This is a genomic window from Salinivibrio sp. IB643 (assembly GCF_001996105.1).
Classification (GTDB): domain Bacteria; phylum Pseudomonadota; class Gammaproteobacteria; order Enterobacterales; family Vibrionaceae; genus Salinivibrio; species Salinivibrio costicola.
This window is the reverse complement of record NZ_MUFF01000003.1, coordinates 1-57,671: the sequence shown is the minus strand read 5'-3', so window position 1 is coordinate 57,671 and position 57,671 is coordinate 1. Positions and strand designations below refer to the sequence as shown.

Sequence of the window (57,671 nt, the reverse complement as noted above, 5' to 3'; positions counted from 1 at the left end):
GTGACGCTCCACTCTCATGCTGATACTCCACCAGCCCGACGGTGAGGTGCACTTCGTCTTCTACTTCTGCCTGGCTCGAAGCAATTGAGTACAAACGCGGGGTAAGCCGGCGCAATATCGATTGAAATTGCTCGACATTGAGAGTGACATCGGCCAGCGTCAATGCATCAATGAGCTGAGTGCGATTGGCAAACTCACGCAGTGCAGCTTTGTCTTCCGTCAAGGCGGTGAGTGTGTCGCTTTCCGACAACGCCGCCAGCGCAGTGATCTGCTGCGGGTTAGAAGCGGTGATTTCATAGTCAGTGATCAGCGCCTCGCGCAACGAAACGGCACTGCCATCCACCGCCACCGACTCGTCACCACTCAGTCCTACTTGGGCTAAAATGGCATCGGCTAATACAGGATCGTTTTGATACCACACCCCCAAGGCATCGCCCGGTTGGTATTGAATGCCGGACTCATCCAGATCGAATTCAATGTGGTAAACCGCTTTATCTGACCCACGTCCAGTAATACGCTGACAGGTGAGTAGTTCGGCTGTGTAAGGAGACTGCTTAGTATATTTAGCGTGCGAGGTGGCTTGATGGAGTGGCACCACTTGCGCGTCCCCGCTGGCCTGAAATTGTTGCTTGACCTCGGCTAAGGTTTGCTCGCGCCAGGCACTGGCTATGGCTTCATAATCCACATCGCAATCAAGACGGGCGACCATGGGCTGAGCGCCGAGTTTTTGTAAAAAGGCGTCAAAATCTTTACCTGTTTGGCAAAAGTACTCGTAACTCGAGTCTCCTAAGCTCAAAACGGCGTAGTGAAGATGGTCAAGCTTAGGCGCTTTTTTAGATTGTAAAAATTCATGCAGCTCAATGGCATTATCAGGCGGCTCGCCTTCACCATTGGTGGAAGCCACTATCACCAAGTGGGTTTCTTTGCCCAGCTGCTTGCCTTTATAGTTATCGGTCGCAACCAACTTGGCTGGGATCCCTGCTGCCTCGGCCTCTTGATGCAACGCCTCCGCCACGCCTTTGGCATTACCCGTTTGCGAGGCATACAGAATAGTCAGGGTGTGGTTGGGCGCGGCACTGGTTTGTGGCATGGTCTTGGGTGCCACCGCTTCACCGGCAGGTGTTTGGCTTAACCCCCAAAAATAACCACTGATCCAGGCCAGCTGCTGCGGCGACAACTCCGCCACCGCTTGTTGCAACTGGCCGATTTGCTGATCATTAAGCGGGCTGGTTAACCCGGAGAGATCCTTGAGTAACATGGTGACGACATTCCTTGCTAACATTGCGTAAATGCTAGCGTAACCTCACCAGTTAATAACAATAAAGAATAGATGTGAATGTTTTATAACTTTTTGTAAGATGCCATGTGTAGAAAGGAGTGCTTAAGCGCGGTCGCGGGATTAGTCGACAATGCGCACTTGCTGAAAACCAATCTCTAATGCATTCAAGGTCGCTTGGTCGATATCGAGAAAACACTGCTCAACGCCGTCGGCATTCGTCAATGCCATCAAGCCTCCCGCAGCATGGCGGCATTCAACCACCCATCCTTCATTATCTAACGACGGCTCAACAAGCGCTTCAATCAAAAGCTGTTGGCGGTATAACGCACGGAGTTGTTCGGCTGTCATCGTCATTTGCCTATCGATAAAATCCACATCTTGAGTTGAGCTTAGTATCAGATAGACGAGAGTGCCATGCATGGCCTTAACGTAAAACGGAGTTAGCGTGGTGCGGCATAGTCGCCGCACCGGATATCAAGATATGCTAGCTTAGAAAAAGCCTAAAGGATTAATGTCATAGCTCACCAATAAATTTTTTGTTTGTTGGTAATGACCCAGCATCATTTTATGATTTTCACGGCCAATTCCCGATTTTTTATAGCCACCAAACGCCGCATGCGCCGGATAGAGGTGATAGCAGTTGGTCCACACACGTCCCGCCTCAATCGCGCGACCGACCCGATAGGCGCGGTTCATATCTCGCGTCCACAACCCCGCCCCTAAGCCATACTCGGTGTGGTTGGCAATCGCCAAGGCTTCGGCTTCATCTTTAAAGGTGGTCACCCCTATCACAGGACCAAAAATCTCTTCTTGGAACACACGCATGTCATTGTGCCCTTGCAGTAATGTCGGCTGCACGTAATAGCCGCCACCCAGGTCTTTATGGCTGCCCCCGATTAATACTTTGGCTCCCTCTTCCTGTCCAACTTTCAAATAATTCATGATCTTATCGAACTGCTCGTCAGACGCTTGGGCGCCCACCTGGGTCTCGGTATCGAGCGGATTTCCTTGTTTGATCATCCCGGCGCGCTCAATCACTTTTTCAATAAACGCATCGTAAATGCTCTCTTGAATCAATGCGCGTGATGGACAGGTGCAGACCTCGCCTTGGTTGAAAAAGCCTAACAACAAGCCTTCGACCGCTTTATTGATATAGGCCTCCTCTTGCTGCATCACATCTTCAAAATAGATATTGGGCGATTTACCACCAAGCTCAACGGTTGAAGGGATCAGGTTTTCTGCCGCACAGCGCAGAATATGGTGTCCCACCGGAGTGGAGCCAGTAAACGCTAACTTGGCAATCCTTGGTGACGTGGCGAGAGCTTGCCCGGCTTCAGCGCCATAACCATTGACTACGTTAACGACCCCGGCCGGTAACAGATCACCAATCAACTCCATCAGCAGCAAGATGGTCGTCGGCGTTTGCTCCGCCGGCTTGAGCACCACACAGTTTCCCGCCGCCAGTGCTGGTGCGAGTTTCCATGACGCCATCAGCAAAGGGAAGTTCCACGGAATAATTTGCCCCACCACACCCAGTGGTTCATGAATATGATAAGCAACGGTCCCTGCATCCAGCTCCGCCGCAGTGCCTTCTTGGGCGCGAATACAACCGGCAAAGTAACGGAAGTGATCAGCACAAAGCGGAATATCAGCCGCCAAGGTCTCACGTACGGCTTTTCCGTTTTCCCATGTTTCTGCCACCGCGAGCATCTCAAGATTAGCTTCAATCCGGTCGGCAATTTTTAACAAAACATTCGCACGGTCAGTGACGGAGGTTTTTCCCCACGCATCTTTCGCGCCATGGGCAGCATCCAATGCCAGATCCACGTCTTCGGCGCTCGAACGCGGTATCTCTGCTAGTGTTTCACCGGTACAGGGCGAGGTATTAGCAAAATACTGCCCTTTCACGGGTGGAACCCATTCACCTCCAATAAAATTTTGATAGCGTGATTTAAAACTTACCACTGACCCTTCTGTTCCTGGCTTTGCGTAAATCATACTCTTTCCTTATTCCGTGTTTGAGTCGATGGCGGAGCACGTACTGCCCTCTCCTTGCCGTTATGACTGAAAATCGTGGCAGAGTTTTTTATTGCTGGATATTAGGCGAAAGTCGCAGTGAGACATATGCAACAGAGTTGGAAAAAAACAGGAAGGCATTAAAAAACCGCGCAGAGGCGCGGTTTAGAGTATAAGGCTGATAAAAAGCAAGATTAAAAGTCTAATTCAGCACCGACAAAGAAACCGGTCAGATCAAGCTCAGCTTTTTTATTAAAATAATCGAAATCGTGGTCAATCATCCGATAGCCACCACGCACATTCAAATCTGCGGCGACCAAGCCCAGTTGATAAATGAGGCCCGCCTCGGCATCTAAGGTGCTGGTACCATCAAACTCGCCTTTGCTTACGGTGGCAAACACATTTAACGGCGTGCCTACCAAGCCAACGCGGGCATCGACATAGACGTTTGGTTGCCACTCATCAAAGCTTTGTCCCTGGAATTTACCGGATTGGAAACGCTGTAAGTTAACGCCAGCATCCACAGAGACAAGATCGTTATCGAGAAACTCGTAATACGCCACGAAGTCGATTTGGTCAAAATCAACATCGAGGTTGTCAACACTCACTGAGGTTTGACGGATCTTGGCATTCGGGATTAACGGAAGCGGGTGCTCGAGTGCCGCATAATAAGAACCCGTTGTACTGGCATCATCGGCTTCTACATTGTTGACATCAGCATCCATAAACCAGGCATCGGCGCCGACTTTTCCCCCGGCAAGAGTTGCTGCTTGAGAGGGCATGGCCAGTAGCGCGGTAAACGCTGCGGCGGCAAGCGTCATTGAAGTGGTTTTCATGAAAGTCTCCACATTGTCGATAAAAAAGTGTCGTCACGCGGAGGCGGCAAAGCCATGCCTTGTCGCCGGTAACTGATAATGATAGCAAGCTTTGTGCCGAGAAGAAGCCAAAAACAACTTATGCTGTCCGTTTGCTGTGCACACGCGCAAGTTTTCACGCTCTAGCGGCGACGGAATCGTGCCCAGCGCTTTTCGTTGATGATCACTTCAGGCTCACGTTTACGGCTGCGACGTTGACGTTTGACTAACCAAACCACCACAGCAATGACTAAAAGCCATGGCAGTAGCTTGAGCAGCGTACCGATCATCCCGGCCAACATCATCACAGCAAAACCCGCGAGCATCGCCAGTACCATGCCCATGATGCTGACTCCGGTCATGAATAACACCACCGCAAAGCCAATCAGAAAAAGTAGTTCGATCATTACGATCTCCTTGTCTTGATAGCGAGACAGACTCTGCAGGTTTTAAGCCAATTTGTCACTCTATATATTCTCATTATTTCAGTACGTTAGGATTGGCTTTCCGGTCGATGTCAACGTGGTGGTTAAATGTAAACCTAAATTTAGTCATTTTCACTCAATTACGCATCAAGCCAATCGTCAGGAATGTGGCTCATCGCCGTGGTCAGCACTTCAATACTTGCTCCCGGCTTGTGCGCATTCTCGCTGATATAGCGACGCCATTGCCGCGCGCCAGGCATATTTTGGAACAGACCTAACATATGGCGACTGATATGGTTCAGTTGCGCCCCTTGAGAGAGCTGTTTTTCGATGTATGGGAACATGGCTTCAACCGCTTGACGACGTGTAATGCGAGGCGTTGTCATACCAAATAAACGCCGATCGGCCTCGGCCAACATAAACGGACTCTGATAAGCTTGGCGACCAACCATCACCCCATCAAGATGCTCAAGATGCTGCTCCGCCTCCTCAAGACTTTTCACCCCGCCATTGATCGCAAGCGTCAGGTGCGGAAAATCTTTTTTGAGCTGATACACGCGTGGGTAATCCAGTGGCGGGATATCGCGGTTCTCTTTTGGGCTCAAACCGTTTAACCACGCTTTGCGCGCATGAATCGTGAACATATCACAGCCACCTTTTTCGCTGACTGTCTCAACAAAGTCGGTTAAAAATTCATAGCTGTCTTGCTCATCAATACCAATGCGGGTTTTCACCGTAATAGGCACATCGGTGACTTCTCGCATGGCGGCCACACACTGCGCCACCAGCTCAGGCTCCGCCATTAAACACGCACCAAAGCGACCGTTTTGCACCCGATCCGACGGGCAACCGACGTTAAGGTTAATTTCATCATAGCCACGCTCAGCCGCCAGCTTAGCGCATGTTGCCAAATCGGCCGCATCCGAACCCCCCAGTTGCAACGCCACCGGATGCTCCTGCTCGTTATAGGCAAGGTAATCCGCTTTACCATGAATGATCGCCCCCGTGGTAACCATCTCGGTAAACAGCAAGGTTTGCCCAGATAATAAACGATGAAAGTAACGGCAGTGTCGGTCCGTCCAATCGAGCATCGGCGCAACAGAGAAACGCTGCATCACCGTTTTTGGCGTCATATCAGGGCTGGCGGCGGTTTTGCTGGGGGTAGTCATGGTCTCGAATCTCTGCAAATTACGTTAAACGACAGTCGTTTTCGACAGGCGGACGCGGATTATACACATTGCATCAGTAAGATTTAAGCAGAACCGGTTCACCAGCAGGCTTAGAGAAAGAAATCGGTAAGATAACAGTATGGAGACCGTTATGATCGCAGGGGTGATTCGACTTACTCTGTTATTAAGCCGAGAATGAAACAAGCGAGAGAGCCGAACGATGCGCTCTCTCGCAACAAGACTTATTCGATAGTGAATTTGCCTTTCATTACCGTCCAATGGCCGGGGAAAGAGCAGAAATAAGTTAAGTCTTTGCCTTGCAACCCATCGGTTGAGAAGGTGATGGTGGTACTTTCGCCGCCGCCAATCAACTTGGTATGCGCCAAGATACGATCATCGCCTTGTGGTAGGTAACCGTTATCGGCACCCGCACCCGCGCCTTTCATGGCGATATCTTGCAAGTTAGACGTTTCCGACAGCACCCAGTTGTGGCCCATCGAAGTCACAGGCATTGAGCCTTGATGCTCTAGCGTGAGCGTCACTTCACTACAGCTTGCTGGTACGGACAACGATGACTGGTCGTAGGCCATTTTATCGCCGGTGGTGACAGTTAACTCACACTCATTGGCAGCCGCTTGCGTTGAGACAGACGCGAACGCCAAAGCGGCGAGGGCTAACAGTTTTTTCATCGGTACATACTCCTGTTATGGATGTAAAGGTATGTTTTTTATGCCTGTGGCACACTGCCATCATACTGACATAACAGCGCAAAACAGTTAGCCGATTCAAAAATCGACTGATTGTTTATTGTTTTTACTTCTATCATTACCTGAAGGTAGCTGATCGCGATCAAGTGGTCATAGAATATCGATTTACACTTGTGGCAAAGCGCATAGGATAAAGATACGCAGGGTGCGTTGGTATACAGCTATGATAAGATAACTGTCTGACTGTTAGTACTTTGAGGCGCTATGACCCAGATCACTGGTTTACTGCACCGCGCACAGCAGCTGTGTGAGCAACGTGGTGTGAGATTAACGCCGCAACGGACCCGCGTTTATGAAATTATCGCCAATAACTCACGGGCGATTACCGCGTACGAGCTGCTCGATATATTGCGTGAAACCGAGCCACAAGCGAAACCCCCAACGGTGTATCGTGCGCTAGACTTTCTATTAGCACAGGGGTTTGTGCACAAGGTAGAATCGACCAATAGCTATATTGCCTGCTGCCACTTAGGGCATCAGGGGCACTGCTCTCAACTGCTGATTTGTGATCAATGCGGCACCGTGGAAGAGTGTCACACTGAAGAGCTATCAGAGGCATTGCGTGAGAAAGCGCGTAAAATGGGGTTTGATGTGCAACATCATGTGATTGAAACCCATGGCACTTGTGCACAATGCTTGGCTCACTAACACTGATTTGATTAGGACGGACACTCTTTATGGAAGCACAATTCGTCAACCCATTTCTTACTTCACTGATTAATGTGCTACAAACCATGGCACAGCTGGACATCCAGCCAGAGAAGCCTCATTTAAAAAAGTCAGAGATCGCAAAAGGTGACGTCTCTGGGTTGATAGGCATGGTTGGCCCACAAACCAAAGGATCGTTTTCAGTCACATTTGATGAAGATATGGCACTGGAAATCATGCAACGCATGCTGGGCGAGCGCTCAGAATCCATTGATGAAGAAGTGACCGACATGGTCGGTGAAATTACGAATATGGTGACAGGCGGCGCTAAACGCATCCTATCCGAAAAAGGCTTTGAGTTTGAAATGGCGACCCCAGTGGTTGTCTCAGGCAAAGGCCATACCATCAACCACAAAAGTGATGGCCCAGTAATTATCATGCCGTTTAAGTCCCCACATGGCACAGCGTTTATCGAGATCTGCTTCGATCATTAAACAAGGATGCGCAGCTTAGTCAACCCACCTATATTAAAATAAAAAAACGCCGCGATAAGCATCGCGGCATTTAGCTTTCTCAATTAATCGTAGTCGGTCAGCTTACGCTTGGCGCCACTGCTTGAATGCATTGATCAGTCCATTGGTCGAACTATCATGGCTCTCAACCTGCTGATCATCACTCAGCTCAGGCAAAATGTTGCTTGCCAGTTGTTTACCCAGCTCAACACCCCACTGATCAAAGCTGAAAATGTTCCAAATCACACCTTGAGTGAAGATTTTATGCTCATACATTGCAATCAAAGCCCCGAGTGTATAAGGCGTGATTTTCTCAACCAAAATAGAGTTGGTTGGACGGTTACCTTCAAACACTTTAAAGGGCGCGATCGCGGCCACGTCTTCGGCCGATTTGCCCGCTTTCACTAGCTCGGCTTCGACTTGCTCACGGCTCTTACCAAAGGCTAATGCTTCGGTCTGTGCAAAAAAGTTCGCCATCAGTTTAGCGTGGTGATCGCCAATCACGTTGTGACTATGCACAGGGGCAATAAAGTCACACGGGATTAACTTAGTGCCTTGGTGGATAAGCTGATAGAAAGCATGTTGGCCGTTTGTACCAGGTTCACCCCAGATAATTGGGCCCGTTTGATAATCGACCGGATTACCGTGACGGTCGACGTATTTACCGTTTGATTCCATGTTGCCTTGCTGGAAATACGCGGCAAAGCGATGCATGTATTGATCATACGGTAAAATCGCTTCTGATTCAGCACCGTGGAAGTTGTTGTACCAGATACCAATTAACGCCAACAACACCGGCATGTTTTGCGCCATGGGTGCGGTTTTAAAGTGGTTATCCATTTGATGTGCGCCATCGAGTAAGGCGACAAAATTGTCAAAGCCGACGCCTAAGCAAATCGATAGACCAATGGCTGACCACAGTGAATAACGGCCACCAACCCAGTCCCAGAACTCGAACATGTTGGCCGTATCAATCCCAAAGTTCGCAACAGCATCGGCATTGGTTGAAAGCGCCGCAAAATGCTTCGCCACCTGGCTTTCATCTCCAGCAGCCTTCATAAACCAGTCACGCGCCGTGTGCGCATTAGTCATGGTTTCTTGGGTGGTAAAGGTTTTTGAAGCCACCAAGAACAACGTCGTTTCAGGGTTAAGGGCTTTTAACGTTTCGGCCATGTGGGTGCCATCAACGTTAGAAACAAAGTGTAAATTGAGATGGTTTTTGTAAGCTGCCAGCGCTTCAGTGACCATGTAAGGGCCAAGATCTGAGCCACCAATACCAATGTTCACCACATCGGTAATTGCTTTACCGGTATAGCCTTTCCACTCACCGCTGATCACACGCTCAGAGAATGATTGCATTTGCGCGAGTACTGCGTTGACGTGCGGCATGACATCTTCGCCATCCACCATAACAGGCTGGTTGCTACGATTACGCAACGCAGTATGAAGCACGGCTCGGTCTTCTGTACGGTTGATTTTCTCACCATTAAACATCGACGTAATCGCGTCTGAAACGCCCGTTTCGTCTGCCAATGCCAATAACTTGGTCAGGGTTTCTTCGCTGATCAGGTTTTTGGAATAATCCAACAGAATGCTGTCTTCAAATTGCGTTGAGAAATGGGCAAATCGGTCTGGATTATCCGCAAACAGATCCGCCAGTGTATAGTCCTGTGCTTCTTCAAAGTGGGCGGTCAGTGATTGCCACGCCACGGTTTGTGTGGGGTTCGTTGTCTTTAGCATCATGTCATCCAAATCGCGTTGTGAGTGCTGCTGTGGGTATCACAGCAGGCTGGAGTCCTGTATAACGTCAGCACCACCATGCTGTACGCAGCGGTTATTGGTGTAATATTACATAATCATGGCTCGATTCTCACATGCAATCGCTGTGAGTAGGTTGCGATTAATCATAGAATAGTTGGATCGCCTTTGGGCTAACTGATTACGATAGAGATCACAACAAGGATTGCTTATGTGGTACCAAACTGAAATTCGCTTACGCCCGCGCTCTCGAGGCTTTCATCTTGTGACCGACGAGATCGTCGACGCACTGCCTGTATTGCATGATATTGAGATGGGGATGGTGCAGGTATTTATCAAACATACCTCAGCCAGTTTAACCCTCAATGAAAATGCGGACCCCACCGTGCGTCAAGATATGGAGTCCCATTTTGATCACTCAGTGCCCGAGCGTGCGCCCTATTACCGTCATACCTATGAGGGGGATGATGATATGCCGGCACATATTAAGGCGTCTTTGCTAGGGGCAAGTGTCACTGTCCCTATCACTCAAGGACACCTCAATCTCGGTACGTGGCAAGGGATTTATCTAGGCGAACACCGTGATCAGGGCGGTTCACGTACGCTGGTCGTCACACTTCAAGGCGCGCCTACCGCGGGCTAATCAACCGAGACAAAGCAGTCCCGAGGCGTTTAGCGTATCACTGCGTTTCGCTCACCCCCTCGGGGAGGGATTGGTTAGATATTGACGTGGGACGCGGCCTGTCACCTGGCAGACAAGTTCATAACCAATCGTATCAACCAAGCGCGCGATGCGCTCAACCGGGAGCTCGGGTCCCCACAACACCGCTTCATCACCCACCTTATCGGTCGCATCTGGACCCAGATCAACGGTGATCATATCCATTGAGACGCGCCCAGCCAGCGGTACTTCTCGACCATTGAGCCATACGGGCGTGCCGTCAGGTGCAGAACGCGGATAGCCGTCGCCATAGCCGATCGCAATCACACCAATCAAGGTATCGCGCGAACTGCGCCAACGCGCGCCATAACCTACCGGCTCGCCAGCTTTGAGACGACGCACAGCCATGACCCGCGATGTCAGGCGCATTGCCGGCTTCAAACCAAGTGCGTCACCTGTTAATTCAATACGAGAGGAAATGCCATACAGGCAAATACCTGGGCGCACCCAATCAAAATGACTTTGCGGCCAAAATAACGTGCCGGAAGATGCAGCCAATGAGCGTTCACCGGGCAGCCCTTCCGTAACGCGCGAGAAGGTGTCAATTTGCGCTTGGGTGATCGGATTATCCATTTCGTCCGCGCAGCCAAAATGACTCAAGTAACCAATCTCAGGCGCTACATTGTCGCAAGCATGCAGGGCAAAAAGTGCACCAGGCACCTGATCCGGTTCAAAGCCTAGCCGATGCATGCCTGAGTCCACTTTTAGCCATACCGACAAAGGCGAAGGCAGGCTCGCTTGTGTCAGCATTGCCACTTGCTCATCACAGTGCACCGTGGCGGTCAGTTGGTGCTCAACCAATAACGGCAGCTCATCCGCTTCGTAGAAACCCTCGAGTAGCACAATGGGTAAGGTAATGCCCGCTTGACGCAGCGTCAGAGCTTCTTCTATCCGCGCCACCCCAAAGGCATCGCTATAAGGCGCCAACGTCGTCGCAACGGATGTTAGCCCATGACCGTAACCGTCCGATTTGACCACTGTCATCACTTTGCTATCGGGGGCTTTGCGACGCATCACTTGGATGTTGTGCACCATGGCCTCGGGATCAATGAAGGCGCGAGCCGCATTGGTCATGGTAGACAGATCACTCATCATCAAACGCGGGTCCTGCATAATTATCAAAACGTGAGTATTGGCCTTGGAAGGTCAAGCGCACACTACCAATCGGGCCGTTACGCTGTTTACCAATCAGGATTTCTGCAATCCCTTTCATGGCACTTTCTGGGTTGTAGACTTCGTCACGATAAATAAACATGATTAAATCCGCATCTTGCTCAATCGCACCCGACTCACGCAGGTCCGAGTTAACGGGACGCTTATCAGCACGCTGCTCCAACGAACGGTTAAGCTGCGACAAAGCGACAACAGGCACATTGAGTTCTTTGGCAAGCGCCTTTAGCGAGCGTGAGATTTCAGCAATTTCCAAGGTCCGGTTTTCTTGTAACCCTGGTACGCGCATCAGTTGTAAATAGTCGACCATGATCATGCTCACGCCACCATGTTCGCGCGCCACACGGCGAGCTCGCGAGCGCACATCAGTCGGTGTTAGGCCGGAACTATCATCGATGTACATGTTCTTTTTCTGCATCAAGATCCCCATCGAGGACGAGATACGCGCCCAATCTTCATCATCTAATTGGCCGGTTCGGATCTTAGTTTGGTCAACCCGTGATAACGAGGCCAACATACGCATCATCAGCTGCTCAGCCGGCATCTCGAGCGAGAAAATCAATACAGGCTTTTCTTGATCCATGGCTGCGTTTTCACACAAGTTCATCGCAAAGGTCGTTTTACCCATCGATGGTCGTGCCGCGACGATAACGAGATCAGAAGGCTGTAAGCCTGCCGTTTTCTTATTAAGATCGGTAAAACCCGTCGATACGCCGGTAACCCCGTCTTGCGGTGACTTGAACAGCTCTTCAATGCGCTCTAGGGTGCGACTCAGTACCGAGTCAATGTGCTGTGGCCCTTCGGTTTCACTAGTCCGAGACTCAGCAATCGCGAAGACTTTACTCTCAGCCATATCGAGCAAATCTTCTGAGCTTCGCCCTTGGGTATCATAGCCCGCATCGGCAATTTCATTGGCTACCCCAATCAGGTTGCGCACCATGGCACGCTCGCGGACAATATCGGCATACGCTACAATGTTAGCGGCGCTCGGGGTGTTTTTCGCCAGCTCCGCCAAGTAAGCAAAGCCGCCCACATCGTCGAGCGTTCCCGCCTTTTCGAGATGCTCAGACAAGGTGATAAGATCAAGCGGCTTACCCTCATCCAGTAGCGATTTGGTCGATTCATAAATCAACCGATGGGGTCGGCTATAAAAATCATGGCCGACGACTTTTTCCGCAACCGCATCCCAGCGTTCATTATCCAACATTAAACCACCTAAAACCGACTGCTCGGCCTCTATCGAGTGTGGTGGCACTTTGAGGTTAGCGACTTGCTGATCTTTTGCGGGTTTACGATTGTCTGCCATAAAAACTCACCTATTGCTAATAGAGGTCATTATACCCGCTGTCCTTGTGGGACGCTGCCCCATGAGGCATTTTTTTCCAAACGCTGAATGACCTCCTCGAATCCTAACCCAAATTTGACTACCATAACGGAAATAGCGCCTAGCATAGCGGCGCCTTAATTGCGTGAGATGAAAGTAGTGAAATCTTTTTGTCAGCCCGTGTGCTTATCAATTTGGATGGTATGCGGGGTCCCTGCCTATGCAAGTGACGATAATAAAACATCAGAATCACCTTGGTCAGCCGATATTTCGCTCGGTTATCAGCGCCTCGGTGGTAACTCAGATTCTCAAACCATCAATAATGCGCTCACAGGTCAATATCAAGTTGAGCAATACAGTTATCAAGCCAGCATTAGTCTGTTGCAAGTTGAAAAAGATGGTGAAGAGGACAAACGTAAAACAGAGCTAGAGTCGCAAGCTAATATGTTACTTGGTGACAGAAACTATGCGCTACTCAATGCCACTTATGTCGCCGACCGTTACGGCCCTTATTATGACGATTTTATGCTGGCAACGGGTTTAGGCTATCACTGGCTTCAAAACGCTAAGTTCACATTAAGCACCGAGATAGGTCCAGGTTTTCGTTATCAACAACCGAACGTCGATGAAATTGATGATGACGATTTGATCATGCCTTACTCAGTCAGTGAATCAGTGATACGTGGACAGGCAAGAGGAGAGTGGCATATGCTCGACAATGTCAGTTTAGAAGGAAGAAGTATTATCATTTCAGGGAGCAGTAATACCAGTGTCGAAGGATCACTCACTTTGGCATCGACCATTACTGAAAAGTTATCGATAAAAATAACCAGCAAACAGACTTACATGACAGATGTCCCTCCGGGACTAAAAAATCGCGACAGTATGCTCACAGTCGGTATTCGTTATCAATGGTTATAAACCGCTGAAAAAACAAAAAGCCACCCCGAAGGCTGGCTTTTTATCGAAACCTTGTTGCTAATTACATAGCAACAACGTTCACCTTGACGGTCGCGAAAACATCATAGTGCAGCTGCACGCTGATTTCGTACTCGCCAGTGTGACGCAGTGCGCCTTCTGGTAGACGAACTTCGTTTTTAGCGATTTCAACGCCCGCTGCAGTCACAGCATCAGCGATATCACGGGTACCGATAGAACCAAACAGTTTACCTTCATCACCCGCTTTCGAAGCGATTTCAACCGCTTCTAGTGCTTCAACTTTCTCAGCACGCGCTTGGGCAGCAGCCAGTTGCTCAGCAACTTTTGCTTCTAGCTCAGCACGACGAGCTTCAAAATGTTCGATGTTGGCTTTGGTTGCCATAACCGCTTTACCCTGAGGGATAAGGAAGTTACGTGCATAACCAGATTTAACAGTTACCTGATCACCTAGGCCACCCAGGTTACCGATTTTATCAAGTAGAATAACTTGCATTCTTCAATCCTCTCTAACTTGGACAGTTCCGATTACTGATGCTTGTCAGTGTACGGCAGCAGGGCCAGGTAACGAGCGCGCTTGATAGCACGAGCCAGTTGACGCTGATACTTAGCACGAGTACCAGTGATACGGCTAGGTACGATTTTACCTGATTCGGTAATGTAATTTTTTAGAGTCGCTACATCTTTGTAGTCGATCTCTGTGACGCCTTCTGCAGTGAAACGGCAGAATTTACGACGACGGAAGAAACGTGCCATGGGCTTATCTCCTGATCTAAATGTCTATAATAGTGTCGGCATGCAATACCAATTTTCCCTCGCCTTGTCGGCTGGTCTGGTAAGCAATAAAGCCGCTTACCTTGATATGGCTACCTAAAGCTAAATTTTGCGTTTGTTGTGTTGACCCTTGCCCACTCACAACCACAGATAAACGACAAAACACTTGTCGAGGGAAGTCAGCTTCAACCTGCGTAGAACGATGCTCTAACACAAAGTGACAGTGCGGAACGCCTGCAGGGCTTTGGCGACGGACCGGACCTTTACTGATAACACCAGCAAGCTCCAACCGATTGGTCATTACAGCAATTACTCAGCTGCGTTTTCGCCTTCAGCTTCAGCTTCCGCTTTTGCTTCTGGCTTCGCTTCCGCACGCTCTTCACGCTCAGGGCGATCTTCACGCTTAGCAGTACGCTCTTCTTTAGCCTTCATCATGACAGATGGCTCAGTGATAGCGTCTTTAGTACGCATGATCATGTTACGGATCACTGCGTCGTTGAAGCGGAACATGCTTTCTAGCTCGTCAATCACAGCCTGCTCGGCTTCTACGTTCATCATAACGTAGTGTGCTTTGTGCAATTTGTTGATTGGGTAAGCCAGTTGGCGACGGCCCCAGTCTTCTAGACGGTGGATCTGACCGCCTGCATCTTTAATAGACGCAGTGTAACGCTCGATCATGCCAGCAACTTGCTCGCTCTGATCAGGGTGCACCATGAATACGATTTCGTAATGACGCATTGAGTTGCTCCTTACGGATTAATCAGCTTCCACAATTGGCTCGGTCGTCCAGCGGAAGCAAGGAACGGAAAAGAAAAGACCGAGAATCAGGCGCGAGATAGTACAGCACTGCAGCGCCATAAGCAAACGGATTTTGTCTTTATCGATTGGTTGTTCCATGCCCCCGAAAAAGCATGACCAATTGCAAAAAAAACAAGAAATTAAATATGAAAACTGTCAATTATGTAGGAATTCCCACCAATATCAAGCTATTGATGCACTTCTTTTTAAACAATAATTAATTTCTGAACCCACGCTCAAATTATGACATTCCCGCCTCCTTTTCTTGGCAGTTAATACTCAGAATAATCTTTTTATTGCCTATGCTTGAGCGGAAAAGCCGTTTTTAGTGCAAAAAGCGTAGGGGAAGACCTCATCAATCACTGACTGTATTGATGAAATTCGTTTCAAAAATTTTTGGAGCAAAATATGAAGATAGGAACACCATCGCGTATGGTCGCACTTGGTTTGGCAGGGCTCGCATTAAGTAGCCCCAGCGTACACGCTGCCGTTGATTGCCAGCCATTATCCGATTGGCAGAATGGCAATACCTACACTAAAGGGGATCAAGTCAAAGCGGACAATACCGCCTATGAAGCCAGGTGGTGGACGCAAGCCGATCCTGCCTCCCAATCTGGCGAGTGGAAAGCATGGAAAATCCTCGGCCAGTGCGCGGGCAGCGTCAACCAAGCCCCTACCGCAGTCTTAACCGTTTCACCGTCTGGACCCGCTGAGGTTGGTGATACACTCACCTTCACCCTCGCCGGGACAGACACTGATGGCACGGTGACCTCATTCGCGCTCTCACAAGGCGACACCCTATTATATGAAGGCGCCGAGGCGACCACCATTGACTGGCAAGCCGAACAAACGGGGCGTTTTACGTTTACGCTCACAGTGACCGACGACAAAGGCGCGACCAATACTCAAACATTGCAGCAAGTGGTGGGTGATGACCACACTGGCGGCGATGAGTATGCCTGTCGCCCGGCGGGTTTATACACCACCCCAGATATCGACGTGCCATATTGCTCTGTGTATGACGAGAACGGCCTTGAAGAAATGGGCGCCGATCACCCTCGCCGTGTTATTGGCTATTTCACCAGCTGGCGAAACGGCACCAACGGTCAGCCTGCTTATTTAGTCAGCGACATTCCGTGGGACAAAATCACTCATATCAACTACGCCTTTGCCCACGTCAACGCGGACAACCAACTGTCTATCGGCGATCCCAACGCCCCCGATAACTCCGCGACCCAGATGACTTGGCCGGGCGTGGCCGGCGCAGAGATGGATCCGACCCTGCCGTACAAAGGCCACTTTAACTTGCTCAACAAGTATAAAAAGCAGCATCCTGACGTGAAAACGCTGATCTCCGTGGGCGGCTGGGCCGAAACCGGGGGCTACTTCGGTGAAAACGGCGAGCGCATTGACAGTGGCGGTTTCTACACCATGACCACCAATGCCGATGGCAGCGTCAACCAAGCTGGCATTAAAGCTTTCACCGACAGTGCCGTCGCCTTCTTGCGCCAGTATGGCTTTGATGGTTTAGACATTGATTATGAATACCCATCGTCAATGAAAGACTCTGGCCACCCTGACGATTTCGAGTACTCCAACCCACGTCGTGCGCACTTGAATAAATCCTATCAAATGCTGATGAAGTCGCTGCGTAAAGCGCTCGATAAAGCCAGTGCACAAGATGGCAAGCACTATATGCTGACTATTGCCGCACCGTCATCGGGTTACTTATTGCGCGGGATGGAAACCTTCCAAACCACCCAATACTTAGATTACGTCAACATTATGAGCTATGACCTGCACGGGGCATGGAACGATCATGTTGGCCATCAAGCGCCGCTGTATGACACCGGCGAAGACTCGGAGCTTAAACAGTGGAGTGTCTACCAAACCCCTGAATTTGAGGGGATTGGGTATTTAAATACCGATTGGGCAGCCACCTACTTTATGGGCGGTATGTCTCCCGGCCGTATCAATATCGGTATCCCGTATTACACCCGCGGCTTTAAAGACGTTCAAGGTGGCGATAAAGGCCTTTGGGGGCGCGCGCCATTACCAAACCAAGGTGAGTGCCCAGCCGGCACGGGTGTCGGTGAGAAAAACAAATGTGGCAACGGTGCAGTCGGGATAGATAACCTTTGGCATGATGTGGACGAGCTCGGCAACGAAGTGCCTGCGGGCTCTAACCCTTTATGGCATGTGAAAAACTTGCTCGACGGCAAACTACCGGCCTATGCCGCAGAGTACGGACTCGATCCTGAGCAAGACCCCACTGATCGCCTTACTGGTAGTTATCAGCGTTACTACGATGACATCGCCAAAGCGCCATGGGTTTGGAACGAGGAAAAACGCGTATTCCTGTCGATGGAAGACGAAACCTCGATGGCCGAAAAGGTCGACTACGTGGTCAATAAGGGCCTAGGCGGGGTGATGTTCTGGGAGCTGGCGGGGGATTATCGCTATGATGAACAACGTCAGGCCTACTTTATGGGCGACACTCTGACATCGCTGGCGTACCAAACCTTTAAGCAAGCGGGCAGCGACTACTCACTGCAACGCGGCGATGCTAACTTCCAAGTGCCAAGCGAGCAAGTGGATGTCACGTTTGACGCGCTGAACTTCCCAGTGGGCGATGACAACTACCCTATCCGCCCCACGTTCCGCTTTACCAACCACTCGGATCTGGACTTATCGGGCGCCACCATCAGCTTTGATGTGCCAGTTTCCACCTCGGCCATTTTTAAATCTGACTGGAACGCCCAGAAAAAGCTGCGCATGGAAGTCGTGCGTAATAGCAGCAATGCCAGTGATAACAACATCGGCGGGTTTGATGCCACGCATCATCGCTTTGCCATCACCTTGATTAACGAATGGGGTGGCATAGAGCAAAGCTTTAAGCCGGGTGAAACCTTGGACGCACAGGTGATGTACTACATGCCGATCACTAACCCAACCAATATCACCATCGAAAAAGATGGCCAGCGCTATGCGGTAAAGCAGGAGTATCCAAGCCTTCCGCCTGCGCTCCCCGGTAGCACCGGTCAAAGTGGCGGAGAGTCTCAGTGTCCCGGCGTCGATGTCGCCAGCCGGAGTACCTACCCCAACTGGCCTAACGGGGGCAATCATGCCAGCGGTGGCGACCAACTTATCTACCAAGAGGCGGTATGGGAAGCCAAATGGTGGACCCAAGCCGCACCCGGTGGTCAGGCTTGGCGCCAAGTCTGCAGCCTCTAATCCATTTCTAGTCTTGAATGCGGGGGCTAAGTGCCCCCGTTAAGGAGTCGCTATGTTCAAGTCTTCGTTGACTCAACTTTCCTGCCGTACCGCCATCGCCCTTGCACTGGGGGCAAGCAGTACACAGGTGATGGCACATGGCTATTTAGAAAGCCCCAAAGCGCGCCAAGCGATTTGCCATGAGCAAGAGGGTTATTGGTGGCCTTCAGATGGGTCAGGTATCCCTAACGCTGCCTGTCGCGCGGCGTTCTTAGAATCGGGGCACTACCCGTTTGTACAGCACCACGAATCAGCCCAATTGGTGGCGGATTACCGCAATATGAATGCTGTGAAAGCAGCCGTTACCGATGGCAACTTATGTGGCGCCGGCGATCCCAATAAAGCCGGGATCAGTTTGCCCTCACCGGATTGGCAACGGACCGAAGTCACCCCAGATGGCAATGGGCAAATTGACGTACGTTTTCGCGCCACCACACCGCACAACCCAAGCTTTTGGGAAATTTATCTGACCAAGCCAGACTACAACGGCGCGACCGATGCGCTGACGTGGGACGATCTCGAAAAGATCGACACCTTTGGCGACCTGCCCATTGTGGTTGGCGATGACGGTAACCGGTATTACGAGATGACCGTGACCTTACCCGCCGATCGCCAAGGTGATGCCATTCTCTATAGCCGTTGGCAACGCATTGATCCAGTCGGTGAAGGCTTCTACAACTGTGCCGACATCACCATCACCTCTAGTCAGACAGCGCCGGCCCAGTGGCACGAGCTGGGCTACTTTGTCGCGCATCCACAAATGGCAGCATTAGGCGATCGCGTGCGTGCCCGCTTGCACAATCGCCAAGGCCAAGAAGTGGTAGATGTCACACTCACTCTGACGGACCAAAATGTGGCGAATTGGCCACACGCGCTGGCCAGCCTTATCGAACAACAAGCTAACGAGCCCTTACGTATCGGGGTGATGCGTCACGGCGAGATCCAGTTTAATGCCGATGACGTGGTGCAAAATCAAGTCTTTAGCCATCACGATAGCTATAGCTTCAACCTGTCGGTGATCCCAGCTACCGACGAATCCAACAGCAACCTGCCCGCTTGGCGTGCATCTGAGGTCTATGTAGCCAAGGATCGCGTGCGCTACGGCGACAACATCTACCAAGCAAAATGGTGGACACGCAACGAGCAACCCGGCGCTGCCCTTGTTTGGCAACGCGTGACACAATAAGGAGCAAACATGAAACCAATGACCCTACTTTCTCTGGCGATTGCTGGGGCACTGGGTGCCAGCCACGCCGTGGCGGCCCCCTCAACCCCAAGTTTGGACTGGAAGCCACAAAACTATTCTTTTGTTGAAGTCGACGAATATGGCAGCGGATCGTACAAAGATCTGGTGCAACGCGTGGACGAAGTCCAAATTGAAATTAAATGGAATGCCTGGTCCGGTGATGGTGGTGATAGCTACAAGGTGTACTTTGACAATCAGGTCGTCAATCAAGGCACTTTACCGGCAGGAACCAAATCTGGCATTGTCACTTTCCCCTATGACAAAGGAGGCCGCCACCAGCTTAAACTCGCCTTGTGTGAAGGCGGCGTGGATGGCCAATGCGCGACCAGTGCCGCCAAACCCCTCGTGATCGCAGACACTGATGGTGTACACCTTGACCCACTGCCGATGAATGTCGACCCCAACAACAACGACTATCCCAAACAGCCTAATACCGTGGTGGGGGCATACTTTGTCGAATGGGGCATTTATGGTCGTAACTTCGATGTCAGTCAGGTGCCCGCGGGGAATCTCACCCACATCTTGTATGGCTTTATCCCCATTTGTGGCCCCAATGAGTCATTGGGCGACATCGAAAATGGCAACAGCTTGCGCGCGCTTGAGCTCGCTTGCCAAGGCTCAGAAGACTATGAAGTGGCAATCCATGACCCATGGGCGGCGATTCAGAAAAAGCTGCCCGGCACACCGGCCAAAGATCCGATAGGTGGCACCTACGCGCAAATGATGGCGCTCAAGCAGCGCTACCCTGATCTGAAAATTCTCCCCTCCGTGGGCGGCTGGACCCTATCCGACCCCTTCTATGATTTCACCGACAAGGCCAACCGTGATGTCTTTGTTGCCTCGATGAAAGAATTTCTAAAAACATGGAAATTCTACGATGGGGTCGACATTGACTGGGAATTCCCAGGCGGTGGCGGTGCCAACCCTGATTTAGGTGACCCAGATAAGGATAGCCAAACCTACGCGGCCTTAATGCGTGAGCTGCGCGCGATGTTGGATGAGCTCGAAGCCGATACCGGCCGTGAGTACCAACTCACCTCGGCCGTCGGCGCCGGTTATGACAAAGTGGCCAACGTCGATTACAGCGCCAGCGCGCCGTACATGGATTACATCTTTGCCATGACCTATGACTTTTTCGGCGCATGGAATAATGTCACCGGCCACCAAACTGCCATTTACTGTGGCAGCCATATGAGCGCGGGGGAATGTGATGGTACCGGCGTCGATGACAACGGCGAACCTCGCAAAGGCCCGGCCTACACGCTCGATAATGGCGTGCAATTACTGCTAGAAAGCGGCGTGCCACCGGAAAAAATGGTGATCGGTACTGCGATGTACGGTCGTGGTTGGGAAGGCGTTTTCCCTGCCAATGCAACCGATCCTAGCAACCCGATGACCGCGCCCGGTAACGGCCCGATCAAAGGCAGCACCGCTGATGGTATTTGGGAAGCGGGCGTAATTGACTACAAAGGCGTCGTCAAATCAATGCTCGGCAGCGCGGGTAACGGTATCAATGGCTTCCAAACCGGCTATGATGAGCAAGCCGAAGCGGCGTATGTGTGGAACCCAAACAACGGCAAGCTGGTCACTTACGACAACCCACGATCGGTCAAAGCCAAAGGCCAGTATGTGCGTAATCACAACTTCGCCGGTTTGTTTGCATGGGAAATTGATGCCGACAATGGCGATATTCTCAATGCCATGCACGAAGGCTTAGCGCAGGATGGTCAGCCGCCAGTCAACAACGCCCCAACTGTGAGTCTCGCGCAACAAAGCTATACGCTGGCGCCGGGAGAATCATTAACCATTGCTGCCAATGGGCGCGATCGGGATGGCGATGCCCTGATCTATCGCTGGCAAGGCGATGCGGCGTTGACGCTGACCAATAGCGACACAGATTCGGTCACAGTGACCGCCCCCGATGTGAGCACCAGCACCGACTATTCTCTGTCGGTGACGGTATCGGATGGTCAAGCCAATGCCGAGGCCAATGCGACTATCGAGGTGGTGGTAGCGGGTGAAAACCAAGCCCCTAACGTGGCACCTATCGCCCCAGTTAGCCTGAAAAGCGGTGAGCAAACCCGCGTGACGGTTGAGGCGAACGACCCAGATGGCGATACACTCAGCTACACCTACCGTGCATCCGGCGATCTGGCTGTCGCGGGCACCGGTGATCAGGTGACGCTGACCGCGCCCACCGTGACGGAGGATCGCGACTATGTGGTCACGGTCGAGGTCAGCGATGGCGACAAAACCACGCAAGCGCAGTTCACGGTCACTGTGACACCGGCCAGCGGCTTGCCAACGTGGGATGAAAACACCGTGTATGTGGGCGGCGATCGTGTCCTGTATCAAGGGATTGAGTATCGCGCCAAGTGGTGGACCAAGGGTCAGCGCCCAGACCAAGGCGGGCCATGGGAGCGCGTCGGGGATAGCCAATCCAACCAAGGCAGTGAATGGCAAGCGAACATCGCGTATTCCGGCGGCGCTGAAGTTGAATACAACAACCAACGCTACCAAGCCAAGTGGTGGACCCGAGGCGAAAAGCCGGGCAGTACCGCAGTTTGGCAATTGCTGTAACGGTTTTTCACTTCTCTAAATGACAAAACGCCCCAACAGGGGCGTTTTCTTCAACGGAGAACAAGAGACAAGGCACTTAACGACGCTGACGCACCGCTTCATACAAACAGACACCAGTTGCCACGGATACGTTCAAGCTCGATACGCTTCCTGACATGGGAATACGAATTAGCTCATCACAGGTTTCACGGGTCAAACGGCGCATGCCGTCTCCTTCCGCGCCCATCACTAAGGCTAGCGGCCCCACCAATTTGGTGTCGTAAACATCATGATCGGCTTCACCGGCCGTGCCCACAAACCACACGCCCTGCTCTTTGAGCGCACGCATGGTACGCGCTAAGTTGGTAACACGCACCAAAGGTACCACTTCAGCTGCGCCACAGGCCACTTTGCGTGCCGTCGCGTTAAGCTGAGCAGATTTATCTTTCGGAACGATGACCGCACTCACTCCGGCTGCATCGGCAGTGCGCAGGCAAGCCCCCAAATTATGCGGGTCGGTGACACCGTCAAGTACCAGCAACAAAGGGTTCTCGGTATTAGCGAGGATCGCCTCCAAGTCATTCTCGTTGTACTGACGACCCGGTTTGACACGGGCAACAATCCCCTGATGCGACGCACCTTGAGTTTTGTCGTCTAACGCTTTGCGGCCCACTTGCTGAATACTCACGCCCAGCATCGCAATGTCATTGAGCACGGGGACCAAACGCTCGTCTTGACGCCCTTTTAATACCATCACTTCAATAAAGCGGGAAGGATCGGTTGCTAAAATCGCTTGGACGGCATGAATGCCGTAAATAACTTCACTACTCATGATTTACTTCTTTTTCTTACCCGCTTCGGCTTTTTGTTTTTTCGCCTTTTTCTTGCGTGCTTTTTGCGCAGGCGACTTTACTTTACTCTTTTTGCTTGGCTTATCCGCCGGCGCCTTATCGCCGTCAACACTTGGCACTGCGCCACGTTTAAGCTGTTGGCGTACCGAGGTTCGCTCACGGCGCGCTTGCGGATCTTTATTCGACTCCGCACGACCTTTTTTGCGCTTATCGCGTTCGGTTTTACCCGGGCGACGGGCTTTGCGCTCAGAGCCTACCAGTTCAAAGTCAATTTGTCGCTCATCAAGATTCACTGACAGCACTTTAACCGTTACCTGATCGCCAAGTCGGAACACGCGGCCAGAGCCTTCGCCCACCAGACGCTGACCTACCATATCAAAACGGTAATAGTCGTTATCTAGGTTAGAGATATGGACCAAACCATCGATATGCAGCTCATTGAGGCGAACAAAGAAGCCAAAACCGGTGACATTGGCAATCACGCCTTCCAGTTCATCGCCAACGTGATCTTGCATATATTCGCATTTAAGCCAATCCGACACATCACGGGTGGCATCATCGGCGCGACGCTCGGTTTTTGAACACTGCTCGCCGAGCACATCCATATCGTCAAATGAGTAGTGATAGCCACCTGTCGGGGTCCAACGGTCTTGGTTTTTACCCGCTTGTTTGGCAATCAAGTATTTAAGCGCACGGTGCAACAGTAAATCCGGATAACGACGGATGGGCGAGGTAAAGTGGGCGTATTGTTTTAGCGCCAAACCAAAGTGACCTTGGTTATCCGCTTGATACACCGCTTGCTTCATCGAGCGGAGCAACATGGTCTGAATAAGCTCACTGTCCGCGCGACCATGGACCACGTGCATCAGTGCCGCGTAATCTTTCGGCGTCGGCTCTAGGCCGCCACTCAGGCTTAAGCCTAACTCGCCTAAGAAATCTTTAAAGCCACTAAGACGTTCTTCACCCGGTGCTTCGTGAACACGATATAATGCTGGCTCTTTGTGCTTCTCGACAAAACGCGCAGAGGCGACGTTGGCAAGGATCATACATTCTTCGATGATCTTGTGCGCATCGTTGCGCTCCACCGGCACAATACGGTCGATTTTGCGCTGTGCGTTGAAAATAAATTGGGTTTCCACCGTCTCAAACTCAATGGCGCCGCGTTGTTGGCGAGCCCCACTGAGCACCTTGTACATATCGTGCAAGGTTTCTAGATGTGGAACCAAGGTGTGATAACGCTCTCGCAAGGTCTCATCACCCTCTAAGATGTTAGACACCTTGGTGTAGGTTAAACGCGCATGTGAGTTCATTACCGCTTCATAGTGCTTGTAGCCGGATAGTGCGCCTGACTCAGAAATTGTCATTTCACAGACCATACATAGACGATCAACCTGTGGATTGAGCGAGCATAGGCCGTTGGAAAGCACTTCTGGTAACATGGGCACCACTTGGTTGGGGAAGTACACCGAGTTACCGCGGTTTTGCGCTTCTTTATCCAGCGCAGAATCAGGCCGCACATAGTAACTAACATCGGCAATTGCCACCCACAAACGCCAGCCACCAGAACGTTTACGTTCACAGTAGACCGCATCATCAAAGTCACGGGCATCTTCACCGTCGATGGTCACCAGCGGCAGATCGCGTAGATCAACGCGGCCTTCTTTCGCTTTTTCCGGCACTTCCTCGTTCAAACTTTTAACTTGCTTGAGCACGGCATCCGGCCATTGATGAGGAATATCATGGGTGCGCATCGCGATTTCAATTTCCATGCCCGGCGCCATGTTTTCGCCCAGCACGTCAACAATCTTACCCATTGGGTTGGTTTGGCGAGTAGGACGTTGCATGATCTCAACCACCACTACATTGCCCATACGCGCGCCCTGAGTGTGATCTTTATCAATCACGATATCTTGGCCCAGGCGGCTATCGTCTGGCACGACAAAGCCCATACCGTCTTCGACAAAATAACGCCCAACGATTTGGCCTTGACGTGCTTCCAACACTCGCACGACACGGGCTTCTTGGCGACCGCGCTTATCGGTCCCCACGCCTTGCGCCAAAATGACATCGCCATGCATCACGCTACGCATTTGATGATACGGTAACGTCCAATCGTCATGATTGCCTTTCCCTTCAGGGCGCAAGAAGCCAAAACCATCACGGTGACCAATAACTGTCCCTTTAATCAGATCCAGACGCTCGGGCAAGGCATAGCACTTACGCCGAGTAAACACGAGTTGACCATCTCGCTCCATCGCACGCAGGCGTCGACGTAAACCTTCATACTGATCATCGCCGTCTAAACCGAGATGGGTAAACAGATTGTCGCGGCTCACTGGCGCCTTAAAGCTGCGGATCACTTCCAGCAAGTGCTCTCGGCTGGGAACCGGATTTTCATATTTTTCAGCTTCACGGGCCTGGTGTGGATCCGCAGCGATGTTGTTTGGCGTATTATTTGTCGAACCTGTGTCTTGCGACATAGACCTTTTCCTATTGGCGTATGTTGATTTCATTATATCTGTTAACTGTCGCGATTGCGCCGCGATGATCGCAGTTTGACGTTTTGTTTCAGCGCTTTGCTTGTAGGCAACGAGAGGAACATGGCGAACTGGCCATATCAAATCAGATTGGGAACAGATGAGTAAAGGGAGTATAGCGGATTTTGACGATAAAATCGCCTACAGTCAGAGGCTGGTGGTTACCAGTAACTGGTGCGTCTTTTAGCGCGAGCGATAATATTCTGAGGCATTCGCGCTTCAAGCGCTGAGCGTAATTCGGCAATACGATCACGCGTGCCAGAGTCTGCGGTAATGGTCTGATATAACCAGCGATAAGCATCCTCATAATCAAGCGGTGAACCGACGTCATCCACGAGCAACTCGGCCAGTTGAATTCGCGCGCGGGTATCCCCCAATGAGGCGGCTTCGCGCAGGTAAGGAATCGCGCGTCCTTGATCTTGCTGCACCAAGGTCCCATTCGCATAGTATCGCCCTAGCTGCTCCAATGCCGCAGGTAACCCTTGCTGCGCAGCCTGTTTCATGTAATACACACCGAGCTCGGCATCTTGATCAACGCATACGCCCCACGCCAACATATCGCCGTACAAGAACTCATAGGCGGGAGACCCCACACGTGTTGCCCGTACTTCGATGTCTTGTACGAGTTGGCATTCATCTTGTTCCACACGCTCAAGGTGTGAGTTGGTCTCGAATAAGGCGATCAGTTCACTTTCTTCATACAAGGGTACCGCTGGCCCCACATCCGCTCTAGCGGTTGCTGTTGCCAACGTCGTTACCGTTAGTAAAAGTGAAAAACTCAGCGTTCGAAACTTCATGCCTACTCGCTATTCAACCAAGAAACTCAACAGCAACGCGCGCGCTAACCGTGTGCTTTTTTGTATCGGCACCCTGCTCAGTGACTTTAGCAAAGGCGGCAAGTTTTTTCCGCTTTCCACGCGATCTGGGTTCCAACTTCATCCAATAGCGAAAAAAAAGCCAGCGTTAAACGCTGGCTTCATGGTTTGTCTTCGCGCAAGCATTAGCTCTCGAAAGGATGAACCTTAATGATGGTTTCATTACGGTCTGGGCCAGTTGAAATCAGATCAATCGGCACGCCAGTCAAGGTTTCAATACGCTTGATGTAATCAAGTGCAGCTTGTGGCAGTTCGTCGAGTGACTTCACCCCAAAGGTGTTTTCGCTCCAACCCGGCATGGTCTCATAAACAGGCTCGATGTTTGCGTACGCATCCGCAGCCAATGGTGATACCTCTACCATGGTGCCGTCAGCCATCTTATAACCCGTACAAATTTTGATTTCTTCCAAGCCGTCCATCACGTCCAGTTTGGTTAAACAAAAACCCGAGACCGAGTTAATCTGCACGGCACGGCGCATAGCCACCGCGTCAAACCAACCACAACGACGCTTACGACCCGTGGTTGCACCAAACTCCGCACCCTTGGTGCCTAGATGCATACCAATGTCGTCATCAAGTTCTGTTGGGAACGGACCTGCCCCTACTCGCGTGCAATAGGCTTTGGCGATACCTAGCACATAACCAAGATGACGAGGACCAAAACCAGAGCCTGCAGCCACACCGCCAGCGGTAGTGTTTGAGGAGGTCACATACGGATAAGTGCCGTGATCAATATCTAGCAAGGTGCCTTGTGCGCCTTCGAACATGATTTTGTCATCACGTTTACGCGCATCATCGAGCTCTTGGGTGACATCAATCACCATACCGGTGAGGATGTCTGCTTGCTCCATGACCTTGGCTAAGGTGTCTTCATAGCTTACAGGTTCGACTTTATAGAAGTGCTCTAGCTGGAAGTTATGGAGTTCCATCACTTCTTTCAGCTTTTCAGCGAAGGCTTCTTTATCGAATAGGTCACCCACACGCAAACCACGGCGCGCCGCTTTGTCTTCGTACGCTGGGCCAATACCACGGCCTGTGGTGCCAATGGCTTTCTTGCCACGCGCTTTTTCACGCGCTGCATCCAACGCAATGTGATAAGGCAGGATCAAAGGACACGCTTCTGATAGGAATAGGCGCTCACGCACGGGCACGCCGCGTGCTTCCAGCTCACCCATTTCTTTCAGTAAAGCGTCTGGCGACAACACCACACCATTACCGATAATGCATTTAACGTTGTTGCGGAGGATACCAGAAGGAATCAAGTGTAGGACGGTCTTTTCACCGTCAATGACAAGAGTATGACCTGCGTTGTGACCGCCTTGATAGCGAACCACGTATTTTGCATCTTCAGTCAAAAGATCAACGATCTTTCCCTTACCTTCGTCACCCCATTGGGTGCCGAGAACGACTACGTTATTACCCATCTTCTTCGATATGCAGCTAGTTAAAAAAGGATTCTAGCACCTTAAAAACTCGGTTGCAGTTATTTTTTAACCGTATTGTCGTTTTCTTTCCATGGGTTTGTCACGTCAAGCTGACAGCCGCGTTGTCAACCTAAGATGGAATAGGCGAATACAGCGCCAATCACCACTAAACATCCTCCTATACGTCGCAACTGATTATCCGGCTGCAGACTCAGCTCGGTCACCACTTGTCGCCATTGCTTGGGGAATAACATAGGCCCCAGCCCCTCGACAATTAATACCAGCGCGAGCGCCCCCCAGAATGTCATCATGATTTCTTCTCCTTTATTGAACGCTACTGTGCGCAATCATTACCCGATAAAAAAAGACAAGGCGCGATGCCTTGTCTTTTCTGTCGGTGATAACGATTTATTGATCGATCACATCTGGATGCTTCATGTATTTGAAGAAGTCACTTTTCGGATCAACAATCAGCATATCGCCCTTGCTGTCAAAGCTCTCGCGATAGGCCTGTAGCGAACGTACAAAACTATAGAACTCAGGCTCTTTCTTGAACGCACGAGCAAAAAGCTGCGCCACTTCCGCGTCTGCTTCACCCCGTGTGATTCGCGCCTGCCGCTCTGCTCGAGAAAGGATAGTGGCTACCTCAAGTTCTGCTTGCGCGCGAATGATTTCAGCCTGCTCACGACCTTGAGCACGATGACGACGCGCCACCGCTTCACGTTCGGCACGCATACGGGCATAGATGGATTCACTGATCTCGCTTGGAAGATTGATACGTTTGATACGCAAATCAATCAGCTCAATCCCTAAATCACGTACACCCTCACCCGCGGCACGCTCCAATACACCGTCCATGACTTGGTCGCGCTTTTCAGACACAATCTCTTTGATGGTCTTATTACCAATTTCGGCACGCAAACCGTCAGAAATACGACGTTGCAACAGAGACTCAGCGGTGAGCTTATTACCGCCCCCTGTGGCAAGGTAGTACTGACCAAAGTCTTTAATTCGCCACTTTAGATAAGAGTCGATAATGACATCTTTTTTCTCTGCAGTAACAAAGCGATCAGCACGGTCATCCATGGTTTGAATGCGTGCGTCGAGAGTCTTCACTCGGTCAAACAACGGCAACTTAAAATGCAAACCTGGCTGATAGATTTTCGCGATCTCGTTATCCGCTTTCAGGACACGCCCAAAGCGAATCACAATACTGCGTTCACCCTCACTCACCACGAAGATCGACATCAAAAAGATCACGACTGCTAAGGCTATAACCGGGATCATCATCTTACGCATGCTTAGTATCTCCCTTCACGTGATGAACCAGAACGCGGCGCCGATTCAGGCTGTTTTGGCTGAGAGCTTTGCTCCAGCTCAATGCCATACTGGCTGCTCGACGTTTCTTTACGCTGGTTAGGCCCAACGGCTGCTCCTCCCATCAACTTATCCAGCGGGAGATACAAGAGGTTGCTGTTTCCGCTTTGCGAATCCACCATCACCTTACTTGTGCTGCTGTACACCTGTTCCATGGTTTGGATATACAGGCGATTACGTGTCACGCGTGGCGCATCAATGTACTCTGGCAACAGCTTTTCAAATTGAGAAACTTCACCTTCCGCTTCATTGACCGTACGCTCTTTATAACCCAATGCGGCTTTTTTCAGCGTTTCTGCTCGACCCGTTGCTTTCGGCAAGACGTCATTACGATACGCTTCTGCCTCACGGATAAAGCGCGCTTCATCCTCACGGGCTGCAATGGCGTCATCAAAGGCGTCTTTTACCTGCTCTGGTGGCCGTGCGTACTGGAAGTTCACATCGACAACAATTAAGCCCATGTTGTATTTATCAATGATCTGATTCAACTCAACTTGGGTGCGCTCTCTTACTTCTTGACGACCACGAGTGATAATATCATCCATCACAGAATCACCCACGACCGCACGAAGCGCTGAATCTGTCGCTTGACGCAAGCTGTCATCAGCATTGGTGACACTGTAGAGATACTGCTGGGCATCCATCACGCGATATTGGACATCCATTTCGACGTTGACCACGTTTTCATCTTTGGTCAGCATCAAACCTGAACTATTTAGCGAGCGGATTGATTCCATATCAACCGTTCTCACGGTATCAACAAACGTCGGTTTCCAGTTAAGGCCAGGTTGCACGACACGATCGTACTGACCGAACCGAAGCACCACACCACGCTGCGCTTCGCCAATGGTATAGAAACCGGAAATACCCCATACGATAACACCGATGAGTGCGAGGACACCTAGCCCCGCCATTCCGCCACCGAAAGAAGGTCCTTTGCCTTTCCGGCCACCAAAGCCACCCAGTTTGCGGCTTAGTTTATTAAACAATTCATCAAGATCGGGTGGTCCTTGATTACGGCCACCACGATTCCCCCAGGGGTCTTTGTCGGGACCGCCATTGTTTCCTGGCTCATTCCACGCCATTCGCGCACTCCATCAAATTGATCTGACGATAATTTTTTACTCTAGCAGCCTATTCACTGACGATAAAGTCGCCAAGCTGGTTGCCTTCTCTTTTTTCTAACCGATGCCAGTCTGTTTGCGGCAGCCTAACATCGACTAATAGATGCCCATCGTCTTGGTATTCTTCACTGACAATGCATCGCATCTGGTGAAATTTACTTTGCATCCGACCCGCTAGATTTGGCGGTAGTCGTAATCGATGCCGCACCATGGTACCGGCCAAACGCTCAGTCAGCGCGTCAAAGATGAGCGCAATACCTTGCCCCGACAAGGCTGAAACCCATACGGCTTTCGGCACGCCCTCGTCGTCTCGTTCAATACGAGGCTCAGCCTGATCCAGACTATCTATTTTATTCATGATAAGTAGACGTGGCACATCATCGGCTTCAATCTCTTCGAGCACGCTGTCAACAGCCTCAATGTTGTCACTCAATCGCTCATCACTGGCGTCAACCACATGCAACAATAAGCTCGCTTCTTGCGTTTCTTGCAATGTCGCTTTAAACGCCGCCACCAAATCATGTGGCAAATGGCGAATGAAACCGACGGTATCGGCTAAAATCGCGGTGCCGACATCTTCGACTTCAATCCGACGTAAGGTCGGATCCAAAGTAGCAAACAGTTGATCGGCTGCATAAACGCCAGCTTCGGTAATCCGATTAAACAGCGTCGACTTACCCGCATTGGTATACCCCACCAGCGATACCGTTGGTACCTCGGCACGCGCTCGCGCACGTCGTCCTTGCTCGCGCTGCTTGGCCACTTTGTCTAAACGACGCAAAATCGCTTTTACCCGATCACGCAATAAGCGACGATCCGTTTCTAACTGGGTTTCCCCTGGGCCACGTAAACCGATCCCCCCTTTCTGACGTTCAAGGTGGGTCCAGCCACGCACGAGTCGGGTTGAAAGATGCCGTAACTGCGCTAATTCAACCTGCAATTTACCCTCATGCGTACGTGCACGCTGCGCGAAAATATCGAGAATGAGGCCTGTTCGATCCAATACTCGACATTTAAATCGCTGCTCCAGATTGCGCTCTTGGGCGGCAGACAAGGTATGATTGAAGATCACCACATCAGCCCCGACGTGCTGCACGGTCTCTGCAATTTCTTGGGCTTTTCCCTCGCCGACAAAATATTTCGGGTGAGGAGACTGACGGCTGCCGACAACAACTTGCAAGGCGTCGACACCCGAGGACGAAACCAGCATTTGAAACTCACTGAGATCATCCCACTCGCCATCATGGGTAAAATTAATATGAACGAGTACAGCCTGTTCACCGGCCTCGTAACGGTCAAACAAGCGAAAGACTCCTTAGCAATTGAATACTCACTCCTCAGGTTTTTCTTGCTGACGATCGCCCTGTGGACGCTCTCCAGCCCCTTGGTTATTGTTGTGATGGCTCACAGCACGTGCTGGCACCACAGTAGAAATGGCATGCTTATATACCATTTGATTCACGGTGTTTTTCAGCAAGATCACAAACTGATCAAACGATTCGATTTGCCCTTGTAACTTAATGCCATTCACCAGGTAAATGGAAACAGGAATACGCTCACGACGTAACGCATTTAGGAATGGGTCTTGTAATGATTGCCCCTTAGCCATTAGTTCTTTTCCTTATTTGTTTGTAATTGTAGTCAATGTCGCGGTTAAGCAGCGTCCTTGTCAGTGACAGTATACATCAAGTTTCCGTCCCTGCCGTCAACGCTTTTGTCACCGTTTGTAAAGACAGTGACGGCGCGTCACTGTCAAGCCACGTCACATTTTCCCAGCCTCGCAGCCAAGTTATCTGACGTTTGGCTAACTGGCGCGTCGCGCAAATCCCACGGTAAACGGCTTCATCATGGGTGCTACGTCCGGCCAAATAATCCCACATTTGGCGATACCCAACACAGCGGATCGAGGGCAGATCGGGATGCAGATCCTCTCGCTCAAACAGTGTACGTACCTCCTTTTCAAAGCCCGCTTCAACCATTTTGTCAAATCTGAGCTCAATGCGGCGATGCAACTCACCTCGTTCCTGAGGCGCTATTGCAAATTGGTGTACCTGATACGGCAAAGGTTCACCTTTTTTTTCCGTCAATGCGGTCAGGGTTTGTCCACTGATACGGTACACCTCAAGTGCCCGCATAATCCGCTGCGGATCGTTGCGATGGATCCGCGCACCAGAAACAGGATCAATATCACATAACTGTGCATGAAGCGCTTCCCAGCCATGCTGCTGCGCTTCTTTTTCTAATGCGTCACGCACACTAGGATCCGCACTGGGTAATGGCGATAACCCTTCTAATAACGCTTTAAAATACAACATGGTGCCCCCAACCAACAGAGGGATCTTGCCATTCGACACGATCTTCTTCATTTCTGTGAGGGCGTCTTCACGAAAGTCGGCTGCGGAATAAGCCTGAGCGGGATCTCGAATGTCGATGAGGCGATGCGGCGCCTGCGCTAATTCGTCAGCGGTTGGCTTGGCGGTACCAATATCCATCCCTCGATAAATTAAGGCCGAATCAACACTAATAATTTCAACCGGCATGGTATTGCGTAATGCAATGGCCAGATCCGTTTTTCCCGAGGCGGTTGGCCCCATCAAAAAAATGGCCTTAGGCAGCGGATTAGTCATGTTGTAATGCTTCTATTGCTGAGGTTAGGTCGAGGCGCGTAAACAAGCGTTGTCGCCCTTTTTCCAACGCCTCACCCTGCCAATACTGTTCAATTTCCGATACGGTCTGTACCGCTTGCGCAAGGCTGACTGGATCCGATGCAACTGTCAACTGCTTTGCCAGCCAACCCAACAGGTTCGCGCGGTGATCCGAATTAGATTGGCTGGGGTCTAAGCCGCCTAAAAAGTTCAGCAGGGCTGGAACAAAGGCTTGCAGATTCTGTTGCCGCAGTGGTTGGCATACAGACATCACCATTAACTGCTGGCCTTTTACCCGAATATCAATACCAAATTGCCCCAGTAACGTTTGATAGTGGCTAATCGCATCACATTCGGATGCAGACGCGGATAAACGTTGTGGAATTAATAAAGGCTGAGTCACTAATCCCTCCACCAAGGCTGGTTGTAACGCCCCTTGATGACGCCAGCTTTCTAACCGATGATGATCAGCTAACCATAAATCCTCACCCCACGACATCAGCACATAATGCTGATCAATCACCGCGAGTACCTTTCCCAAACCAGGTTGGCCACTCACTATCTTAGCTGGTGCCATGCACGTGCTTACGCTAACCGGCGAAGGCGACTGCTCACTCGATGTCGCCTTATCCTTGGCATCGTCAATGTGAACGGCGGCTCGCGGCGTCATTAACCTTTGATAGGCTTGGGTCGCTTGCTTGGAAGGCGTACTCGAACGGTCAGCGCGCGAAGCTTGCCCTTTTGCTGGCCATGACGACTCGGTTGACTGTTTCCCCGGATAAGCGGGAAAGGCATTCACCGCTTGCTGGTAGGAATGGTCGGTTGCCACGGCCGATGCTCGAGGCTGATAAGACACTGTCTCTCTGACCTCGCCGGTCTCTGGATTGACCGTCTCGTCGATGGGTAACGATGATTGTTGCAGCCCGTCACAAATCGCTTGATAAATAAAGTCATGCACCAGCCGTGCTTCATGAAAGCGGACTTCATGCTTCGCCGGATGAACGTTAACGTCTATCTGATGCGGATCCACATCGATATAAAGCACATAAGCGGCATACTGATCGGGCGCTAAGCTTTGCTCATACCCTTGGCGGATAGCATGGTTGATCAATTTATCTTTCATCATGCGCTGATTCACAAAACAATGCTGCATATCGTTTTGCTGCCGCGCGCCATCAGGGGTACATATCCAACCGCGCAGCGCCATATCATGATGGGTCAAGTCAATCCGCAGCGCATGATCAACAAATTTTTGCCCGCAGATGGCTTTTAGACGACGTAGAGGATCCCCCTTTTCAGGGATACGCCGATATTGGCGAACCTGCGTGCCGTTGTGGCGCAGGTTGATGGTAATATCAAATCGACTCAAAGCGATACGTCGCAGCAACTCATCAATATGGCTGAACTCGGTTTTATCGGTACGCAAGAACTTACGTCGGGCTGGCGTGTTAAAAAATAAATCCACCACTTCCACGGTACAACCCACCGGATGCGCTGCCGGTTTCACGCTAACGGCCATATCGCGTCCTTCAGCAAAGGCTGACCACGCTTCTTGCTGTTCCGCGGGACGAGAAGTAATGGTAAGGCGCGAAACGGCGCTCACACTCGCTAACGCCTCTCCCCGAAAGCCCAAGCTCATGATCGCTTCTAAATCATCCAGGCTGTGGATTTTGGAGGTCGCATGGCGACTTAATGCCAGCTGTAAATCTGTTTTGCTGATCCCAACACCATTATCACGGACACGGATGAGCTTACTGCCGCCTTTTTCAATATCGACGTCAATACGGGTTGCGCCGGCATCAATACTGTTTTCCACCAGCTCTTTCACCACCGATGCTGGCCGTTCGACCACTTCGCCCGCGGCGATTTGGTTGGCGAGTCGAGCGGGTAATATCTCAATCGCCATATCAGCTTCCTGGAATAATTAAGGTTTGTCCGACCGCCAGGGTATCTGAGCCGAGTTCATTGGCACGACGTAAGCTTTCGATCGTCACCCCATAATTACTGGCAATTTTACCGAGGTATTCACCGCGTTTCACTTTGTGCTTGATGGCCGGTGATGTCGCACCAGGGACCTTCAGTTTTTGCCCGATCCAAAGGGTATCGGACTTGAGATTGTTCGCTTGGCGAAGCGTGCTCAGTGAGACTTGATACTGCTCGGCGATTTTACCGAGAAATTCGCCACGGCTCACGGTATGAGTCAGGGTTTGTGTGGATGCCCGCTCGGCTTTACCGGCTAACTTAGCCACATCAACATTTGGAATTGATAGCACTTGTCCCACCTGCAGCGTGCTTGAGGTTAAACCGTTCGCCGATTTTATCGCGGCTATTGAGCTTTGATACTGTTTGGCGATAACTGAGAGGGACTGTCCCGGGCTGACTTTGTGTTTTACCCCGTTTTTGCGCGCGGCAAACAAGGTGCCGTCAGGAGGAAAGCGTTCAAAGTAATTACGAATACCATGATAAATGGCATTCGCCAAACCACGTTGATGCCCTCGTTGGAATAACAAACGCTCTTCTTGCGGATTAGAAATAAACCCGGTCTCTACCAACAAAGATGGGATATCCGGCGATTTGAGCACGGCCAAACTCGCATGCTCAGGGCTCGATTTGTGCAGCTTGGTCACTTTACCCAGCTCTTTAAGCACCCGAGTCGCGACGTTGTAGCCTTCTTTTTGCGAGTTACTAAACTGCAAGTCCAACACCGCACGGCTTAAATATTCGTCCTCGTTATTTTGTGCGAGCAAAGAGCCACCACCTAACAAGTTGGATTGCTCTTCATGTTTTTCAATCCAGCGACCAATTTCACTGTTTGCTCGGCGGCGTGAGAGCACCCACACCGAGGCGCCTCGAGGTTGTGGCTGATGAAAACCGTCGGCATGCACTGAGACGAGTAAATGGGCTTTGTGTTTGCGTGCGATTTCAGAACGCTGATTCAAATCAACAAAATAGTCACCGGTACGGGTCAAGACGGCCCGCATTCCCGGCACCGCATTGATGCGTGCAGCCACTTGTTTAGCAATGGCGAGATTGACATCTTTTTCCTGCTTGCGACGCGGCCCAATGGCGCCGGGATCGTTACCGCCGTGCCCGGGGTCAATCGCGACGACAATGTCTTCAGTGCCAAAGGGTAAAGCCGCGACCGTCTCACGCCGTTTCTTTTCCGCTACCGAGAGTGTCGGTTTGTTCTTATCGACTTTTTGCGCGTGTGGTAAATCAACCACTAAACGGTGGCCATACTCGCCTCCCGGTGCGAGAGAAAATATCGTTGGCTTAGCGCCATTTTTCAACTCAAAAACCAGTCGATACGTGCTGGCATCAGGGGGGGTGCTCTTGCGGATTTTAGTCAGAATATCGCTGCCTTTAACCTGCTTTGGCAAGCCGGTGGCGAGCTGGCTTTGTTTCAAGTCGACCACAAGTCGGTCCGGGCGTGTTAAAGAAAAATAACTAAAATCCGCCTTTTCAGCGAGATCAACCACCACCCGGGTTTCATTCGGTGCCGGCCACACCCGAATATTTTCGATTTTGTTGGCCCAACTTGTTGCACTCAACAAACTGGCGATCATCAAGATGCAAAGCCGCTGCCACATCATGCTAGTCTTCCCATTCTAGGCGGTCGATAATAGCCAGGCCTGCCGCGCTATTGGCATCAATAATAAGGTTGCGCTGCTCTCCATCGTAACGCAGAGTGATATCCAGATCGGCATGCGGTAACCAGCCTTCTCCCTTTTCTGGCCATTCAATTAAGCACAGCGCTTGTTGATTAAAATAATCTCGGATCCCCATAAACTCCAACTCTTCTGGATCCGCCAAACGGTAGAGATCGAAATGATACACTTGCCAAGGTGTTAGCTCGTAAGGTTCAACCAAGGTATAGGTTGGACTTTTGACATTACCGGTATGCCCCATCGCCTGGATAAAACCGCGGCAAAACGTGGTCTTTCCCGCACCAAGATCGCCATGTAGATAGCAGGTTGTACTTTGCGTACAAGCACGCGCCAGTGCCGCGCCGAAAGCCACCGTGCGATCCGCATCGGTCAACTGAGTGATAAAAGTCTGGGTCATACTACTTTGGGATCTCGTCTGTTATTTATGTCATAAACGGCTCTGATTACTGAACCAGGCGCGTTTCTCTAATCCACTAACTGCTGCAAATAGGGAAACAAATCGCTGGAGAGCAATCCTCTTTCACCGGCCTGAGCGGCGTAATCACCCGCTTTACCATGAAGGTAGCAACCCAATGTTGCCGCCGAGAATAAATCAACGCCTTGCGCCAACAAACTACCGATTACCCCCGAGAGCACATCGCCCATTCCCCCAGACGCCATGCCAGGATTGCCCACATTTGCGACAGCATAATCTGTGCCATCATATACGATCGTTCCTGCCCCTTTAAGCAAAACGACCCCACCATACCGTGTTTGTATCGCTTTGACGGCGGCAAAACGATCGAGTTCCACCTCTTTTACTTCACAGCCCAATAAGCGAGCGGCCTCGCCTGGATGAGGCGTGAGAATCCAATCGTCGCGGTGTTGGGGTTGCCGCGCTAATTTATTTAATCCATCCGCATCAACAACCTTAGGCAACCGTGCCGAGAGGGCAATGGTCCAGAGTGCATCCGACCACGCACTCTGGCCAAGTCCAGGGCCGATAACCATATGGGTGGCCCAAGACAAGGCATCACCTAATGATTGGCCCGGCGCCCAACTTTGCGTCATTAGCTCAGGCTGACGCGTGACGAGCATCAAGGTATGGTCTTTTTGCGTCACAACTTTGACGAGGCCGGCGCCAGTGCGTAACGCAGCTTGGGCACAAAGCGTCACGGCACCGGCCATACCATGGTCACCGCCTAAACAAAGAACGCGACCAAATTGCCCTTTGTGTGCGCTGCGCGCTCGGGGCGGGAGGCATTGCGTTTTGATATCGTCACTGATCAGCTGCCCAGCCGGTTCCGCTTGACGTGCAAAGGCTGTTGCTACATTGAGACCAGCAAAAATAAGTTCACCGCGATGCGTGACCGCTTGCCCGGTTAATAAGCCTTGTTTTAATGCAATCAAGGTAACCGTTATATCCGCTGCGATTGCCACACCTTTTACACAGCCACTGTTGGCACACAAGCCAGACGGAATATCAACCGCCACCACTGGCACGTGGCAATGATTAATCACCCTGACCGCTTGGGCAAAATCGCCTTCAACCGCGCGCGATAAACCGGTGCCCAACATGGCATCGACAATGACATCAAACTGCGTGACAGTAGGCTGGGTCTTAATAACGCTTCCACCACAATCTTGCCACTCTTGCCAAGCGGTTGCCGCGTCGCCACTGAGTTTTTCTGGCGCGACCAATGACCATATGGTGACATTTAATCCTGCTGATTTCGCCAACCGAGCAATCACATAACCATCGCCAGCGTTGTTGCCCGCACCACAGACGATCAATAACCGTGCCGCGTTAGGGTAATACTGATTGATACTATCAAAGACGGCTTGGCCAGCTCTTAACATCAGCTGATACATAGGAATATCCAACGCACGCGCGACAGCCTGTTCGCCTTCACGAACTTGCTCTGCACGATAGAAACTCTGTGGTAAACTTGTCGCCATCAACTGCCTCCATTGATTGTACTGCACCACTTAAGGCCTCAGGATCTACCGCTATGTCGCAACCCACGCCCGATGCATCGATTAATTTCGACCAATTAGCCCAACGTATCAAGCAATGGGGACAAGCGCTAGGCTTCCAGCATGTCGGGATCACGGATGTTGATCTCAAGCAATATGAGGCGCAACTGCAACGTTGGCTCGACAATGGCTATCATGGTGAGATGGCGTGGATGGCGCGACATGGCATGATGCGTGCGCGCCCAGAGGAGTTGGTGCCTGGTACGGTACGCGTGATCAGTGTACGCATGAATTATTTACCACCAGAAGCGGGATTTGCCACCACATTGGCCAATCCACGTTTAGGTTATGTGAGTCGCTATTCTTTAGGGCGCGACTATCACAAACTCATCCGCAACCGATTGAAAAAGCTGGGGCAGCAAATCGAAGCCGAGGTTGGTCCCTATGGCTATCGCCCTTTTGTCGACTCGGCACCGATTTTAGAACGTCCGTTGGCAGAAAAAGCAGGGTTGGGATGGACAGGTAAACACTCATTGATCCTTAACGAGGAAACGGGATCCTGGTTTTTCCTCGGCGAGATATTGGTTGATCTCCCTTTACCGACGGATACGCCCGTTGATAATCAGTGTGGCAAGTGCGTTGCTTGTATGACGAGCTGCCCAACCCAAGCGATTGTTGCGGAAGGCGTGGTCGATGCCCGGCGCTGTATTTCCTACCTCACCATTGAATATGATGGTGTGATCCCTATGGAGTTTCGCCACGCGATAGGTAACCGCATTTACGGTTGCGATGACTGCCAGCTCGTTTGTCCATTCAACCGCGAGGCTGAACTCACCTTAGAAGCCGACTTTCACTGTCGCCCTAGCCTTGACCAACAGCCGCTCACCACACTTTTTAATTGGGATGAGGACACTTTTTTATCCTTAACGCAAGGGTCGGCCATTCGTCGTATTGGGATTAAAAAATGGCGACGCAATCTTGCTATCGCGATGGGCAACGCGCCTTATGATCCAGAGATCGTTGCGAGCTTACGAGCCCGGCATGGAGAGGATACATTGGTTGATGAACATATTGAGTGGGCGCTCGGTGAGCAAGAAAACAAACGACAGCGCATTGATGTGGCCTTACTCCCCACCGGCACTCGCCGCCTGGTGCGCATCATTGAAAAAGGGTTATCGCGAGACGCTTAGCACTGTTAAATAGCAGAAAGATGACGCCATTCACATTATGTGGAAAACTATTAAGTAATGTGTGTTTATGGTGCGCTTTTTGATAGTTAAACACATAAGCAGGATATTAAGCGAGCAAGATCACGATAGTGAATAACACTGTGGAAAAGCATTAGTCAACCTGGAAAAAATACACTATTCCCCTTTATTTTCAGCTAAATAGAGAGAAATGGTGTTTATTTCCGGTGTACAACATCATCCTCGTGCTTGCTGACAAGATCACCAGTATGGCGGGCTTTATAGAATTCATCAACCAAGTTATCCACAAAATGAGTCTTGTGGATAAGGCTGTGTATTAGTAATTAAAAGCGCGCCAATACGCCGCTTCCAGAGGAAGTACGTAAGGTGTGAATTTGATGCTAGAGATGATGCTTCACAGCATTAAAGACGGCGCTATATGTAACGCCACACTTGCGGTTAACCAAGTGATTGGAGCGACACACGGGGTTCGAACCCGTGACCTCAACCTTGGCAAGGTTGCGCTCTACCAGCTGAGCTAGTGTCGCTTATACCGAATTGTTATTTGGAGCGACATACGAGGTTCGAACTCGTGACCTCAACCTTGGCAAGGTTGCGCTCTACCAGCTGAGCTAATGTCGCATTGCCGATGCGTAACATCGAATTTTAAATTGGAGCGACACACGAGGTTCGAACTCGTGACCTCAACCTTGGCAAGGTTGCGCTCTACCAGCTGAGCTAGTGTCGCTTAGATCGACCTGATCACTATCAGATCGATATTTAATTTGGAGCGACATACGAGGTTCGAACTCGTGACCTCAACCTTGGCAAGGTTGCGCTCTACCAGCTGAGCTAATGTCGCTTTCAACAGACGATTCACGTCGTTAGGGCTGCGAATTATACGAAGAAAAAACCGGGTTGCAAGTGCTGATAAGCAAAATTATGATTTTTTCTTTTGATCGCTCAAAAGAGCAACAGATCGACGAAAAGAAAATCAGATCGTCAGGATCCTTTCGCGATAGAACTGCAATTCTGCAATTGATTCCCGAATGTCGTCAAGGGCTAAATGGGTGCCTTTTTTAGAAAACGCATTCAGTATTTCGGGCTGCCAACGGCGCGTAAGCTCTTTCAGCGTACTGACGTCCACGGTGCGATAGTGAAAATAACGCTCCAGCGCTGGCATATGACGATAGAGAAAACGACGATCTTGACCCACACTGTTACCACAAATCGGGGAGGCCCCCGCGGGTACCCATTGAGATAAAAATGCGATCGTTTGCTCAATAGCCGCTTGCTCACTGACTTGGCTTTGTTGCACACGCGCAACCAAACCAGACTGGGTATGCGTTTGCGTACACCAATCGTCCATTTTATCGAGTTCGCTTTGCGGCTGATGGATCGCTAATACCGGCCCTTCTGCCAGAATATTAAGCTGTGCATCGGTCACAATCGTTGCGATCTCAATGATCTTGTGGGTGTCCGGATCGAGCCCGGTCATTTCCAGATCGATCCAGATTAAATTGTTTTCACTGAACGCCATTGAACTTGCCTTTTTTATGGGTAAACCATGTATCATACTGTGCTTGATATGAAAGCCAACTTAACTGATAAGAGTCAACGTGGCAAAAAAGAAAAAGCTTACTAAAGGCCAATTGCGGCGGGTTCGATCGAACCAGCAACGTCGGATCAAACAACACGATAACGACATCCAATGGGAAGATGCTGCCCTTGAGTCCTCTCGTGAAGGCCGAGTGATCACGCGGTTTGGGCAACATGCCGACATTGAAGATCCGCAAACAGGGAAAATACACCGGTGCAATCTTCGTCGTTCCGTTAGTAGCCTGGTAACAGGTGATCGCGTCATTTGGCGCCCAGGCAAAGAAGCACTCGAGGGGTTTGCCGGTGTGGTTGAAGCGGTACATGATCGCATGTCAGTTCTGACACGGCCTGATTACTATGACGGCGTTAAACCCGTTGCCGCCAATATCGATCAAGTGGTGATCGTGGCCGCGATCTTGCCCGAGCTATCGCTCAATATTATCGACCGTTACTTAATTGCGTGTGAAGTGCTCAATATCGCCCCGCTCATTGTGGTCAATAAAGTCGACCTGTTGGATGATGACGGCCGAGAAATGGTCGAGACGCTGCTCGATATCTATCGAGATATTGGCTATCCCTTGGTGATGGTGAGCGCCGATTCCGGTGAGGGCATGTCGACACTGGTTGAACAATTGGATCAACATGTCAGTGTGTTCGTGGGGCAATCAGGCGTAGGCAAATCAAGCCTAGTCAATACCTTATTACCCGATGTGCATGCGCAAACGCATCAGGTATCAGAAAACTCAGGTCTGGGGCAACACACCACGACCGCGGCACGCTTGTATCATTTCGCCCAAGGGGGCGATCTCATTGACTCACCTGGCGTGCGCGAGTTCGGTTTATGGCACCTTGAACCGGAACAAATCGCCCAGGGGTTTGTCGAATTTCGTGAATATTTAGGTGGGTGCAAATTCCGCGACTGCAAACATGGCGACGACCCAGGTTGCCTGCTTCGTCAAGCGGTCGAAGATGGCCATATTAGTGTGGAACGCTTTGACAGCTACCACCGTATTATTGAAAGCATGAAAGAAGCAAAAGATAATCGACAGTTCTCACGAAACAAGCAACTGTGAGCCGCTGTCACTACACGTATTGATTCGCTACACTGCGTGCCAATCCATAGCACGCATTGAGCCTAATTAACATTCTATAACTTGTCAGGACGAAACTGTGCGAGACGATTTAAAAGTCGGGCTGCAATACCTTGCGCCGAAACACGCTCTTACCCGAGTCATGGGCAAATTGGCTAGCTTAAAAGGCGGCTGGTTCACAACCTCGGTGATTAAGTGGTTTATTAAGCAGTATCACGTCGACATGGGCGAAGCAAAGGTCAGTGATCCTGGCTACTATCGCACCTTTAATGATTTTTTTGTCCGTGAGCTAAAACCTGCGTTACGTCCCATCGAAGGCGATAATGATACCTTGGTTTTTCCTGCCGATGCCTGCGTCAGTCAAGCGGGACGCATCGAGCAGGGGCAATTAATCCAAGCCAAAGGCCACTACTTTTCATTAACCGAATTAATCGGCGGCGATGCAGCACTCGCCAGCCAATTTGATGAGGGAACGTTCGCCACCTTATATCTCTCACCGCGTGATTATCACCGCGTCCATATGCCATGCGACGGGGTACTGCGCGAGATGATCTATATTCCTGGCGATCTCTTTTCAGTCAACCCGGTAACAGCAGAAAACGTTCCCAACCTGTTCGCACGCAATGAGCGTGTTGTCTGTCTCTTTGAAACAGATTTCGGCCCCATGGCGCAAATTTTAGTGGGTGCGACCATTGTCGGTAGCATTGAAACCACGTGGGCGGGCACGGTGACACCGCCAACTGGCGGCAGCATTCGTCGTTGGCAATACCCGACCGAGGGCGAGCAAGCGATTCACTTTGTCCAAGGTGATGAGATGGGCCGATTCAAACTGGGCTCAACCGTGATTAACCTCTTTCCACACGGTGCCCTGCACTTCGACGACCAAGTTACCCCTGGCACGCCTACGCAAATGGGGCAGCCCTACGCACATCGGCAGGCGTAATCGAAAAAATTGTGAGATAAGGGGCATTTATGCCCCTTTTTTGTGTCGAAATTCGGAGATTTTTCCCGTTAATCAACAGGCAAGGTCCGTATTATTGGGGGTATTCTGTTAGCAACAAAGCGCTTGCCTAWCCAACCGTAAGGCATGACGCGGTCGCCCACCAATGACGAAGGAGCGTATTTGTGGTTAATGCTCGTTTTATCAAGCTACTTGTCGCACTCAGCCTCCCCTTATTATTACTGCTTATCCCCACCGATTGGTTGCCTATTGCCGATCTTACGATTATTCAGCACCGCTTATTAGCCATCTTTTTAATGGCCGCGTTATTGTGGGTGCTTGAGCCCGTTCCCGTTTTTTCTACGTCCTTACTCATCATCACCCTGCAACTGATCATGATTTCAGACAAAGGCTTGCACTGGTTTCGTGGCATAACGCCTCATCATCCGCGTGGCGAGTTAATTCCTTACACCGATATATTAAGTGCGTTTTCATCGCCTATTATCATCCTGTTTATGGGTGGGTTTTCGTTGGCTATCGCGGCGTCTAAATATCAGCTCGACATTAACCTTGCCCGCGTGTTGCTCAAACCTTTCGGCCAACACCCCAAGTTCATTATGCTGGGGCTGATGTTGATCACGGCGGTATTTTCAATGTTTATGTCCAATACCGCGACAACTGTCATGATGTTGGCTCTATTAGCGCCCATTATCAGTGTGCTACCCAAAGGCGACCCGTTAATTAAAGCGATGGTGCTTTGCATTCCGGTCGCCGCGAATACCGGAGGAATCGCTACCCCTATCGGCACACCGCCAAACGCGATCGCGCTACAGTATTTAACCGGCGAATATCAAGTCTCCTTTTTAGACTGGATGAAGATGGGGCTCCCCTTCGTGATCGTCCAACTTAGTTTTGCTTGGTGGCTGTTACAACGCCTCTTTCGCAGTCAACACACTCGCGTGGAGCTTGCGTTAGAAGGCCGTTTTTTACAAAGCTGGCAAGCCTATACCGTCTATATTACCTTTGCGCTGACCATTGTTCTGTGGCTCACCACAGGCGCTCATGGCATGAATACGTATGTCGTCGCGGTGATCCCTCTGGCTATTTTTACCCTGACAGGGATCATTGGTAAGCCAGAGCTTAAGCAAATTAACTGGGATGTGCTTTGGCTGGTCGCCGGCGGGATTGCAATGGGGATCGCACTGGATCAAACCGGTCTCGCCGCAGCCCTCGCCCATGCAGTGGATTACAGCTTGCTCACTGCCATGACCGTTTTAATTACCTTATCGGTGATTTGCTGGCTGATGGCTAACTTTATGTCCAATACAGCGACCGCAAACTTGTTAATGCCGATTGCGGCGGCGATTGTCTCTTCCATGCCAGCGTTAGCAAGCATTGGCGGCATGCAAGGCTTGCTCATTGTTGTCGCTTTTTCCGCCTCTCTCGGCATGATTTTACCGGTATCGACCCCGCCCAACTCGCTCGCTTACTCCACGGGGTTTATCAGTAGTCAAGATCTGGTCAAAGTCGGCCTTATTCTCGGGGGCAGTGGTTTGATGCTGGTTTATGGTGGGGTTGTCTTATTAACATGACTGGCGTTTCATCGATGAGACAAAAAACCGGCAAGTCGTTTTCATTCTTCATAAGTATATGTTTTTATTGATCACAAATGGGGCAGCACGAGTAATGCAGGCGTTAGCGAGCTTGAGAGGAGAACTTTTTTTTAAATTCTATCCCCTCCCAGGATCAAGCTTTCTACAATTACGCAGACACTCAATAAGGAAGTGTCGTCATAGTGTGGTAGGACGAGGGATCTTTAATGACATTTACCATCAAGACCAAAATATTACTTGCGGTTGCTTTGGTCGTCGCCTTAGTCAGTGCAGTACAGGCATGGTTTTCAGTCAATCAACTTGAAGCAGAAACCGAACAAAGCGTCACCGCTCAAATGAGAGATGTGGGGCTATCAACGAGCAACTTTATCGAAGAATGGCTCGACATCCGTAGCAAAATGCTCGTCGCGAATGTGCCTTTGATTGCTAGCCAACCGAATGTTGATCGCGAATTATTACTGACCAAACGCCAGGGTGATTTTCTTACCGTCTATGCCGGCTTTGCTGATGGAACCATCGCCTATGGTGATAAAACCGAAAGCTGGCCAACCGACTACGACCCTCGTTCACGTCCATGGTATAAGCAAGCCAATGCGGCAAACAATTTAATTATTACGCCTCCTTATGTCGATGCCAATGGCGCTGGCATGGTCATCAGCTTTGCTAAAGCATTTAATCAACAGTTCGGAGGGGTTATTGCTGCTGACTTATCTGTCAACGCCATTGTCAAAGAGGTGCTTAACGTACGCCTACCCAACGAAGGCTTCGCGTTTTTGGTTGATAGCAACAATAAGGTGGTCGCCTATCGCGATACCGCGCTGAGTGGAAAAGCTTTAACGCAGGTCGACGATGAGCTCACACCAGCCTTCATTCAAAATGCACGAAACAGCCAAGCACTGGGCACCGTGACGTTCGATGGCGATGGCCGCGAAAAGCTCATTGCAGTCACAAAAGTGGAAGACGCTAACTGGAGTCTAGGGGTGGTTCAAGACAAACAACTGGCGTTTGCCTCCGTCTCCGAGCAAATAGTCTCCACGTTGGTCACATCGGTGATTTTGTTTGTCGTTATCGCTTTTATTGCCGGCTTCCTCATTCACCGTATGCTGGCCCCGCTGACTCAGCTGACGCACGCAGTGAGTTCCTTATCGCAAGGCAGTGGCGACCTTACTCAGCGTCTTGATATTGTGCGCCACGATGAAATCGGTGAGTTAGCTGGACACGTCAATGCGTTTTTAGCGCAATTGCAAGCTATGATTGGTCGAAGCGTCACCCAAAGTGTGGGATTGTCTGAACGCGCGGACCAATGTCGAAACCTTGCGCATCAGTCCACCGGTTTGGTCGGACAACAGCAAGGTGATGTCGATCAAATCGCGACCGCCATTCACCAAATGTCAGCCACTGCCAATGAAGTGGCCAGCAATGCCGAACAAACCGCTCGTTCAGCCCAAGAAGCAGAAAGTTCATGCCGGGCTGGCTTAGAGGTCGTGGAAAGTAACCGTGACGCGATCACACAGTTGGCAGAACAGGTCGAACAAGCCACCAATGTGATTCGAGAGCTAGACACAAACTCGCAAAGTATTAATCAAATCATTTCCACCATCCAAGGGATTGCCGAGCAAACGAACTTACTGGCGCTTAACGCCGCGATTGAGGCTGCGCGTGCTGGTGAGCAAGGCCGAGGGTTTGCGGTGGTCGCTGACGAGGTACGTGTACTGAGTCAACGCACGCACGACTCCACCGAAGAAGTCCGCAATATGATAGAAACGCTGCAGAACACGACACAACGTGCGGTAGATGGCATGACCCAAAGTAACGAAATGGCCACCTCCAGTGTCGATCGCGCCGCCTCAGCCAGTGATAAACTCAATCAAATCACAGGCGCGATTGGCGATATCTCCGAAATGGCGGCACAAATTGCCAGCGCGGCTGAAGAGCAACGTGCCGTCACTGAAGATATCAATCGCAATACCCAAGCGGTGCGCGATTTATCACTGGAGCTTCATCAAAAATCGAACGAAACGGGGGAGCAAGGCGAGCAAATGGCGCAAGACGCGCAGGCGATGCACAGTGACTTGTCTAAATTTAAAGTCTAACGCGTCAACGATATAAACACGGCGATGCAACCAGGCTGCCTATACCAGTAGGCAGCCTCTCTATTGGCAGAAAGATCACAAATTCTGCGTTCAACGATTCCTTATCCTCAGTTATCAACGCGATTTGCCTCATTGATCTAACTTTGCTGTAAGCCTTGCGTATACACTCAAAGCTATTTTTTAATGAGATGGAAATGTGTCTATGTCCAAGCCGACAATTAAGCTGAAAATTATTGTGGCTATTGCCTTTATCGTCGCGCTGGTCAGTGCGGTGCTTGCCAGCATTTCTGTGCGTCAGCTCCAAACTGAAACCACCACCAGCATTACCAAGCAAATGCATGATGTCGGTGATGCCACCACTCAGTTCATTGATAGCTGGTTAAGTACGCGTGCCGATATGCTTCTGGCCAATGAGACGCTGATTGCGAATAACGCCAATGTCGATCGTGAACTGCTAGTGACGAAGCGTGCGGGGCACTTTTTATCCGTTTATGCTGGGTTTAGCGATGGACGCATTGCTTATGGTGATAAAAGTGAAGACTGGCCAGCGGATTACGATCCGCGCACACGGCCCTGGTACCAGAGTGCGAGTGGAGTCAATGAACTTATTATTACTGAGCCCTATCAGGATTTTGACGGTAGCCTAGTGGTCAGTTTAGCCAAGGCCTTTAATGGCCAATACCAAGGTGTGATCGCCGCCGATGTCACCGTGACTGATATCGTCGACCAGGTGCTCAATTTGAAGATCAGTAATGGCTTTGCCTTTTTGGTCGACGGTGAAAATCGCCTCGTCGCGTATCGTGATACAGACTTAAGTCGCCAACCACTCACCGATCTGGATGACGAGCTGACTCGCAACTTTATGGCCAATGCCAGTGCGCAACGCCAACTCACCACCTTTGAGCTCAACGGCAAAGAAAAACTGCTTGCTGCAATAACCGTCCCCAACACCGATTGGACGCTGGGTATTGTCGAAGATAAAGCGCAAGCTTACGCCTCCGTATCAGAGCAAATTACTTTTGTGGTGATCGCCTCAGTCATTCTTTTTGTCGTGATCGCCTTTATCGCCGGGGCCCTGATTAAACAATTACTCAAGCCGTTGAGTGAATTAACCGCAGCGGTGCGGACGCTCTCTGCCGGTGAAGGTGATCTGACCCAAAGGATCAACATAGCCCGTCGCGATGAAATTGGTGAATTGGCCGAGTACGTTAACGCCTTCCTTGCACAACTTCAGCAAATGGTTGGTAAAGCGGTCAATCAAAGCATGACATTGTCGCAAAGCGCCGAGGAATGCCGAACCCATGCGTTACAATCGAGTCAATTAGTCGACAAGCAGCAAAACGATGTCGACCAAATAGCTACCGCGATCCATGAGATGTCAACCACCGCCAACGAAGTGGCCAGTCATGCCGAGGATACCGCCACATCGGCGCAACAAGCGGAGCAATCATGCCAAGAAGGGTTAAGTGTGGTAGGTGACAACCGCGACGCCATCACTCAATTGGCTCAGCAAGTCGAGCGCGCCACCAATGTGATCCGTGAACTGGATGAGAACGCGCAGAGTATTAACCAAATTATTGCGACCATACAAGGGGTGGCGGAACAAACCAACCTGTTGGCATTGAATGCGGCGATAGAAGCGGCACGCGCGGGTGAACAAGGGCGCGGCTTTGCGGTAGTCGCCGATGAAGTACGGGTATTAAGCCAACGGACACACGACTCCACCGAAGAAATTCGCAATATGATTGAGACCCTGCAACACACGACGCAACGGGCCGTGGATGATATGACGCAAAGTAATGAGATGGCGACATCAAGCGTTGATCGTGCTGAAGCTGCGAGTGAGCGTCTCAACCAAATCACCACTGCGATTGGGCGGATTTCAGAAATGGCGATTCAAATTGCCAGCGCCGCAGAAGAGCAGCGCGCGGTCACCGACGATATTAATCGCAATACCCAAGCGGTAAAAGATCTCTCCTACGAGATCCATCAACAAGCGAGCGCCACAGGCGACCAAGGTGACAGCATGGCGCAGGCGGCTCAAGACATGCATCAAGACTTATCTAAATTTAAAGTCTAAACCGGTGCCTGCCCTAAACGCCGCCTTCGAGCGGCGTTTTTATCGGTGCGGCCTTGTTAAGCGCGCGAAACAGGAAACGCGGTCACCGCATTAATATGGTCACACCCCAAAGCCAGCATGACTAAGCGGTCAACACCCAGCGCCACGCCCGCACAATCGGGTAAGCCTGCCTCTAATGCGGCGAGCAAGTGCGTATCGATAGGTTGTGGCGCTAATCCTCGTGCAATCCGCGCTTGGTTATCCGCCTCAAACCGCCGACGCTGTTCGCAAGCGTCTTGCAACTCATAAAAACCATTTGCCAGCTCAACTCCTTGGTAATACACCTCAAAGCGATGCGCGACGCGTGGATCTGCTTGGCTAATTTTTGCTAACGCTGCTTGTGATTCGGGAAAGTCATAAACAAAAACAGGCGCCTGTAAGCCAATATTGGGCTCCACCATCACCGAGAAAAGCAGTTGCAACAAGGTATCTTTATCTGTCTCATCTTGGGTGATATCGGCCAATCCCTGGGTGGCCGCAAGTGCGCGCAGCTGAGCAATTTCCGCGGTTAATGGACACAGCCCGGTAGTAGACTCAAACGCCTCTTGATAGCTCATCCGTGTCGCAGCCTGACACCTTAGTACAGCTTGTAACAACGCGTTCATTTCATCCATCAACTGGTGGTGATCAAAACCAGGGCGATACCATTCGAGCATGGTAAATTCCGGATTGTGGTAACGGCCAGCTTCTTCGTTACGAAACGCTTTACTGATTTGGTAAATCGGCCCGCTCCCCGCGGCCAGTAAGCGCTTCATATGAAACTCAGGGCTGGTCATTAAGTGCAACGACACGCCGTCAGCGAAACCAGGCCCAACCAAAGACGTTTTAAAGCTATGTAGGTGCACATCGGTGACCGCCGCTTGGCTAAGTGCTGGCGTATCCACTTCCCATACGCCACGGTCAGCAAAAAATTGCCGAAGACGTGCCATGATATCGGCTCGCTTTTTCAGTTGCTCTAGCGACGCAGTTGGTGGCCATTGCGTGGTTAAGGTCATAAAAAATTCTCTGTTCGCACCATGGCGCCAGTCTATCGCCAGCGAGCAAAATAACAAGCGCCTTCCTGTTTGCTTGTTACGCAATATTAGCGTGTCACATGGCGCATTTCTATTGCAAGTCTTGCGCGCTTTTTCAACGCTATCGCACACTTACCGATTCATCTCACACTTTTATGCAATTTAACACCCATGCCCGCAAAATCGCGGCAATTCCCCGACTGAGTCAATTTTTACGCAGACGAGATTGCCTACTATGACAGCACAACAATAAACAAGCCAAGCACTGGCTTTCCCTATAACACTGGAGGATGAACGTGCGGACCCTCACTACAGATATTGCAGTTATCGGCGCCGGCGGCGCTGGACTGCGCACCGCTATTGCGGCTGCAGAGGCCGATCCCTCTCTTAATATTGCATTGGTGTCTAAGGTCTACCCGATGCGCTCACACACTGTGGCAGCCGAAGGTGGCTCAGCGGCCGTCATCAAGGACGAGGACAGCTTAGACAATCATTTTAATGATACCGTCAGCGGCGGCGATTGGTTATGTGAGCAAGACGTTGTCGACTACTTTGTTAAAAATTGCGCCCATGAAATGGTGCAATTGGAGCAATGGGGGTGCCCTTGGAGCCGTAAAGACGACGGCAGCATTAATGTGCGCCGATTCGGCGGTATGAAAGTGGAGCGGACGTGGTTCGCTGCCGATAAAACCGGCTTTCACATGTTGCATACTTTATTCCAAACCTCGGTCAAATACCCACAAATCCAGCGCCTAGACGAATATTTTGTTGTCGATTTGATTATCGATGAGGGGCAGGTACAGGGGTTGATTGCCTTACACATGGCAGAGGGCGAGCTGGTCTGTATCAAAGCCAAGTCGGTCGTATTGGCAACCGGGGGGGCCGGCCGAGTATATAGCTGTAACACCAATGGTGGCATTGTCACCGGTGATGGCATGGCCATGGCGTATCGTCACGGGATTCCACTACGCGATATGGAATTTGTGCAATATCATCCAACCGGATTGCCGGGGACAGGTATCTTAATGACCGAAGGCTGCCGAGGTGAAGGCGGCATTATTGTCAACAAAGACGGTTATCGTTACTTGCAAGATTACGGTATGGGCCCAGAAACGCCGGTCGGTCAACCGAAGAATAAATACATGGAGCTTGGCCCGCGCGATAAAGTCTCTCAGGCTTTTTGGCACGAGCAACAAAAAGGCAACACCATCAAGCACACACTCGGTGATGTGGTGCATCTCGACTTGCGCCACCTGGGTGAAGACTATATTCAAGAGCGCCTACCCTTTATCTGTGAGCTGGCGAAAGCCTATGTCAATGTTGACCCAGCCAAAGAGCCGATTCCTATCCGCCCAACGGTGCATTACACCATGGGAGGGATCGAAACCGACGCGCAAACGGAAACACGTGTTAAAGGCCTATTTGCAGTCGGTGAGTGCTCTTCTGTTGGCTTACACGGCGCCAATCGTCTTGGTTCAAACTCGCTCGCCGAGCTTGCTGTATTCGGTCGTTTAGCCGGTGAGGGCGCTGCCAAGCGTGCTAACAGTTTCACAGATTGGAACCAAGCGGCCATCGACGCTCAAATTCAAGACGTGAAAGCGCACATTGATCAGTTGCTCTCTAATCAAGGGGAAGAAAACTGGGCGGATATTCGTCGCGAGCTCGGTGAAACCATGGAAGCGGGTTGTGGTATTTATCGTCGAGAAGACTTAATGCAGGCCACGATTGATAAAATTGCCGAACTGAAAGCTCGCTACCAAAATATCAGCATTCAAGATAAAGGCAGTGTGTTTAATACCGACCTGCTATACGCCATTGAAGTAGGCTATGGCCTAGAAGTCGCCGAAGCCATGGCACATTCCGCGATACAGCGTAAAGAGTCACGCGGCGCACACCAACGTCTTGATGAAGGCTGCACCAGCCGTGATGATGAAAACTATCTCAAGCATACTTTGGCGTTCTATCAAGCAGAGCATGGCCCTCGCATCGACTATAGCGATGTCAAAATAACCAAGTCACAACCTCAAGCACGACTGTATGGTGATGCAGCAGAGCAAGCGAATCGTGACAGCGCCGACCAACAAGAGGAGCACGCAAAATGACGCAAGCTACCTATCAGGTCTCAGTGCTCAGGTATGATCCCGCAACGGATGAGGCCCCCTACACGCAAGACTTCGTGGTCACCGGTGACGAAACCATGTCGGTTCTGGATGCGCTGGGTTATATCAAAGATAACCTGGATAAGTCACTGTCTTATCGCTGGTCTTGTCGCATGGCCATTTGTGGCTCGTGTGGCATGATGGTTGATGGCGTGCCAAAGCTAGCCTGTAAAGCGTTTTTACGTGATTACCCCAAAGGGGTACTGATTGAGCCTTTGGCTAACTTTGCGATCGAAAAAGATCTGGTGGTGGATATGACACCATTTATTGAACGTCTTGAAGCGATCAAACCGTATATTTTAGGTAATGACCGCCGCCCCGAAGACGGGCCTAATACGCAAACGCCTGAACAAATGGCGCGCTACAAGCAGTTCGCAGCCTGTATTAATTGCGGTCTTTGTTACGCAGCGTGTCCGCAATTTGGCCTTAACCCTGACTTTTTAGGTCCCGCCGCCATCACACTTGCGCATCGTTATAACCTGGACAGTCGCGACGGTGGTCAACACGAGCGTATGCCACTGATTAATAGTGATAACGGCGCCTGGGGGTGTACGTTTGTTGGCTATTGCTCACAAGTGTGCCCTAAAGGGGTCGATCCTGCTGGAGCGGTTAACCAAGGCAAAGTGGCCTCCACGCAAGATATGGTGATCGCCATGTTTAATCCCAATAAAGAAGGGAAGGAGGTAACAGGATGAGTAACCGTAAACCTTATGTACGACCTATGCCTCGTACTTGGTGGCTGCACCACCCATTTTATCGCTTCTACATGATACGAGAAGCAACTGTGCTGCCTTTAGTCTTCTTTACTCTCAGCCTAACCGCGGGATTAATTTGCTTGGTACAAGGCCCACAGGCCTGGCAGGGATGGCTTGACTATATGGCCCATCCAGTTGTGGTGTTACTCAATCTGGTCGCGTTAATCGCCAGCTTGTTCCACGCCACGACGTTTTTCAGCATGATGCCACAAGTCATGCCAATTCGAATCAAAGGGAAGCTATTGGATAGTCAATGGGTGATTGGCGCACAATGGGGCGCGGTGGCTGTAGTATCACTGATCGCCTTGGTGCTCATTTAGGAGGTGTTATGATCGATCCCAAACCAAAACGTTCCGATGAGCCAATTTGGTGGAGTTTATTTGGTGCTGGGGGGACGTGGTTCGCCATGTTCACCCCTATTACTGTGCTGATTTTAGGGATCTTAGTGCCGCTTGGTATTATTGATCCCAGCGCACTCAGCTACGACCGTGTCATGATGTTTGCCGAACATTGGCTGGGCAAGTTACTTATCCTCGCCACCTTAGCACTACCCATGTGGCATGCGATGCACCGCATTCACCATGGCCTGCACGACCTTAAGCTGCATATCGGCTTGGCAGGCAAAGTTGTCTGTTATGCGATTGCATTTACGGTCAGTGTCGTCGCCGCGCTTTTAGTATTAATGATCTAGCGTGTGCTAAACGCAATAAAACAAAAAGCCCTGGTGAATCACACTCAGGGCTTTTTATTGTCGGTCATTATTTTACGCGTCCAACATACTCGCCAGAGCGCGTATCGACTTTGAGTACTTCACCGATTTGAATAAACAAAGGCACTCGTACAACCGCACCTGTGGTCAATGTTGCCGGCTTACCGCCTGTGCCTTGGGTATCCCCTTTTAGGCCAGGATCCGTTTCCGTCACTTCTAGTTCAACGAAATTAGGCGGTGTGACCACAATCGGATCACCATTCCAAAGGGTAAGCGTACAGCTGTTGTTTTCAACCAACCATTTGACGTTATCACCCACCGCACTCTCGTTTGCAGCGATTTGCTCAAAGGTTTCGTTGTTCATAAAGTGGAAGAATTCACCGTCGGTATAAAGGTAATCCATATCCACTTCAATCACATCGGCCGCTTCAACTGTATCACCGGATTTAAAAGTCTTTTCCAAGACTTTGCCAGAGATCAGCTTACGCAGTTTGACCCGGTTAAAGGCTTGGCCTTTACCTGGTTTCACAAATTCATTTTCGGTAATGACACACGGCTCGTTATCGAGCATAATTTTCATGCCGCCGCGGAATTCATTGGTGCTGAAAGACGCCATCTTGATCCTCTTAACATCTTCGAGTTTTCACAAATGTCGCACATCATAACCCGAATCCAGCCTGCTGTTGAGCGAAACTGGATCAAAGAACTCGCAGAGGCGATCACAGATCCCAGTGAATTGCTGCAACTGCTTGAAATTTCACCTGAGGAATGGACGTCCGGTTTTGCCGCGCGCCGCTTGTTTCCACAACGCGTTCCTCGCAGTTTTGTTGCCCGAATGGAAAAAGGCAATCCGAACGACCCGCTGCTTAAGCAAGTGTTACCTATCGCGCAGGAGTTTAATGAGGTGGAGGGCTTCAGCGCTGATCCGCTTGAAGAGCAAGATAATGCGATTCCTGGGTTATTGCATAAATACCACAACCGCGTGTTACTGATCGTTAAAGGAGGCTGCGCGATAAATTGCCGCTATTGCTTCCGTCGCCATTTTCCTTATCAGGACAACAAGGGCAGCAAACGCGTATGGCAAGGTGCATTGGATTATATCGCTGCACATCATGAAATTGACGAAGTGATCTTATCCGGCGGCGATCCCCTGATGGCCAAAGATGAGGAGCTCGATTGGCTTATCAGCGCCATTGAGCCGATGAATCATGTGAAACGGCTACGCATTCACTCTCGTCTGCCGGTGGTGATCCCAGCGCGTATCACCTCTGCGCTTACTGAACATTTGTCTCGCTCACGCCTGCAAGTGGTGATGGTTACTCACATCAATCATGCCAATGAGATAGATACCGAGTTAAGCGATAAGCTCCACACATTGCGACAAGCGGGAATTACGCTGCTCAATCAAAGCGTGCTGCTAAAAGGGGTGAATGATAGTGCGGATGCGTTGGTGGCACTGAGTCAACGACTATTTGATGCCGGCGTTTTACCTTACTACCTGCATGTATTGGATAAAGTCCAAGGCGCCGCTCACTTTTTAGTCTCAGACGATGAAGCGCGCGCCTTAATGCAGGAGATTATCGAGCAGCTCTCCGGCTATTTAGTCCCTCGACTGACTCGGGAAACCGGTGGCCGAGCAAGTAAAACGCCGCTGGATCTACATTTAGAGTGAATAATCAGTAACCCATTAAATATAAGTTGTTGATTTATCTTTAATTCCATGGTTTATTAGAAAGGCAAGCTCACCACAAGGGTGTGTTATGTCTCTGATTATTCGTCAATACCACGCCGACGACATTCCGGCGATACGTGATATCTATGCGCAACCCAAGGCTCAAGCAGGCACCCTGCAATTGCCGATGCCGAGCCTTGCCATGTGGGAAAAGCGACTTAATCAGGTACCTGATGGCGTATACCCATTGGTTGCCGAACTAGAGGGAAAAGTGGTCGGTAACCTCGGCTTGGTCATTGCCGCGAATCCTCGCCGTCGCCACGTTGCAGATATTGGCATGGGCGTTCACGATGCTTACCAAGGCCGCGGCATTGGTAGTGCGCTAATGGAAAAAGCGATCGATCTAGCCGAAAACTGGTTGAATGTGTCACGGATCGAGCTGACCGTTTATGTAGATAACGCTGCTGCGACCCGCCTCTATCAAAAATTTGGCTTTGAAATTGAAGGCACCGCCAAACAGTTTGCGTTCCGTAACGGCGAGTTTGTTGATGCCTATTATATGGCGCGTACCCGCTAATCAAGCCACTCTGGCTGGCAGTCAGGTTTAGCATAACTCAGACGGCCAACACGGCTGGAGGTGTGGTAGCAATCTAATCCGCTCAAGGCAACGGTGCCTGCTTGCTCGATGTCGACAAAGCCATCCTCACTGACACAACTGTCTGGCACGTGCGCTTCGATTATTTCCCCCACTAACAAGTGAGTACCATTGATCGCCATCGTATGCTCTTCACGGAGAACAAGACCAAGGCGGATCGCGGCTTCTTGTACAAAAGGCGCACCAAACTTTTCACGCCATAAAGGCGTCAAACCAACCTGATCAAATTCAGAGATATCGTGAGGGTAACGCGCTGACGTTTGATGAGCCGCCACAATCATCTCTTTTTGTACGTGATTAAGTGTATAAAAACCCGTCGCTCTAATGTTTTCTAACGTATCACGCGGCACAGTATCAGGGCGGATTATCACCCCCATTAACGCAGGGCTTGCTCCGAGATGAAACGCAGAGCTCACAATACATAAATTAGTTTGTTGGTTTGTATCGCTGGTGCCCAACAAGTTGGCTGATTTAAATCCTGATAAGCTGTTCACAAAAGTCGCACGGTAGCGTTTTTCCATCGCAACGATGGCTTCTTTCTCATACACGCTCAGTGACATGGGTTTCCTTATTTAATCTGACATTGTTGGCAGCGTGCTTGGCCCGTCAAAATCGCCGAGATCCGATAACGGTGCTGGGCAAAGAAAAGATAGGCTTTGTCTGCAAACCACGCAATAACCGGCCAGCGCAACCAACTCACCCAAGCGCCTTTTCCAACCGCATCCCACGCTACATAGGTTGCATCTAAACCATACACCATTTGCCCGTCATTATCTTGTGCATGCAAAATACGATTCGCCGAGCTGGGATCAACGTTGGGAAAATCAATGGAAAAATCCGCTTGGTGAATATCAACTAATCGCAGCGCATCGTCGCCATCCCATCGCGAGAGCTTACGCATTTCTTTCACACACAAAGGACACATGCTGTCATAGAACACAGTTACCATAATGGTACCTCCCGAGGCATTAATACGCGCCGGCGGGGACACTCGATCAAAAAAAGAAAGCCCTGACCGTCAGGCCAGGGCTTTATTGGTTTTTCATCAAAGATTAAAGATAAAAAAAAGCCCCGACCGTTAGGTCAGGGCTTCGTATTTCTTTCTCATCAAAGTCTTACACATATCCGCTTTGATGATTAAATTGCGAGCTATTCGCAGGGAGTTTTGAAGCGAGACGCACAATGTATGCCAATACATGAGCATCGCAGCTATCAAAAATCACAAGCAATAGGCGCAATTTATAATCAAAGCCTGGCGATGTCCTACTCTCACATGGGGAGACCCCACACTACCATCGGCGCTGCTTCGTTATAATCAAAGCCTGGCGATGTCCTACTCTCACATGGGGAGACCCCACACTACCATCGGCGCTGCTTCGT

At 50.6% G+C, this 57,671-nt stretch carries 52 protein-coding genes and 4 tRNA genes (1 of these 56 running past the window's edge); 19 read left to right on the top strand and 37 right to left on the bottom strand.

The annotated features are described in order from the left end of the window. From BZG77_RS01945 to azu, 7 genes are all read right to left on the bottom strand, one after another. Window positions 1-1,258, bottom strand: the 5' portion of a protein-coding gene (locus tag BZG77_RS01945) for an assimilatory sulfite reductase (NADPH) flavoprotein subunit (protein WP_077645988.1). Its footprint begins 551 nt before the window's first position; 1,258 of the gene's 1,809 nt are visible here — the first part of the coding sequence; the start codon lies at window positions 1,256-1,258; the stop codon falls past the left edge of the window. Window positions 1,259-1,399: 141 nt separating this feature from the next. Then, window positions 1,400-1,627, bottom strand: a complete 228-nt coding sequence (locus BZG77_RS01940; RefSeq protein WP_077460040.1) for a thymidylate kinase — start codon at window positions 1,625-1,627, stop codon at window positions 1,400-1,402. A gap of 141 nt (window positions 1,628-1,768) precedes the next feature. Further along, window positions 1,769-3,277, bottom strand: coding sequence for an acetaldehyde dehydrogenase ExaC (gene exaC / locus BZG77_RS01935; protein ID WP_077459999.1), 1,509 nt, complete (start codon window positions 3,275-3,277; stop codon window positions 1,769-1,771). Between the two features lie 212 nt (window positions 3,278-3,489). Next, window positions 3,490-4,131 carry a TIGR04219 family outer membrane beta-barrel protein gene (locus BZG77_RS01930; RefSeq protein WP_077645987.1) on the bottom strand — a complete coding sequence of 214 codons (642 nt, stop codon included), beginning with the start codon at window positions 4,129-4,131 and terminating at the stop codon, window positions 3,490-3,492. A 161-nt stretch (window positions 4,132-4,292) separates the two neighbouring features. Then, a complete protein-coding gene (gene pspG, locus BZG77_RS01925; RefSeq protein ID WP_077645986.1) occupies window positions 4,293-4,556 on the bottom strand; it encodes an envelope stress response protein PspG in 264 nt (87 codons plus the stop codon). 158 nt (window positions 4,557-4,714) lie between these two features. Further along, on the bottom strand, window positions 4,715-5,743 hold the full coding sequence (gene dusA, locus BZG77_RS01920) for a tRNA dihydrouridine(20/20a) synthase DusA (protein WP_077645985.1): 1,029 nt from the start codon (window positions 5,741-5,743) through the stop codon (window positions 4,715-4,717). A 242-nt stretch (window positions 5,744-5,985) separates the two neighbouring features. Continuing rightward, the gene (gene azu, locus BZG77_RS01915; protein WP_077645984.1) at window positions 5,986-6,432 is read right to left on the bottom strand and encodes an azurin; all 447 of its coding nucleotides are present in this window, start codon (window positions 6,430-6,432) and stop codon (window positions 5,986-5,988) included. 282 nt (window positions 6,433-6,714) lie between these two features. Here azu and zur point away from each other — a divergent pair, with 282 nt between their 5' ends. Next, window positions 6,715-7,158 carry a zinc uptake transcriptional repressor Zur gene (gene zur / locus BZG77_RS01910; RefSeq protein ID WP_021023501.1) on the top strand — a complete coding sequence of 148 codons (444 nt, stop codon included), beginning with the start codon at window positions 6,715-6,717 and terminating at the stop codon, window positions 7,156-7,158. A gap of 29 nt (window positions 7,159-7,187) precedes the next feature. Then, a complete protein-coding gene (locus BZG77_RS01905) occupies window positions 7,188-7,652 on the top strand; it encodes a chemotaxis protein CheX (RefSeq protein WP_021023500.1) in 465 nt (154 codons plus the stop codon). A 102-nt stretch (window positions 7,653-7,754) separates the two neighbouring features. Here the strand turns inward: BZG77_RS01905 and pgi are convergent, their stop codons facing one another. Next, window positions 7,755-9,410 carry a glucose-6-phosphate isomerase gene (gene pgi, locus BZG77_RS01900; RefSeq protein WP_077645983.1) on the bottom strand — a complete coding sequence of 552 codons (1,656 nt, stop codon included), beginning with the start codon at window positions 9,408-9,410 and terminating at the stop codon, window positions 7,755-7,757. A gap of 229 nt (window positions 9,411-9,639) precedes the next feature. Between pgi and BZG77_RS01895 the strand changes: the two genes are divergently transcribed. Further along, a complete protein-coding gene (locus tag BZG77_RS01895) occupies window positions 9,640-10,071 on the top strand; it encodes a secondary thiamine-phosphate synthase enzyme YjbQ (RefSeq protein ID WP_077645982.1) in 432 nt (143 codons plus the stop codon). Between the two features lie 51 nt (window positions 10,072-10,122). Here BZG77_RS01895 and alr read toward each other — a convergent pair whose 3' ends face one another. Both alr and BZG77_RS01885 read right to left on the bottom strand, forming a co-directional pair. Continuing rightward, complete coding sequence (gene alr, locus BZG77_RS01890; protein WP_108743924.1) at window positions 10,123-11,244, bottom strand: alanine racemase; 1,122 nt, start codon at window positions 11,242-11,244, stop codon at window positions 10,123-10,125. Then, a complete protein-coding gene (locus BZG77_RS01885; protein ID WP_021023496.1) occupies window positions 11,234-12,625 on the bottom strand; it encodes a replicative DNA helicase in 1,392 nt (463 codons plus the stop codon). The genes alr and BZG77_RS01885 overlap by 11 nt, the downstream gene beginning before the upstream one ends. A 168-nt stretch (window positions 12,626-12,793) precedes the next feature. Here BZG77_RS01885 and BZG77_RS01880 point away from each other — a divergent pair, with 168 nt between their 5' ends. Further along, window positions 12,794-13,564, top strand: coding sequence for a DUF481 domain-containing protein (locus tag BZG77_RS01880; RefSeq protein ID WP_077645980.1), 771 nt, complete (start codon window positions 12,794-12,796; stop codon window positions 13,562-13,564). Between the two features lie 61 nt (window positions 13,565-13,625). Here BZG77_RS01880 and rplI read toward each other — a convergent pair whose 3' ends face one another. The 4 genes from rplI to rpsF are packed head-to-tail and all read right to left on the bottom strand — an operon-like array spanning window position 13,626 to window position 15,091. Beyond that, on the bottom strand, window positions 13,626-14,075 hold the full coding sequence (gene rplI / locus BZG77_RS01875) for a 50S ribosomal protein L9 (RefSeq protein ID WP_077645979.1): 450 nt from the start codon (window positions 14,073-14,075) through the stop codon (window positions 13,626-13,628). Between the two features lie 32 nt (window positions 14,076-14,107). Beyond that, window positions 14,108-14,335: a 30S ribosomal protein S18 gene (gene rpsR / locus BZG77_RS01870; RefSeq protein ID WP_021023493.1), complete on the bottom strand. Its 228-nt coding sequence runs from the start codon at window positions 14,333-14,335 to the stop codon at window positions 14,108-14,110. Window positions 14,336-14,351: 16 nt separating this feature from the next. Next, window positions 14,352-14,654: a primosomal replication protein N gene (gene priB, locus BZG77_RS01865; protein ID WP_021023492.1), complete on the bottom strand. Its 303-nt coding sequence runs from the start codon at window positions 14,652-14,654 to the stop codon at window positions 14,352-14,354. Between the two features lie 8 nt (window positions 14,655-14,662). Next, window positions 14,663-15,091: a 30S ribosomal protein S6 gene (gene rpsF, locus BZG77_RS01860; RefSeq protein ID WP_077460007.1), complete on the bottom strand. Its 429-nt coding sequence runs from the start codon at window positions 15,089-15,091 to the stop codon at window positions 14,663-14,665. A 492-nt stretch (window positions 15,092-15,583) separates the two neighbouring features. Here rpsF and BZG77_RS01855 point away from each other — a divergent pair, with 492 nt between their 5' ends. From BZG77_RS01855 to BZG77_RS01845, 3 genes are read left to right on the top strand one after another with little or no spacing between them, the layout of a single operon-like run. Then, window positions 15,584-18,385, top strand: a complete 2,802-nt coding sequence (locus BZG77_RS01855; RefSeq protein ID WP_443216230.1) for a glycosyl hydrolase family 18 protein — start codon at window positions 15,584-15,586, stop codon at window positions 18,383-18,385. Window positions 18,386-18,437: 52 nt separating this feature from the next. Beyond that, window positions 18,438-19,610, top strand: coding sequence for a lytic polysaccharide monooxygenase (locus tag BZG77_RS01850; RefSeq protein ID WP_077645977.1), 1,173 nt, complete (start codon window positions 18,438-18,440; stop codon window positions 19,608-19,610). Window positions 19,611-19,619: 9 nt separating this feature from the next. Next, window positions 19,620-22,250, top strand: a complete 2,631-nt coding sequence (locus BZG77_RS01845; protein ID WP_077645976.1) for a glycosyl hydrolase family 18 protein — start codon at window positions 19,620-19,622, stop codon at window positions 22,248-22,250. A gap of 76 nt (window positions 22,251-22,326) precedes the next feature. Here the strand turns inward: BZG77_RS01845 and rlmB are convergent, their stop codons facing one another. The 14 genes from rlmB to BZG77_RS01775 all read right to left on the bottom strand — a co-directional run bounded on the left by rlmB (window position 22,327) and on the right by BZG77_RS01775 (window position 38,668). Beyond that, window positions 22,327-23,061 (bottom strand): 23S rRNA (guanosine(2251)-2'-O)-methyltransferase RlmB, encoded by a 735-nt coding sequence (gene rlmB / locus BZG77_RS01840; RefSeq protein WP_077576889.1) that lies wholly within the window; start codon window positions 23,059-23,061, stop codon window positions 22,327-22,329. 3 nt (window positions 23,062-23,064) lie between these two features. After that, a complete protein-coding gene (gene rnr, locus BZG77_RS01835) occupies window positions 23,065-25,560 on the bottom strand; it encodes a ribonuclease R (RefSeq protein ID WP_077645975.1) in 2,496 nt (831 codons plus the stop codon). Between the two features lie 218 nt (window positions 25,561-25,778). Beyond that, window positions 25,779-26,414, bottom strand: a complete 636-nt coding sequence (gene motX / locus BZG77_RS01830) for a flagellar protein MotX (protein WP_077645974.1) — start codon at window positions 26,412-26,414, stop codon at window positions 25,779-25,781. 203 nt (window positions 26,415-26,617) lie between these two features. Beyond that, on the bottom strand, window positions 26,618-27,916 hold the full coding sequence (locus tag BZG77_RS01825) for an adenylosuccinate synthase (protein WP_025744518.1): 1,299 nt from the start codon (window positions 27,914-27,916) through the stop codon (window positions 26,618-26,620). Window positions 27,917-28,041: 125 nt separating this feature from the next. Then, window positions 28,042-28,227: a DUF2065 domain-containing protein gene (locus BZG77_RS01820; RefSeq protein WP_077645973.1), complete on the bottom strand. Its 186-nt coding sequence runs from the start codon at window positions 28,225-28,227 to the stop codon at window positions 28,042-28,044. A 97-nt stretch (window positions 28,228-28,324) separates the two neighbouring features. Continuing rightward, window positions 28,325-29,215: a protease modulator HflC gene (gene hflC, locus BZG77_RS01815; RefSeq protein WP_077645972.1), complete on the bottom strand. Its 891-nt coding sequence runs from the start codon at window positions 29,213-29,215 to the stop codon at window positions 28,325-28,327. Between the two features lie 2 nt (window positions 29,216-29,217). Next, window positions 29,218-30,378: an FtsH protease activity modulator HflK gene (gene hflK, locus BZG77_RS01810; RefSeq protein ID WP_077645971.1), complete on the bottom strand. Its 1,161-nt coding sequence runs from the start codon at window positions 30,376-30,378 to the stop codon at window positions 29,218-29,220. Window positions 30,379-30,427: 49 nt separating this feature from the next. Further along, window positions 30,428-31,720, bottom strand: a complete 1,293-nt coding sequence (hflX, locus tag BZG77_RS01805; RefSeq protein WP_077645970.1) for a ribosome rescue GTPase HflX — start codon at window positions 31,718-31,720, stop codon at window positions 30,428-30,430. Between the two features lie 27 nt (window positions 31,721-31,747). Then, window positions 31,748-32,026, bottom strand: coding sequence for an RNA chaperone Hfq (gene hfq, locus BZG77_RS01800; protein ID WP_021023479.1), 279 nt, complete (start codon window positions 32,024-32,026; stop codon window positions 31,748-31,750). 76 nt (window positions 32,027-32,102) lie between these two features. After that, entirely contained in the window at window positions 32,103-33,044 is a 942-nt protein-coding gene (gene miaA / locus BZG77_RS01795; RefSeq protein WP_077460016.1) for a tRNA (adenosine(37)-N6)-dimethylallyltransferase MiaA, read from the bottom strand. Beyond that, the gene (gene mutL, locus BZG77_RS01790) at window positions 33,037-34,968 is read right to left on the bottom strand and encodes a DNA mismatch repair endonuclease MutL (RefSeq protein ID WP_077645969.1); all 1,932 of its coding nucleotides are present in this window, start codon (window positions 34,966-34,968) and stop codon (window positions 33,037-33,039) included. Before mutL ends, miaA begins: the two co-directional genes overlap by 8 nt. Window position 34,969: 1 nt before the next feature. Continuing rightward, window positions 34,970-36,655 carry an N-acetylmuramoyl-L-alanine amidase gene (locus BZG77_RS01785; protein ID WP_077645968.1) on the bottom strand — a complete coding sequence of 562 codons (1,686 nt, stop codon included), beginning with the start codon at window positions 36,653-36,655 and terminating at the stop codon, window positions 34,970-34,972. Window position 36,656: 1 nt separating this feature from the next. Further along, window positions 36,657-37,127 carry a tRNA (adenosine(37)-N6)-threonylcarbamoyltransferase complex ATPase subunit type 1 TsaE gene (tsaE, locus tag BZG77_RS01780; protein WP_021023475.1) on the bottom strand — a complete coding sequence of 157 codons (471 nt, stop codon included), beginning with the start codon at window positions 37,125-37,127 and terminating at the stop codon, window positions 36,657-36,659. Window positions 37,128-37,195: 68 nt separating this feature from the next. Next, a complete protein-coding gene (locus BZG77_RS01775) occupies window positions 37,196-38,668 on the bottom strand; it encodes an NAD(P)H-hydrate dehydratase (protein ID WP_077645967.1) in 1,473 nt (490 codons plus the stop codon). 80 nt (window positions 38,669-38,748) lie between these two features. Here BZG77_RS01775 and queG point away from each other — a divergent pair, with 80 nt between their 5' ends. Further along, on the top strand, window positions 38,749-39,876 hold the full coding sequence (gene queG / locus BZG77_RS01770; protein ID WP_158011406.1) for a tRNA epoxyqueuosine(34) reductase QueG: 1,128 nt from the start codon (window positions 38,749-38,751) through the stop codon (window positions 39,874-39,876). Between the two features lie 469 nt (window positions 39,877-40,345). Here queG and BZG77_RS01765 read toward each other — a convergent pair. From BZG77_RS01765 to orn, 5 genes are all read right to left on the bottom strand, one after another. Then, a tRNA-Gly gene (locus BZG77_RS01765) sits at window positions 40,346-40,421 on the bottom strand. Window positions 40,422-40,439: 18 nt separating this feature from the next. Then, a tRNA-Gly gene (locus tag BZG77_RS01760) sits at window positions 40,440-40,515 on the bottom strand. Between the two features lie 30 nt (window positions 40,516-40,545). Beyond that, window positions 40,546-40,621, bottom strand: a tRNA-Gly gene (locus tag BZG77_RS01755). A 38-nt stretch (window positions 40,622-40,659) separates the two neighbouring features. Then, window positions 40,660-40,735: transfer RNA gene (locus BZG77_RS01750), tRNA-Gly, on the bottom strand. A gap of 132 nt (window positions 40,736-40,867) precedes the next feature. Continuing rightward, window positions 40,868-41,413, bottom strand: a complete 546-nt coding sequence (orn, locus tag BZG77_RS01745; protein ID WP_021023473.1) for an oligoribonuclease — start codon at window positions 41,411-41,413, stop codon at window positions 40,868-40,870. 79 nt (window positions 41,414-41,492) lie between these two features. Here orn and rsgA point away from each other — a divergent pair, with 79 nt between their 5' ends. From rsgA to BZG77_RS01720, 5 genes are all read left to right on the top strand, one after another. Further along, window positions 41,493-42,545, top strand: a complete 1,053-nt coding sequence (gene rsgA / locus BZG77_RS01740; protein ID WP_077645965.1) for a small ribosomal subunit biogenesis GTPase RsgA — start codon at window positions 41,493-41,495, stop codon at window positions 42,543-42,545. Between the two features lie 97 nt (window positions 42,546-42,642). Further along, complete coding sequence (gene asd / locus BZG77_RS01735) at window positions 42,643-43,506, top strand: archaetidylserine decarboxylase (RefSeq protein WP_077645964.1); 864 nt, start codon at window positions 42,643-42,645, stop codon at window positions 43,504-43,506. A 182-nt stretch (window positions 43,507-43,688) separates the two neighbouring features. After that, window positions 43,689-45,095 carry an SLC13 family permease gene (locus BZG77_RS01730; RefSeq protein ID WP_077645963.1) on the top strand — a complete coding sequence of 469 codons (1,407 nt, stop codon included), beginning with the start codon at window positions 43,689-43,691 and terminating at the stop codon, window positions 45,093-45,095. 227 nt (window positions 45,096-45,322) lie between these two features. Continuing rightward, window positions 45,323-47,209 (top strand): methyl-accepting chemotaxis protein, encoded by a 1,887-nt coding sequence (locus BZG77_RS01725; RefSeq protein WP_077645962.1) that lies wholly within the window; start codon window positions 45,323-45,325, stop codon window positions 47,207-47,209. Window positions 47,210-47,411: 202 nt separating this feature from the next. Next, the gene (locus tag BZG77_RS01720; RefSeq protein WP_077645961.1) at window positions 47,412-49,289 is read left to right on the top strand and encodes a methyl-accepting chemotaxis protein; all 1,878 of its coding nucleotides are present in this window, start codon (window positions 47,412-47,414) and stop codon (window positions 49,287-49,289) included. A 56-nt stretch (window positions 49,290-49,345) separates the two neighbouring features. Here BZG77_RS01720 and epmA read toward each other — a convergent pair whose 3' ends face one another. Next, window positions 49,346-50,323, bottom strand: a complete 978-nt coding sequence (epmA, locus tag BZG77_RS01715; protein ID WP_077645960.1) for an elongation factor P--(R)-beta-lysine ligase — start codon at window positions 50,321-50,323, stop codon at window positions 49,346-49,348. A 314-nt stretch (window positions 50,324-50,637) separates the two neighbouring features. On the opposite strand from epmA, the gene frdA reads away from it, so the two are divergent. The 4 genes from frdA to frdD are packed head-to-tail and all read left to right on the top strand — an operon-like array spanning window position 50,638 to window position 53,946. After that, window positions 50,638-52,443, top strand: coding sequence for a fumarate reductase (quinol) flavoprotein subunit (gene frdA, locus BZG77_RS01710; protein ID WP_077646062.1), 1,806 nt, complete (start codon window positions 50,638-50,640; stop codon window positions 52,441-52,443). Beyond that, window positions 52,440-53,195, top strand: a complete 756-nt coding sequence (locus tag BZG77_RS01705; RefSeq protein ID WP_021023465.1) for a succinate dehydrogenase/fumarate reductase iron-sulfur subunit — start codon at window positions 52,440-52,442, stop codon at window positions 53,193-53,195. Before frdA ends, BZG77_RS01705 begins: the two co-directional genes overlap by 4 nt. Next, window positions 53,192-53,575 carry a fumarate reductase subunit FrdC gene (frdC, locus tag BZG77_RS01700; RefSeq protein ID WP_077645959.1) on the top strand — a complete coding sequence of 128 codons (384 nt, stop codon included), beginning with the start codon at window positions 53,192-53,194 and terminating at the stop codon, window positions 53,573-53,575. The genes BZG77_RS01705 and frdC overlap by 4 nt, the downstream gene beginning before the upstream one ends. Window positions 53,576-53,583: 8 nt before the next feature. Then, complete coding sequence (gene frdD / locus BZG77_RS01695) at window positions 53,584-53,946, top strand: fumarate reductase subunit FrdD (protein WP_077460027.1); 363 nt, start codon at window positions 53,584-53,586, stop codon at window positions 53,944-53,946. A 67-nt stretch (window positions 53,947-54,013) separates the two neighbouring features. On the opposite strand, the gene efp is transcribed toward frdD, so the two are convergent. Continuing rightward, the gene (efp, locus tag BZG77_RS01690; RefSeq protein ID WP_077645958.1) at window positions 54,014-54,580 is read right to left on the bottom strand and encodes an elongation factor P; all 567 of its coding nucleotides are present in this window, start codon (window positions 54,578-54,580) and stop codon (window positions 54,014-54,016) included. A 33-nt stretch (window positions 54,581-54,613) separates the two neighbouring features. Here efp and epmB point away from each other — a divergent pair, with 33 nt between their 5' ends. Next, the gene (gene epmB, locus BZG77_RS01685; RefSeq protein ID WP_077645957.1) at window positions 54,614-55,636 is read left to right on the top strand and encodes an EF-P beta-lysylation protein EpmB; all 1,023 of its coding nucleotides are present in this window, start codon (window positions 54,614-54,616) and stop codon (window positions 55,634-55,636) included. An 88-nt stretch (window positions 55,637-55,724) separates the two neighbouring features. Beyond that, entirely contained in the window at window positions 55,725-56,213 is a 489-nt protein-coding gene (locus BZG77_RS01680; protein WP_077521597.1) for a GNAT family N-acetyltransferase, read from the top strand. On the opposite strand, the gene BZG77_RS01675 is transcribed toward BZG77_RS01680, so the two are convergent. Further along, window positions 56,210-56,851 (bottom strand): flavin reductase family protein, encoded by a 642-nt coding sequence (locus tag BZG77_RS01675; protein ID WP_077645956.1) that lies wholly within the window; start codon window positions 56,849-56,851, stop codon window positions 56,210-56,212. The genes BZG77_RS01680 and BZG77_RS01675 overlap by 4 nt on opposite strands. Window positions 56,852-56,859: 8 nt before the next feature. Continuing rightward, window positions 56,860-57,240 (bottom strand): thiol-disulfide oxidoreductase DCC family protein, encoded by a 381-nt coding sequence (locus BZG77_RS01670; protein ID WP_077645955.1) that lies wholly within the window; start codon window positions 57,238-57,240, stop codon window positions 56,860-56,862. Window positions 57,241-57,671: the final 431 nt, after the last annotated feature.

Bases quoted from the DNA above. Each gene is read 5' to 3' on its own strand.
- BZG77_RS01885 (WP_021023496.1), bottom strand. From the start codon at position 12,625: ATGGCAGACAATCGTAAACCCGCAAAAGATCAGCAAGTCGCTAACCTC.
- alr (WP_108743924.1), bottom strand. From the start codon at position 11,244: ATGATGAGTGATCTGTCTACCATGACCAATGCGGCTCGCGCCTTCATT.
- rpsR (WP_021023493.1), bottom strand. From the start codon at position 14,335: ATGGCACGTTTCTTCCGTCGTCGTAAATTCTGCCGTTTCACTGCAGAA.
- BZG77_RS01845 (WP_077645976.1), top strand. From the start codon at position 19,620: ATGAAACCAATGACCCTACTTTCTCTGGCGATTGCTGGGGCACTGGGT.
- BZG77_RS01880 (WP_077645980.1), top strand. From the start codon at position 12,794: ATGAAAGTAGTGAAATCTTTTTGTCAGCCCGTGTGCTTATCAATTTGG.
- rplI (WP_077645979.1), bottom strand. From the start codon at position 14,075: ATGCAAGTTATTCTACTTGATAAAATCGGTAACCTGGGTGGCCTAGGT.
- orn (WP_021023473.1), bottom strand. From the start codon at position 41,413: ATGGCGTTCAGTGAAAACAATTTAATCTGGATCGATCTGGAAATGACC.
- efp (WP_077645958.1), bottom strand. From the start codon at position 54,580: ATGGCGTCTTTCAGCACCAATGAATTCCGCGGCGGCATGAAAATTATG.
- BZG77_RS01785 (WP_077645968.1), bottom strand. From the start codon at position 36,655: ATGATGTGGCAGCGGCTTTGCATCTTGATGATCGCCAGTTTGTTGAGT.
- priB (WP_021023492.1), bottom strand. From the start codon at position 14,654: ATGACCAATCGGTTGGAGCTTGCTGGTGTTATCAGTAAAGGTCCGGTC.
- BZG77_RS01775 (WP_077645967.1), bottom strand. From the start codon at position 38,668: ATGGCGACAAGTTTACCACAGAGTTTCTATCGTGCAGAGCAAGTTCGT.
- hflK (WP_077645971.1), bottom strand. From the start codon at position 30,378: ATGGCGTGGAATGAGCCAGGAAACAATGGCGGTCCCGACAAAGACCCC.
- dusA (WP_077645985.1), bottom strand. From the start codon at position 5,743: ATGACTACCCCCAGCAAAACCGCCGCCAGCCCTGATATGACGCCAAAA.
- zur (WP_021023501.1), top strand. From the start codon at position 6,715: ATGACCCAGATCACTGGTTTACTGCACCGCGCACAGCAGCTGTGTGAG.
- BZG77_RS01820 (WP_077645973.1), bottom strand. From the start codon at position 28,227: ATGATGACATTCTGGGGGGCGCTCGCGCTGGTATTAATTGTCGAGGGG.
- epmB (WP_077645957.1), top strand. From the start codon at position 54,614: ATGTCGCACATCATAACCCGAATCCAGCCTGCTGTTGAGCGAAACTGG.
- exaC (WP_077459999.1), bottom strand. From the start codon at position 3,277: ATGATTTACGCAAAGCCAGGAACAGAAGGGTCAGTGGTAAGTTTTAAA.
- BZG77_RS01895 (WP_077645982.1), top strand. From the start codon at position 9,640: ATGTGGTACCAAACTGAAATTCGCTTACGCCCGCGCTCTCGAGGCTTT.
- frdC (WP_077645959.1), top strand. From the start codon at position 53,192: ATGAGTAACCGTAAACCTTATGTACGACCTATGCCTCGTACTTGGTGG.
- tsaE (WP_021023475.1), bottom strand. From the start codon at position 37,127: ATGACCCAGACTTTTATCACTCAGTTGACCGATGCGGATCGCACGGTG.
- rnr (WP_077645975.1), bottom strand. From the start codon at position 25,560: ATGTCGCAAGACACAGGTTCGACAAATAATACGCCAAACAACATCGCT.
- BZG77_RS01720 (WP_077645961.1), top strand. From the start codon at position 47,412: ATGTCCAAGCCGACAATTAAGCTGAAAATTATTGTGGCTATTGCCTTT.
- rlmB (WP_077576889.1), bottom strand. From the start codon at position 23,061: ATGAGTAGTGAAGTTATTTACGGCATTCATGCCGTCCAAGCGATTTTA.
- hfq (WP_021023479.1), bottom strand. From the start codon at position 32,026: ATGGCTAAGGGGCAATCATTACAAGACCCATTCCTAAATGCGTTACGT.
- epmA (WP_077645960.1), bottom strand. From the start codon at position 50,323: ATGACCTTAACCACGCAATGGCCACCAACTGCGTCGCTAGAGCAACTG.
- BZG77_RS01705 (WP_021023465.1), top strand. From the start codon at position 52,440: ATGACGCAAGCTACCTATCAGGTCTCAGTGCTCAGGTATGATCCCGCA.
- frdD (WP_077460027.1), top strand. From the start codon at position 53,584: ATGATCGATCCCAAACCAAAACGTTCCGATGAGCCAATTTGGTGGAGT.
- BZG77_RS01905 (WP_021023500.1), top strand. From the start codon at position 7,188: ATGGAAGCACAATTCGTCAACCCATTTCTTACTTCACTGATTAATGTG.
- BZG77_RS01930 (WP_077645987.1), bottom strand. From the start codon at position 4,131: ATGAAAACCACTTCAATGACGCTTGCCGCCGCAGCGTTTACCGCGCTA.
- BZG77_RS01670 (WP_077645955.1), bottom strand. From the start codon at position 57,240: ATGGTAACTGTGTTCTATGACAGCATGTGTCCTTTGTGTGTGAAAGAA.
- azu (WP_077645984.1), bottom strand. From the start codon at position 6,432: ATGAAAAAACTGTTAGCCCTCGCCGCTTTGGCGTTCGCGTCTGTCTCA.
- BZG77_RS01725 (WP_077645962.1), top strand. From the start codon at position 45,323: ATGACATTTACCATCAAGACCAAAATATTACTTGCGGTTGCTTTGGTC.
- BZG77_RS01680 (WP_077521597.1), top strand. From the start codon at position 55,725: ATGTCTCTGATTATTCGTCAATACCACGCCGACGACATTCCGGCGATA.
- BZG77_RS01855 (WP_443216230.1), top strand. From the start codon at position 15,584: ATGGTCGCACTTGGTTTGGCAGGGCTCGCATTAAGTAGCCCCAGCGTA.
- pspG (WP_077645986.1), bottom strand. From the start codon at position 4,556: ATGATCGAACTACTTTTTCTGATTGGCTTTGCGGTGGTGTTATTCATG.
- BZG77_RS01850 (WP_077645977.1), top strand. From the start codon at position 18,438: ATGTTCAAGTCTTCGTTGACTCAACTTTCCTGCCGTACCGCCATCGCC.
- BZG77_RS01940 (WP_077460040.1), bottom strand. From the start codon at position 1,627: ATGACAGCCGAACAACTCCGTGCGTTATACCGCCAACAGCTTTTGATT.
- rpsF (WP_077460007.1), bottom strand. From the start codon at position 15,091: ATGCGTCATTACGAAATCGTATTCATGGTGCACCCTGATCAGAGCGAG.
- pgi (WP_077645983.1), bottom strand. From the start codon at position 9,410: ATGCTAAAGACAACGAACCCCACACAAACCGTGGCGTGGCAATCACTG.
- motX (WP_077645974.1), bottom strand. From the start codon at position 26,414: ATGAAGTTTCGAACGCTGAGTTTTTCACTTTTACTAACGGTAACGACG.
- BZG77_RS01675 (WP_077645956.1), bottom strand. From the start codon at position 56,851: ATGTCACTGAGCGTGTATGAGAAAGAAGCCATCGTTGCGATGGAAAAA.
- hflC (WP_077645972.1), bottom strand. From the start codon at position 29,215: ATGCGTAAGATGATGATCCCGGTTATAGCCTTAGCAGTCGTGATCTTT.
- BZG77_RS01825 (WP_025744518.1), bottom strand. From the start codon at position 27,916: ATGGGTAATAACGTAGTCGTTCTCGGCACCCAATGGGGTGACGAAGGT.
- mutL (WP_077645969.1), bottom strand. From the start codon at position 34,968: ATGGCGATTGAGATATTACCCGCTCGACTCGCCAACCAAATCGCCGCG.
- miaA (WP_077460016.1), bottom strand. From the start codon at position 33,044: ATGACTAATCCGCTGCCTAAGGCCATTTTTTTGATGGGGCCAACCGCC.